The organism is Chitinophaga qingshengii (assembly GCF_014529935.1).
Taxonomy (GTDB): domain Bacteria; phylum Bacteroidota; class Bacteroidia; order Chitinophagales; family Chitinophagaceae; genus Chitinophaga; species Chitinophaga qingshengii.
The window spans coordinates 3,690,974-3,748,644 of sequence record NZ_JACVFC010000001.1; the positions used below are offsets into that span (position 1 = coordinate 3,690,974).

At 49.0% G+C, this 57,671-nt stretch carries 52 protein-coding genes (2 of these 52 running past the window's edge); 33 read left to right on the plus strand and 19 right to left on the minus strand.

The annotated features are described in order from the left end of the window. From infB to ICL07_RS14435, 4 genes are all read left to right on the plus strand, one after another. On the plus strand, positions 1–3,441 hold the 3' portion of the coding sequence (gene infB, locus ICL07_RS14420; protein ID WP_246485064.1) for a translation initiation factor IF-2. Its footprint begins 147 nt before the window's first position; only the last 3,441 of its 3,588 coding nucleotides appear in the window; the start codon falls outside the window, past its left edge; its stop codon occupies positions 3,439–3,441. 214 nt (positions 3,442–3,655) lie between these two features. Beyond that, entirely contained in the window at positions 3,656–5,035 is a 1,380-nt protein-coding gene (locus tag ICL07_RS14425; RefSeq protein WP_188088592.1) for a peptidylprolyl isomerase, read from the plus strand. A gap of 258 nt (positions 5,036–5,293) precedes the next feature. After that, positions 5,294–7,141 carry an amidophosphoribosyltransferase gene (locus ICL07_RS14430; RefSeq protein WP_188088593.1) on the plus strand — a complete coding sequence of 616 codons (1,848 nt, stop codon included), beginning with the start codon at positions 5,294–5,296 and terminating at the stop codon, positions 7,139–7,141. 183 nt (positions 7,142–7,324) lie between these two features. Then, positions 7,325–7,819: a SixA phosphatase family protein gene (locus ICL07_RS14435; RefSeq protein ID WP_188088594.1), complete on the plus strand. Its 495-nt coding sequence runs from the start codon at positions 7,325–7,327 to the stop codon at positions 7,817–7,819. On the opposite strand, the gene proC is transcribed toward ICL07_RS14435, so the two are convergent. Next, positions 7,816–8,613, minus strand: a complete 798-nt coding sequence (gene proC / locus ICL07_RS14440; protein WP_188088595.1) for a pyrroline-5-carboxylate reductase — start codon at positions 8,611–8,613, stop codon at positions 7,816–7,818. The genes ICL07_RS14435 and proC overlap by 4 nt on opposite strands. Positions 8,614–8,701: 88 nt before the next feature. Between proC and ICL07_RS14445 the strand changes: the two genes are divergently transcribed. Next, entirely contained in the window at positions 8,702–11,992 is a 3,291-nt protein-coding gene (locus ICL07_RS14445; protein ID WP_188088596.1) for a DEAD/DEAH box helicase, read from the plus strand. A 100-nt stretch (positions 11,993–12,092) separates the two neighbouring features. Here the strand turns inward: ICL07_RS14445 and ICL07_RS14450 are convergent, their stop codons facing one another. After that, entirely contained in the window at positions 12,093–12,662 is a 570-nt protein-coding gene (locus ICL07_RS14450) for an NUMOD4 domain-containing protein (RefSeq protein ID WP_188088597.1), read from the minus strand. A gap of 42 nt (positions 12,663–12,704) precedes the next feature. Continuing rightward, complete coding sequence (gene dusB, locus ICL07_RS14455) at positions 12,705–13,772, minus strand: tRNA dihydrouridine synthase DusB (RefSeq protein WP_188088598.1); 1,068 nt, start codon at positions 13,770–13,772, stop codon at positions 12,705–12,707. A 196-nt stretch (positions 13,773–13,968) separates the two neighbouring features. On the opposite strand from dusB, the gene ICL07_RS14460 reads away from it, so the two are divergent. The 5 genes from ICL07_RS14460 to ICL07_RS14480 all read left to right on the plus strand — a co-directional run bounded on the left by ICL07_RS14460 (position 13,969) and on the right by ICL07_RS14480 (position 17,191). Then, positions 13,969–14,919: a CPBP family intramembrane glutamic endopeptidase gene (locus ICL07_RS14460; RefSeq protein WP_188088599.1), complete on the plus strand. Its 951-nt coding sequence runs from the start codon at positions 13,969–13,971 to the stop codon at positions 14,917–14,919. 27 nt (positions 14,920–14,946) lie between these two features. After that, a complete protein-coding gene (locus tag ICL07_RS14465; protein WP_188088600.1) occupies positions 14,947–15,189 on the plus strand; it encodes a putative signal transducing protein in 243 nt (80 codons plus the stop codon). Between the two features lie 69 nt (positions 15,190–15,258). Beyond that, the gene (locus ICL07_RS14470) at positions 15,259–16,143 is read left to right on the plus strand and encodes a phosphatidate cytidylyltransferase (RefSeq protein WP_188088601.1); all 885 of its coding nucleotides are present in this window, start codon (positions 15,259–15,261) and stop codon (positions 16,141–16,143) included. Between the two features lie 128 nt (positions 16,144–16,271). Then, positions 16,272–16,925, plus strand: coding sequence for a phosphatidylserine decarboxylase family protein (locus tag ICL07_RS14475; protein ID WP_188088602.1), 654 nt, complete (start codon positions 16,272–16,274; stop codon positions 16,923–16,925). Positions 16,926–16,951: 26 nt separating this feature from the next. Continuing rightward, positions 16,952–17,191: a hypothetical protein gene (locus tag ICL07_RS14480; RefSeq protein WP_188088603.1), complete on the plus strand. Its 240-nt coding sequence runs from the start codon at positions 16,952–16,954 to the stop codon at positions 17,189–17,191. Between the two features lie 160 nt (positions 17,192–17,351). Here the strand turns inward: ICL07_RS14480 and ICL07_RS14485 are convergent, their stop codons facing one another. Next, positions 17,352–18,047: a YjjG family noncanonical pyrimidine nucleotidase gene (locus ICL07_RS14485; RefSeq protein ID WP_188088604.1), complete on the minus strand. Its 696-nt coding sequence runs from the start codon at positions 18,045–18,047 to the stop codon at positions 17,352–17,354. Between the two features lie 97 nt (positions 18,048–18,144). On the opposite strand from ICL07_RS14485, the gene ICL07_RS14490 reads away from it, so the two are divergent. The 3 genes from ICL07_RS14490 to ICL07_RS14500 all read left to right on the plus strand — a co-directional run bounded on the left by ICL07_RS14490 (position 18,145) and on the right by ICL07_RS14500 (position 21,754). Then, on the plus strand, positions 18,145–18,846 hold the full coding sequence (locus ICL07_RS14490) for an SDR family oxidoreductase (protein ID WP_188088605.1): 702 nt from the start codon (positions 18,145–18,147) through the stop codon (positions 18,844–18,846). A gap of 169 nt (positions 18,847–19,015) precedes the next feature. Continuing rightward, positions 19,016–20,971 (plus strand): BatD family protein, encoded by a 1,956-nt coding sequence (locus ICL07_RS14495; protein WP_188088606.1) that lies wholly within the window; start codon positions 19,016–19,018, stop codon positions 20,969–20,971. A gap of 3 nt (positions 20,972–20,974) precedes the next feature. Continuing rightward, the gene (locus ICL07_RS14500; RefSeq protein ID WP_188088607.1) at positions 20,975–21,754 is read left to right on the plus strand and encodes a tetratricopeptide repeat protein; all 780 of its coding nucleotides are present in this window, start codon (positions 20,975–20,977) and stop codon (positions 21,752–21,754) included. A gap of 3 nt (positions 21,755–21,757) precedes the next feature. Here the strand turns inward: ICL07_RS14500 and ICL07_RS14505 are convergent, their stop codons facing one another. The 6 genes from ICL07_RS14505 to ICL07_RS14530 form a co-directional block, all read right to left on the minus strand. After that, on the minus strand, positions 21,758–22,462 hold the full coding sequence (locus tag ICL07_RS14505) for a sensor histidine kinase (protein ID WP_188088608.1): 705 nt from the start codon (positions 22,460–22,462) through the stop codon (positions 21,758–21,760). Positions 22,463–22,769: 307 nt separating this feature from the next. Further along, positions 22,770–23,480: a response regulator transcription factor gene (locus ICL07_RS14510; RefSeq protein ID WP_188088609.1), complete on the minus strand. Its 711-nt coding sequence runs from the start codon at positions 23,478–23,480 to the stop codon at positions 22,770–22,772. A 62-nt stretch (positions 23,481–23,542) separates the two neighbouring features. Further along, positions 23,543–24,562 carry a sensor histidine kinase gene (locus tag ICL07_RS14515; protein WP_188088610.1) on the minus strand — a complete coding sequence of 340 codons (1,020 nt, stop codon included), beginning with the start codon at positions 24,560–24,562 and terminating at the stop codon, positions 23,543–23,545. Next, complete coding sequence (locus ICL07_RS14520; RefSeq protein WP_188088611.1) at positions 24,559–25,047, minus strand: gliding motility lipoprotein GldH; 489 nt, start codon at positions 25,045–25,047, stop codon at positions 24,559–24,561. Before ICL07_RS14520 ends, ICL07_RS14515 begins: the two co-directional genes overlap by 4 nt. 15 nt (positions 25,048–25,062) lie before the next feature. Then, the gene (locus ICL07_RS14525) at positions 25,063–25,938 is read right to left on the minus strand and encodes a YicC/YloC family endoribonuclease (protein WP_188088612.1); all 876 of its coding nucleotides are present in this window, start codon (positions 25,936–25,938) and stop codon (positions 25,063–25,065) included. Between the two features lie 151 nt (positions 25,939–26,089). After that, a complete protein-coding gene (locus tag ICL07_RS14530) occupies positions 26,090–26,686 on the minus strand; it encodes a pseudouridine synthase (protein WP_343071027.1) in 597 nt (198 codons plus the stop codon). A gap of 41 nt (positions 26,687–26,727) precedes the next feature. Between ICL07_RS14530 and ICL07_RS14535 the strand changes: the two genes are divergently transcribed. The 14 genes from ICL07_RS14535 (at position 26,728) to ICL07_RS14600 (ending at position 40,783) form a co-directional block, all read left to right on the plus strand. After that, complete coding sequence (locus tag ICL07_RS14535; protein WP_246485026.1) at positions 26,728–27,450, plus strand: Crp/Fnr family transcriptional regulator; 723 nt, start codon at positions 26,728–26,730, stop codon at positions 27,448–27,450. 102 nt (positions 27,451–27,552) lie between these two features. Next, positions 27,553–28,107: a hypothetical protein gene (locus ICL07_RS14540; protein WP_188088614.1), complete on the plus strand. Its 555-nt coding sequence runs from the start codon at positions 27,553–27,555 to the stop codon at positions 28,105–28,107. Between the two features lie 3 nt (positions 28,108–28,110). After that, entirely contained in the window at positions 28,111–30,543 is a 2,433-nt protein-coding gene (locus tag ICL07_RS14545; protein ID WP_188088615.1) for a heavy metal translocating P-type ATPase, read from the plus strand. A 101-nt stretch (positions 30,544–30,644) separates the two neighbouring features. Further along, positions 30,645–31,028 carry a cupin domain-containing protein gene (locus tag ICL07_RS14550; protein ID WP_188088616.1) on the plus strand — a complete coding sequence of 128 codons (384 nt, stop codon included), beginning with the start codon at positions 30,645–30,647 and terminating at the stop codon, positions 31,026–31,028. 7 nt (positions 31,029–31,035) lie between these two features. Next, positions 31,036–31,194 carry a cbb3-type cytochrome oxidase assembly protein CcoS gene (gene ccoS / locus ICL07_RS14555; protein WP_188088617.1) on the plus strand — a complete coding sequence of 53 codons (159 nt, stop codon included), beginning with the start codon at positions 31,036–31,038 and terminating at the stop codon, positions 31,192–31,194. A 40-nt stretch (positions 31,195–31,234) separates the two neighbouring features. After that, positions 31,235–33,403 carry a cytochrome-c oxidase, cbb3-type subunit I gene (ccoN, locus tag ICL07_RS14560; protein WP_188088618.1) on the plus strand — a complete coding sequence of 723 codons (2,169 nt, stop codon included), beginning with the start codon at positions 31,235–31,237 and terminating at the stop codon, positions 33,401–33,403. Between the two features lie 21 nt (positions 33,404–33,424). After that, positions 33,425–33,604 (plus strand): CcoQ/FixQ family Cbb3-type cytochrome c oxidase assembly chaperone, encoded by a 180-nt coding sequence (locus ICL07_RS14565; protein ID WP_188088619.1) that lies wholly within the window; start codon positions 33,425–33,427, stop codon positions 33,602–33,604. 9 nt (positions 33,605–33,613) lie between these two features. Beyond that, positions 33,614–34,687 (plus strand): cbb3-type cytochrome c oxidase N-terminal domain-containing protein, encoded by a 1,074-nt coding sequence (locus tag ICL07_RS14570; protein ID WP_188088620.1) that lies wholly within the window; start codon positions 33,614–33,616, stop codon positions 34,685–34,687. Then, complete coding sequence (gene ccoG, locus ICL07_RS14575) at positions 34,674–36,080, plus strand: cytochrome c oxidase accessory protein CcoG (protein ID WP_343071028.1); 1,407 nt, start codon at positions 34,674–34,676, stop codon at positions 36,078–36,080. The genes ICL07_RS14570 and ccoG overlap by 14 nt, the downstream gene beginning before the upstream one ends. A gap of 27 nt (positions 36,081–36,107) precedes the next feature. Continuing rightward, positions 36,108–36,545: a FixH family protein gene (locus ICL07_RS14580; RefSeq protein ID WP_188088621.1), complete on the plus strand. Its 438-nt coding sequence runs from the start codon at positions 36,108–36,110 to the stop codon at positions 36,543–36,545. A gap of 6 nt (positions 36,546–36,551) precedes the next feature. Beyond that, the gene (locus tag ICL07_RS14585; protein ID WP_188088622.1) at positions 36,552–37,262 is read left to right on the plus strand and encodes a sulfite exporter TauE/SafE family protein; all 711 of its coding nucleotides are present in this window, start codon (positions 36,552–36,554) and stop codon (positions 37,260–37,262) included. A gap of 2 nt (positions 37,263–37,264) precedes the next feature. Further along, positions 37,265–38,623, plus strand: a complete 1,359-nt coding sequence (gene hemN / locus ICL07_RS14590; RefSeq protein WP_223151840.1) for an oxygen-independent coproporphyrinogen III oxidase — start codon at positions 37,265–37,267, stop codon at positions 38,621–38,623. A gap of 462 nt (positions 38,624–39,085) precedes the next feature. Then, complete coding sequence (locus ICL07_RS14595; RefSeq protein WP_188088624.1) at positions 39,086–40,030, plus strand: UDP-3-O-(3-hydroxymyristoyl)glucosamine N-acyltransferase; 945 nt, start codon at positions 39,086–39,088, stop codon at positions 40,028–40,030. 66 nt (positions 40,031–40,096) lie between these two features. Then, positions 40,097–40,783, plus strand: coding sequence for a hypothetical protein (locus ICL07_RS14600; protein WP_188088625.1), 687 nt, complete (start codon positions 40,097–40,099; stop codon positions 40,781–40,783). On the opposite strand, the gene ICL07_RS14605 is transcribed toward ICL07_RS14600, so the two are convergent. The 5 genes from ICL07_RS14605 to ICL07_RS14625 form a co-directional block, all read right to left on the minus strand. Continuing rightward, positions 40,784–41,761, minus strand: coding sequence for an NAD-dependent epimerase/dehydratase family protein (locus ICL07_RS14605; protein ID WP_188088626.1), 978 nt, complete (start codon positions 41,759–41,761; stop codon positions 40,784–40,786). A gap of 90 nt (positions 41,762–41,851) precedes the next feature. Beyond that, entirely contained in the window at positions 41,852–42,700 is an 849-nt protein-coding gene (locus tag ICL07_RS14610) for a 3-hydroxyacyl-CoA dehydrogenase family protein (RefSeq protein ID WP_188088627.1), read from the minus strand. Between the two features lie 108 nt (positions 42,701–42,808). Then, positions 42,809–43,837, minus strand: a complete 1,029-nt coding sequence (gene pheS / locus ICL07_RS14615) for a phenylalanine--tRNA ligase subunit alpha (RefSeq protein ID WP_188088628.1) — start codon at positions 43,835–43,837, stop codon at positions 42,809–42,811. A 24-nt stretch (positions 43,838–43,861) separates the two neighbouring features. Next, entirely contained in the window at positions 43,862–44,548 is a 687-nt protein-coding gene (locus tag ICL07_RS14620) for a response regulator transcription factor (RefSeq protein WP_188088629.1), read from the minus strand. 69 nt (positions 44,549–44,617) lie between these two features. Beyond that, complete coding sequence (locus ICL07_RS14625; RefSeq protein WP_188088630.1) at positions 44,618–46,039, minus strand: sensor histidine kinase; 1,422 nt, start codon at positions 46,037–46,039, stop codon at positions 44,618–44,620. Positions 46,040–46,229: 190 nt separating this feature from the next. On the opposite strand from ICL07_RS14625, the gene ICL07_RS14630 reads away from it, so the two are divergent. Then, on the plus strand, positions 46,230–47,054 hold the full coding sequence (locus ICL07_RS14630; protein ID WP_188088631.1) for a GLPGLI family protein: 825 nt from the start codon (positions 46,230–46,232) through the stop codon (positions 47,052–47,054). A gap of 39 nt (positions 47,055–47,093) precedes the next feature. Beyond that, positions 47,094–49,982 carry a TonB-dependent receptor gene (locus ICL07_RS14635; RefSeq protein ID WP_188088632.1) on the plus strand — a complete coding sequence of 963 codons (2,889 nt, stop codon included), beginning with the start codon at positions 47,094–47,096 and terminating at the stop codon, positions 49,980–49,982. A 107-nt stretch (positions 49,983–50,089) separates the two neighbouring features. Here ICL07_RS14635 and ICL07_RS14640 read toward each other — a convergent pair whose 3' ends face one another. Next, positions 50,090–50,374, minus strand: a complete 285-nt coding sequence (locus ICL07_RS14640) for a hypothetical protein (RefSeq protein WP_188088633.1) — start codon at positions 50,372–50,374, stop codon at positions 50,090–50,092. A gap of 187 nt (positions 50,375–50,561) precedes the next feature. On the opposite strand from ICL07_RS14640, the gene ICL07_RS14645 reads away from it, so the two are divergent. Continuing rightward, positions 50,562–51,455 carry a hydroxypyruvate isomerase family protein gene (locus ICL07_RS14645; RefSeq protein ID WP_188088634.1) on the plus strand — a complete coding sequence of 298 codons (894 nt, stop codon included), beginning with the start codon at positions 50,562–50,564 and terminating at the stop codon, positions 51,453–51,455. A gap of 188 nt (positions 51,456–51,643) precedes the next feature. Further along, positions 51,644–53,104, plus strand: a complete 1,461-nt coding sequence (locus tag ICL07_RS14650) for an amino acid permease (RefSeq protein WP_188088635.1) — start codon at positions 51,644–51,646, stop codon at positions 53,102–53,104. Here the strand turns inward: ICL07_RS14650 and ICL07_RS14655 are convergent. The 3 genes from ICL07_RS14655 to mqnC form a co-directional block, all read right to left on the minus strand. Continuing rightward, positions 53,098–53,643: a GNAT family N-acetyltransferase gene (locus tag ICL07_RS14655; RefSeq protein ID WP_188088636.1), complete on the minus strand. Its 546-nt coding sequence runs from the start codon at positions 53,641–53,643 to the stop codon at positions 53,098–53,100. The two genes, ICL07_RS14650 and ICL07_RS14655, sit on opposite strands and share 7 nt — an antisense overlap. Positions 53,644–53,789: 146 nt before the next feature. Continuing rightward, the gene (locus tag ICL07_RS14660; RefSeq protein ID WP_188088637.1) at positions 53,790–54,416 is read right to left on the minus strand and encodes a hypothetical protein; all 627 of its coding nucleotides are present in this window, start codon (positions 54,414–54,416) and stop codon (positions 53,790–53,792) included. 171 nt (positions 54,417–54,587) lie between these two features. Further along, positions 54,588–55,712 carry a cyclic dehypoxanthinyl futalosine synthase gene (gene mqnC / locus ICL07_RS14665; RefSeq protein ID WP_188088638.1) on the minus strand — a complete coding sequence of 375 codons (1,125 nt, stop codon included), beginning with the start codon at positions 55,710–55,712 and terminating at the stop codon, positions 54,588–54,590. A 131-nt stretch (positions 55,713–55,843) separates the two neighbouring features. On the opposite strand from mqnC, the gene ICL07_RS14670 reads away from it, so the two are divergent. Beyond that, the gene (locus tag ICL07_RS14670) at positions 55,844–57,076 is read left to right on the plus strand and encodes an aspartyl protease family protein (protein WP_188088639.1); all 1,233 of its coding nucleotides are present in this window, start codon (positions 55,844–55,846) and stop codon (positions 57,074–57,076) included. Positions 57,077–57,215: 139 nt separating this feature from the next. Further along, positions 57,216–57,671: the 5' portion of a retropepsin-like aspartic protease gene (locus ICL07_RS14675; protein WP_188088640.1), read on the plus strand. 330 nt of this gene lie beyond the right edge of the window; 456 of the gene's 786 nt are visible here — the first part of the coding sequence; it begins with the start codon at positions 57,216–57,218; its stop codon lies beyond the right edge, outside the window.

A 57,671-nucleotide genomic window follows, 5' to 3' on the forward strand; every position in this document is an offset into this window, starting at 1 on the left:
GGATCTCCCAATGCCCGTCTGACGGCTGTCATGTACTCAGCCCTGCAGTCGGAATTCCAACAGGACAAGGCTAACAAACGCAAAAGCGATCAGATAGCCCTGCCCAAAGGAAGCGTGTTAGAAACAAAGATGAAGAAGGAGAAAGAGGAAGCAGAGGCTGCGGCAAAAAAGAACCTGAAAGATAAAGATGAGGCTGCACCCGTAGCGGAAGCTCCCAAAGCTGAACAAGCCCCCGAACCTAAACAGGAACCTGTAAAGGAAATACCTAAAAAGGAACCTCAGGCGGCCACTCCGGCTCAACCTACCCCTCCTCCGGTAAAAGAAAAAGAGGAAGCCAAGCCTAAACAAGAACCTCCGGCTGTTACAGCTCCCCCTGTTGCGGAAGTTCCTAAAGCTCCGGCTACCCCGGCTGAACCGGAAGTGGTAAAAACAGAATCTCCTAAGATTAATGGCCCGAAAGTCATCACCACGATCGACCTCGACGCCCTTAACCGTAATAAAAAACCAGCTGCCAAAAAAGAGCAGGAAGAAAAACCAGCTCCACAACAACCCGCAGCTACCGCTCCTAAAGAGGAAAAACCACAACCAGTGGCTACCCCTCCTGTAGCGGTTAAACCGGAACCAAAACCGGAACCAGCCGCGCCGGCTACACCTCCTCCTGCCGCTAAACAGGAAGACGTGGAAAAATCAGCACCAAAAGCGGAAAAGGTAGAAAATACCCCTCCGCCTGCAGAGAAAGTAGCGCAAACAGACAAAACCGATACGACAGCAAAAACGGAAAAAGCCGCACCGGTTGAAGATAAACCTGTAGTTAACAAAGTGGAAGAAGTATTACAAGAGGCAAAACCGGCTGCAATTAAACCGGCTAACATTCCTGTTAAACAGCCCGTAAAGGAAGAACAACGCAACACTCCGCCTGCACCCCCCGCTGCTGATAACACCACGCCTCCCCAGGACGAGCCGACCGTGATCAGTAACATCCAGGCCGAAAAATTGACCGGCCCTAAAGTAATCGGGAAAATCGAACTGCCCGTGCAGTCCGACAGACGCGATAACAATAAAGGCAACTTCAACCGCGATGAAAAACGTAAACGTAAACGTATCATCGTAGAGAAGAAACCGGAACCCATCCAGCCGAAAGACTTCAAAGAAGGCGGTCAGCAAGGTGGTACCGGCAACAGACCCCATCACGAAAATCGCCCGCATCACGATAACCGTGGCGGCGACAACCGCGGCGGTAACCGTAACCAACACCAGGGCCAGGGCGGACAAGGTCAAGGCCAGGGCAACCGACAAGGTGGCCAGGGCGGTAACTTCAACAGAGGTCAGGGTGGTCAACAAGGCGGCGGCTTCAACAGAGGCCAGGGCACACAAGGTCAAGGCCAGGGCAACCGACAAGGCGGCCAGGGCGGCAACTTCAACAGAGGCCAAGGTCAGGGCCAGGGCGGTAACAGACCCGGCTTCAACAGACCCGGTCAAGGCGGTAACTTCCGTCCCGGACAACGCGGCGGAGAAGATAAACGCACTGCTGAAGAAAAGGAAATCGATAAAAACGAAATCCAGAATAAAATCAAGGAAACCATGGCCAAACTCGGTGGCGGCGGTCGCGGTAAAAACGTGAAAGCCAAACACCGTAGGGAAAAACGCGAGGAAAGAGCCAGCCAGAAAGCCAGAGAGGGCGCTGAAGACAACAAACTCCAGGTAACGGAATTCGTTTCTGTAAGCGAACTGGCCAACCTCATGGACGTGAGCTTCGCTGAAGTGATCTCCAAATGTATGGGCCTCGGTATCATGGTATCCATCAACCAACGCCTCGATGCGGAAGTAATCGAACTGGTAGCCGGCGAATTCGGCTACGAAGTGGAATTCATCGGCCTCGATGCTGCGGAAGACTCCGAAGAAGAAGAAGACATCGACGCACCGGAAGATCTGATGCCCCGCGCTCCGATCGTTACCATCATGGGTCACGTTGACCATGGTAAAACATCGTTGCTCGACTATATCCGTAGTGCCAATGTGGTCGCTGGTGAAGCCGGTGGTATCACCCAGCACATCGGTGCCTACCAGGTAACGACTGCCAACGGTAAAAAAATTACCTTCCTCGATACACCGGGCCACGAAGCGTTTACCGCGATGCGTGCCCGTGGTGCCAAAGCTGCAGATATCGCGGTAATCGTGGTAGCTGCCGACGACGCCATCATGCCGCAAACAAGGGAAGCAATCTCTCACTCTCAGGCTGCCGGCCTGCCTATGGTCTTCGCTATCAATAAAATAGATAAAGACGGCGCCAACCCTGAGAAAATTAAAGAACAACTGGCCCAACTCAACCTCCTCGTGGAAGATTGGGGCGGTAAATACCAAAGCCAGGAAATATCCGCTAAAAGCGGCCTCAATATCGATATCCTGCTGGAAAAAATCCTGCTGGAAGCGGAACTGCTCGACCTGAAAGCTAACCCGGACCGCGAAGGCTCCGGAAGCATCGTGGAAGCATCGCTCGATAAAGGCCGTGGCTACGTTGCCTCCCTGCTGGTACAAAATGGTACCCTCCGTCAGGGCGATACCATCGTATCCGGCTCCTTCTATGGTAAAATCAAAGCCATGTTCAACGAACGCGGCCAACGTATGGAAGAAGCAGGACCGTCAATGCCGGTACAGGTACTCGGCCTCAACGGTGCGCCACAGGCTGGTGAGAAATTCAAAATGTATGAAGACGAATCTGAAGCTAAAGAAACGGCTAACCGTAGAGCCCAGATCGTCCGCGAACAAGGTATCCGTACCAAAAAACATATCACCCTCGATGAAATCGGCCGTAGGCTGGCGCTGGGTAACTTTAAACAGCTCAACCTCATCATCAAGGCCGACTTCGACGGCTCTGTGGAAGCATTGAGCGACTCCCTCCAGAAACTGTCTACCGAAGAAATCGTAATCAGTATCGTACACAAAGCCGTTGGTCAGATCACCGAATCCGACGTATTGCTCGCTACTGCCTCCGATGCCATCATCCTCGGTTTCCAGGTGCGCCCTTCTTCCCAGGCTGCCAAGCTCGCGGAAAAGGAAAACATCGAAATCCGCAACTACTCCATCATCTACGATGCGATCGACGAGATCAAAAGCGCGATGGAAGGGATGCTGGAACCCAAAATCGAGAAAAAAGTGGTGTGCAACGTACAAGTACGCGAAACCTACAAATTCGACAAGGTTACCGTGGCCGGCTGTTTCGTACTCGATGGCAAGCTGACCAGAAACACCCGCATCAACGTAGTACGCGATGGTATCGTAGTCCATACCGGCGAGCTCGCCTCCCTCAAACGTTATAAAGATGACGTGAAGGAAGTAGCTTCCAACATGGAGTGCGGCCTTAGTATCCGCGGCTACAGCGACTTGAGACCTGATGATATCATCGAAGGTTTCGAAGAGGTGGAAGTAAAAAGAACACTCTAATCCCGCTCCCCGGCCCCTCCGGCCGGGAGCGTATAAAAAAAGCTGTCAGAAATGGAGATACCCTCAATATCCCCGCTTTTTGACAGCTTTTTCTTTTCATTTATCCCAGCCAACGGAGCAAAAACAAAGGCTTATCTAAACTTTTGTTAAATCCGTCGATATTAAATACAGTCCTGATCTTTAATTGGTTATTTTTGGATTTTACCGCTATAATATGAAGAAACTTTTGGCTTTATCTGCAGGGGCTTTGCTGTTATGGCAGGCTGCTGCCGCTCAGCATAAACTCGTGGCAGACAAGATTATCGGCGTAGTAGGGGATAAGATTATCCTCAAATCCGATATGGATGGCGCCCTGGCTGACCAGGCCCGCAACTCCCCTGACGGCTCCGTCAGCCCACAGGCTACCTGCACCACCATGGAAATGCTGATCTCCCAAAAGGTGATGGTACTCCAGGCAGAAAGGGACAGCTTACCCGTTTCTGATGGAGACGTGGAAGCGCAAATGGAAAACCGTATCCGCTACTTCGAACAGCTCTACGGCTCCAAAGAAAAAATGAAAGAAATTACCGGCTACTCCGTATACCAGCTCCGCGAACGTTTCCGGACCCCTATCAAGGAAGGACTGCTCGCACAAGCCATGCGGAATAAAGTGGTGGAGTCCGTAAAGGTTACACCCTCCGAAGTAAAACGTTACTTCGACGCCATCCCGAAAGATAGCCTCCATTTCTATGAGTCCGAACTGGAAATAGGACAACTCGTCCTCATCCCAAAGGCCACCCGCGAAATGGATAACTACGCTATAGAACGCCTCCAGGACTTCAAAAAACGGGTACTCAACAAGGAATCCGACTTCGGCTCCCTCGCCATCCTGTATTCTGAAGATCCCGGCGTAAAGGAAAATAAAGGCATCTACACCATGAACCGCAGCGATAAACAGTGGGACGCGGACTTCATGGCAGCCGCTTTCCGTCTGAAAGAAGGTGAAATATCTTCCCCGGTAAAATCACAGTTCGGTTACCACCTCATCCAAATGATCAAACGTTCGGGCGATAACGTAACCGTTCAGCATATCCTGCTGAAAGCCGCGGTGACCAAGTCCGACCTGGCCGGCGCTACAACGAAACTGGACTCTATCAGAAACCTGATCGTGAATAACAAACTCACCTTCTCCGAAGCAGTAACCAAATACAGCGACGCCCAGTCCGCCAAATTCGATGCGGGCATGATCCAGTCTAAAACCGGCGAAGGTACCCTGCTCACCATCGACCAGCTCGACGATCCCTCCGAAAGAGATATCGTACTGATGCTCGATACCCTGAAACCAGGCCAAATCTCCGCCCCGGTTCCGTTTACAGACGATAACGGCCGCGCAGGTGTCAGAATCGTATACCTGAAAACACGCACCCAGCCACACCGCGAAAACCTGACCGACGACTATTCCCGCATCCAGCAACGGACGCTCGATATCAAAAGGGCAGAAGCGATCAATAAATGGCTCATCGAAAAGATTCCTACTTTCTACGTACACGTAGATGATGAATATAAAAACTGCTCCCATATCAGCCAGTGGATGGCCGCATTAGCCAAACAGTAACGCTGAAGGACAGGATTTAAACTGATTTCCCTGATGGGCGAAGATAGAAGCGAATAAAAGCTGCTTTCTTCGCCCATCTTCTTTTTACAGATGTTGCTTGCCTTTTGCCGCTTTATAGATAGATGCCTGCCTTTACGCCCTTTTCGGAAGATGCCGGCCTTTGTTGGCGCCTCCCCGGACTGGTCTCCTCACCGTTCAACACGCACAATTCGTTATTGGTAAATTTTTGGCGTAACTTTGCGACTTCAAATTTCAGCGATGAGTGATGCGATCAAACATGAATGCGGCCTGGCATTCATCAGATTAAGAAAACCGTTCTCTTATTACCAGCAAAAATATGGAACCGTATTCTATGGGCTCAACAAACTGTACCTGCTCATGGAAAAACAACACAACAGAGGCCAGGATGGCGCTGGTGTGGCTACGGTAAAGCTCAACACAGCTCCCGGTGTTCCTTTTATGCACAGGATTCGCAGCGCCGCCCCTCAGGCTATCGGCGATGTCTTCAGCAAAATCCGGGAAGAAATCCAGGAAATCGAAAAATATCAGCCCGAAATCACCAAATATCCCGGTCTCCTGAAAGGACATATCCGGTTTCTGGGTGAAACCCTGATGGGTCACATCCGTTACGCTACCCAGGGTAAAAACAATGTGGAACTCTGCCACCCCTTTGTACGCTACAACACCATCCCCGCCCGTAACCTCGCTATGGCGGGCAATTTTAACCTGGTAAATGCCGATGAACTCTTCAAGTTCGTTCAGGTAAACCCAGGCGAAACACACAAAAACTCCGACCTCGCTGCCATGCTGGAAACCGTTCACCACTTCCTCGCCAAGGAAGATGAAGAACGCCGCAACGGCCTCGATGTTAAAAATATCCTGCAACAGGCTTTCTCCTTGTTCGACGGTGGCTACCACGCCTGCGGCCTCATCGGCACCGGCGATTCCTTTGTGATCCGCGACCCGCACGGCATTCGCCCGTCTTATTACTACGTGAACGACGACGTGATCGTGGCCGCCTCCGAAAGAGCCGCCATCCGCACCACTTTCAACGTAGGCGAAAATGAAGTGCTGGAACTGATGCCCGGTAACGCCCTCATCGTAAAAGAAAGCGGCGAATACAGCATCGAACAGATCCTGGAACCCAAAGAACGCAAAGCCTGCTCTTTTGAAAGGATCTACTTCTCCCGCGGTAACGACGAAAAAATTTACAAGGAACGTTCCGCCCTCGGTCGTAACCTGTCCGCTACCGTACTCAAGGCAATCGATAACGACCTGAGAAATACCATCTTCTCTTTCATCCCCAACACTGCGGAAGTGGCCTTCTACGGCATGCTGAAAGGACTGGAAGACTATCTCAATAAAATCAAAATAGAAAGAATCCTCTCCTGGGGCAATGACTTCGATGAGGAGAAACTCTCGGAAATGGTCAACCGCCGTATCCGTATCGATAAAATAGCTATCAAAGACGTGAAAATGCGCACCTTCATTACGGAAGATTCCAGCCGTAATGAAATGGTACAACACGTGTACGATATCACCTACGGTACGGTAAGGCCCGGCATCGACTCCCTCGTAGTCATCGACGACTCTATCGTTCGCGGTACTACCCTCCGCGAAAGTATCGTGAAAATGCTCGACCGCCTCGGTCCCAAACGCATCATCGTGGTGTCTTCTGCTCCGCAGATCCGCTACCCCGACTGCTACGGTATCGATATGAGCAAAATGGGCGATTTTGTAGCCTTCCAGGCCGCCATCGCCCTGCTGAAAGACCATGGCAAGGAACATATCCTCCAGGAAGCCTATGGCCTCTGCAAGGAACTGCAACGCACCAATACCCTCCACGCTCAAAACGTGGTGAAAAATATCTATAAACCATTTACCCCGGAACAGATCTCCGCTAAAATCGCGGAAATCCTCACCCCGGAAGGGATCGGCGCTAAACTGGAAGTCATCTACCAGTCTATCGAAAGTCTCCACGACGCCTGCCCTAACAACCTGGGCGACTGGTACTTCACCGGTGATTATCCTACCCCCGGCGGAAACCGCGTGGTAAACAAAGCCTTCATGAACTTCATGGAAGGCAAAAATGAAAGAGGCTACTAAAACAAGACGCCCGTCATCATAAAAAAAGCGAAGATCAATCACCTGATCTTCGCTTTTTTAATGGTATCGGCCCATGTTAATTTTCTCTTAAATCCACGCTCACCGGCAGGCTTTATTCGCCCAACACATTAACTTCCTGTAAATTCTTTATTTTCGTTCCGGTAAATCACCGTTTTCAAGCCCATGAAAACACTCTTACTCATCCGTCATGCAAAATCCAGCTGGAACAATCCGGACATGGATGATTTTGACAGGCCGCTCAACAAGCGCGGAAAACAAAATGCGCCGGAAATGGCCCAACGCCTGGTATCCAGGGGAATGGTCCCGGAGCTGATTATCGCCAGCCCTGCCAAACGTGCCCGTACTACCGCCAAAATCATGGCTGAAGAATGGCACTATCCCAAACAAGCCATCCTCCTCGAAGAAGAACTTTATCTCTGTTATGCCTCCACTTTCCTCAAGGTAATCACCCGGATAGACGACGACTTCAACGCAGTAGCCATTTTTGCCCATAATCCCGGCATCACCGATTTTGCCAACTACCTCACCGAAGAAATCCGTATCGATAACGTGCCTACTACCGGCATTTTCGCCATACAAGCCGATACCGACAGCTGGAAAGACTTCGATCTGGCCCGCAAAAAATTCCTCTTCTTCGATTATCCCCGCAATAATTAACCTTTCACAATCTTGTTGTAAGAGGTACTGATACCTTTGATCAAAGATGAACTGAAGCCCTGGTGCTCCATTTCGTTCAAACCGGCAATGGTACATCCTTTCGGTGTGGTTACCTTGTCGATCTCTTCTTCCGGATGACGGTTCTCACGGATCAGCAGCTCTGCGGCCCCTTTTACGGTTTGTGCAGCGATCAGGCTGGCTGTACGAACATCAAAGCCTATTTCAATACCGCCCTGAATATTGGCCCGGATAAAACGCAGCGCAAAGGCAATGCCACAGGCCCCCAGCACCGTGGCGGCATCCATCAGTTTTTCATCGATGCTCACCGTGGCGCCCAGCTGGTCAAACATGGTTTTTACATACCGCAGCTGTTCTTCACTGGCATTGGCAGCGCAAATGCAGGTAATAGATTCCTGAATGGCGATGGCGGTATTGGGCATAGCCCGCACCAGCGGCATTTCCGGCACGATATGCGACAAGTCAGCGATGCTGACGCCGGTCACCACGCTGATTAAAATGTGTTTTGCCGGGTCAAATTCCGCTTTCAGCTGTTGCAGCACCTCGCGCACATTGTAGGGCTTCAGCGCCACCACAATCACTTCCGATTGCCGGATCGCTTTGGCATTATCCGTTTCTATCTGCACCCCGGCGGCTTTCAGCTCGCTGAGCGTACTGGTATTACGTTTCGTAATGGTAATTTCTGCCGGTTGGGAAAAACCGCTTTTCACCAATCCCTGTGCGATCGCTGAACCCAAATTTCCCCCACCTATAATGGCTATTTTTTTGGCTGACATAAAATTTATTTTTATCGATAAAAATCCTACGGAAGGTATAACAATTGCGGCATTGATGCAAACCGCGCGTATTCGTTATATTGCAGCAATGCAGGCAACACACAAGGCTGGCGCTTTTTTCGCGAGGATAAAAGAAGCGCATCACACAACCAACCCGGAAGACAAAATCCGCCAGTACCGGCAGATACTGGAAACCTTGTTCCGTGACCTTACGAGCGATGAAACCAGGTCTTTTGGAAACCTGTTTGCGCGTATGCAGTTTTATTTTGATAAACAGGTGGTCCCTGCAGAAATAAGGCAACCACTATCTGCGCTACGCCTGCTCACCAGCAAATCTACCAGTGGTATGTTTCCTTTGCAGGCGGAAGAACATCTCTACTGCATCAAGGCTCTCACGGAAACCGTCGCCTGGACCTACCAGGCCGCCATACCGGAAGACCTTGCGCTGTTGTTCCGTCATACCGGCAGTAATTATCTCTCACTGTCCTACCAGCACCATCCGGCTGATATACCATTGCTGAAATGTATGGTCACCGAAACCAGCCCGCTCGTGCTGAACGACAAAGGCTGCCATACTTTTACCATCACCGCTAAAAACGATGAACAGGGTACTTTCCGGCTAACGCCCGATCAGCTGGACGATCTCACGGTAGTAACCCTGTATCCCTTGCTGCGCCCGTATGATACCATCCTGGTACACCATTGCCGGCAGGGCGATCATTCACATCATTATACTACCTCTTCCGAAAGCCAGATCATCCTGGAACCGGACCTGCTCATCGATATCAGCGACCTGGCGGAATGTTTTACCCATAAAGGCGCCCACCACCTGCTGTACCTCGTCCGGAAACTGACGCCGCATGAGGCCTCACCAGCGGCTTTTAAGGGAAACCTGGTCAACGCCCTGCTCGATGAAATGCTGCGCAACGGCGAAGTAGACGTGAAAACATCCTTCGTGGAAGCCGTAGCGGAAAACGCCTTGCAAGCCGCGGCCTATGGACGCGAAAAACTAAATGAAATGTTCCGCGACATCCGGGACACACATTGGGGTAATCTTCATGCCACCGTCCGCGACCTGCGCGATAAACCGGTGCAAATAGAGCCCACCTTTTTCTCTGCCCGCTACGGCCTGCAGGGAAGGCTGGACCTCCTGGCCGAAGACAGCCAGGACCCGCACCGTAAGGAAATATTTGAATTGAAAAGCGGCAAAGCGCCCGACTTCAATACCTGGCGAAATCATGAAATGCAGGTAGTAGGATACAACCTGCTGCTGCGTTCTACCTTCGGCCGGCAGCGCAAAGGCAGTTCCGCTATTTTGTATTCTGCCGCTGCGGCTGATCCGCTCCGGAACGTCAGCAGCACGTACCGTACGGAAAACGAGCTGATGTTGCTGCGCAACCAGGTGGTGGCCATGTTATTAAGGCTGGCAGGAGAGGAGTACGGAGTACTATCCGCGATCACCTCCACCGCTGCTACCGGTCTGCCCCCTTTCAGCGCCGCTCATTTTGCAGCTTTCGAGAAGGCCTGGTACAGCGCCACCCCGGAGGCGAAAGCCTATTATCAACAGTACCTCTCCTTTGTGCTGCGGGAGTATCTGCAGGCCAAATGCGGCATGTATTCCGAAGTGGACCGGGAAGAAGACGCCGACGGGTTTTCGGCACTCTGGCTGCAAAGCGAGGAGGAAAAAGCAGCCCGGTTTAATATTATCCCCGGTTTACGTTTCCGGGAATTTGATCATGTCAGCAGCACCGTACTTTTTGATATAGCCGGTCCCGTTAGCCATAACTTCCGGGCAGGCGATACGGCTATTATCTACCCCCGCACCGGCACGGGGTTACAGCCATTGCAGCAGCAACTGCTTAAAGGCCGCATCGACGACCTGGGGAAAGATACGCTGACTTTCTCGCTCAATAACCGCCAGATGACGCTGGAATTTTTCCGGCAGTTTGAAGAGTGGGTGATTGAGCATGATATTTATGAATCCAATTACTGGATGGCAGCTTCGGCCTTGTTCCATGTGCTGTCGCCGGTACATACACAGCGTGTGCGCCTGTTACTGGGACTGGAAGCGCCCCGTTGGCATCCCTTACCATTTCCGGCGCCGGCCATGTTTAATCCTAACCAGGAAAAAATTGTGCAGCGGGCCCTGGAAGCGCAGGACTACTACCTGTTACAAGGTCCTCCGGGTACCGGTAAAACTTCTTCGTTGCTCACTACGATTGTAGGAGAAATGGTGAAACAACAGCGTCATGTAGTGATTGTAGCCTTCACCAATAAGGCGGTAGATGAAATCTGTAGCCGGCTGGAATCCCGGCAGATAGGCCATTTGCGCCTGGGTGGCCGCAATACCGCACCCACGCAGCAGCTGCGGCAGCTATGCCTGAATGGCTCCCTGGACGATGCCCGTAACTATGTTACCGGTCACCGTGTTTTTGTGGCCACCGTAGCCACCATGGCTACGCGGCTGGAACAGTTAATGATGATGGGCATTCCCACCGATACGCTGATCGTGGATGAAGCATCGCAGCTTACAGAACCGCAGCTGTTGGGGTTATTGATGCCTTTCCGCAAATTTATCCTGATTGGCGATCAGAACCAGCTGCCGCCGGTGGTTACCCAGGAAGCGGCTTTCTGCCGGGTGAAAAACCCGCTGCTAAAGGAACTGGGCGTACACGACCTGCGGTCTTCCGTCTTTGAAAGACTGATGCAGCGCTGTAAACGACAGCAGTGGGAGCATGCCTGGGGTATGCTGAACACCCATTTCCGGATGCACGAAAGCATTGCCAGCCTGGTGAATCATTATTATGCCGGTCAACTGGAAACGGGCGGCGAGCAACAACGGGCCGGTTTTGATGCCGGTGCTTGTCCGGATATCATGCCCTGGCGGCACATACTGTCCCTTGGACGGAAAGTGTTTATTCCCAGTCCTTATGAGGCCACTTCCAAGATGAACCAGACGGAAGCCGAAAGAGTAGTATCGCTGCTGCAATACCTCAAAGCACAGTATGGCCCCTCCTTTACCAGGGACACGGTAGGGGTAGTTACGCCATGGCGCACCCAAATCAGCCTGATAAGGGAGTTACTGGCTGGCGACAAAGCCCTGCAGCAGGTGAATATAGACACGGTGGAGCGTTTCCAGGGGTCCGAAAACGACATCATTATCGTATCCCTGGCTGTTTATCACGCCGCGCAGGTAGACACCCTGCAATGCCTGGGTAGTTTCAGGTGGGATGAAGCAGATATAGAAGTAGACCGTAAGTTGTTGGTAACGTTATCGCGCGCACGAAAACAGGTGGTCCTGCTGGGCTATGAACCGGCTTTGAGCCGGAGCCCGCACTACCGGAAGGTACTGGGTGAGATGGTCAGGGGCAGCCTGTAAAACAGCTAAATCGAAAAAGTAACCTAACAACTATGGCCATACGTAAAGCATGGCCATAGTCAGACAACATCATATATGATCATTCCTGGCAAACCAGGCATTAATCCAGTGTTACATGTGCCCAGTTCTCACCACTTTTGATACGGTACAGCTGCATTTCGCTGATGTCAAACTGTTCCGCAATCTGTTTCATGGTTTTTTTACCGGGTTTGCTCAGTAAGCGTTTGATGCTCTTTACCTTGGTCACGTTCAGCTTCAGGCCTTTGAGGCGGTTACGCTGCTTTTCTTTGTAGGCCAGTTTCGCCGGGCTGTTCTGCTGATGCTCTTCCATCTCCTCTTTGGTAGCCCATTTGAGGTTGCTGGCCTTATTGTTTTTCTTGTCATAGTCCAGGTGGATCACATAACGGTGGCCACGTCCTGGTCTTTTGTTGAAAAGCTTGGCCACTTCCCGGTGCAGGTAGAGTGACTGGTAACTGTCTGCCGGTTTTACATTCAAAACCGTATAGCCTTCCACGGTAGAACCCGTGAGCAGCTTACCATCTTCGGTACTTTCATGATAACTGATCACTCTCCCCATGTTTGATACCGCGTATCTTTTACGCAGGGCAGATTTGTTTTTAATCTGTAAGTCTTTCCAGACTTCATTTCTCAGATTTTTAATTGTGGTCATGTGAAAGTAATTTATAATTTTTGTTTTGATGGGGTTAGTCGTTTAGACGTAAACGTTACAACCAGCCATTTCATTATCAGCCGGTAGAAAATTCTGTTCAGCTTGCGGGGGAGAAGTCCTTTCGAAAATGTGGTCCTTGTACTGTGAAACAATCGCGTCTAATACGTCTTCTATTTCAGCTAATGTTTTGTAAGTTACTAATTGTTGCCTGAATTCTTTAATGTGGGGCAGCCCTTTGAGGTAGTTTGCGTAGTGGCGGCGCATTTCCAGAATTCCTACAACATCGCCTTTCCAGGACACGGACTGGTGGAGGTGTTTTTTACAAACTTCTACTCTTTCCAAAACAGTTGGAGGCGGCAAATGTTCGCCGGTCTTCATAAAATGCTTGATCTCCCGGAATATCCAGGGATAGCCGATGGCGGCACGACCTATCATGACCCCATCTACGCCAAACTTTTGCCGGGCAGCTATTGTTTGTTCCGGCGTACATATGTCACCGTTACCAAAAATCGGAATTTTGATACGGGGGTTATTCTTTACTTTCCCTATCAGCGTCCAGTCCGCATGGCCCTTATACAGCTGGGTACGGGTACGCCCATGAATCGTGAGCGCCTGTATCCCCACATCCTGCAAGCGTTCTGCTACCTCTTCAATGTTTTTGGTATTATCGTCCCATCCCAGGCGGGTTTTCACGGTAACCGGCAGTTTGGTGGCTTTTACCACCGCTTCGGTCAGTCTCACCATTTTAGGGATGTCTTTTAAAATACCGGCCCCGGCGCCTTTACACACGACCTTCTTTACCGGGCAACCAAAATTGATGTCCAGCAAATCGGGGTTGGTAGTCTCCACTATTTGGGCGGCCATGGCCATCGGCTCTTCATCTCCGCCGAATATCTGGATCCCTACCGGTCTTTCATAAGGGAAAATATCCAGTTTCATCCGGCTTTTGATGGCATCACGGATAAGCCCCTCCGAAGAAATAAACTCGGTATACATCAGGTCTGCTCCGTTGTCCTTACATACCGCACGGAAAGGCGGATCGCTCACATCTTCCATGGGAGCCAGCAACAGGGGAAATTCACCCAGTTCTATGTTTCCTATCTTCACCATAAGTTAAATACCGCAGCGCCAGGCTGTAGTTATTATTTTTATACTTTATATTACTCTTTTTCACTGAGGGAAGTGACAGTTCCTTACTTCCGAAAAGAAGCAGGCAGGATATAAAAAGGTGACGGAGATCACCAGATATCACTGCAAACTGGATTTCGCGATGTAAATTTACGCAAAATTAATACAGTAAGTATTTATGACCGGTTATCTGAAACAGTCGCCTCCCGCCTTGCAATTTGTTACCTTCTTTGGTTTCTTCATTGGCTTCATGCTCATTTACAATACAGCACTGATGTTGCTGATGGAACCGCTTACCGGTCATACACTCGAAGGCCTTCAACTGGGAGACATCAAAGACCCTAACCTTATCGCCTATCTGAAAATTACACAGTTTTTATATTCTATCATAGTATACCTGGTACCGGCAGGTCTTTTTGCCTACCTGTGGCAGCCCAATCCCTGGCGTTACCTGGGCCTGAAACCCGCGCCCACAGCCATACAGATACTGCTGGCACTAATGGCGATGATCAGCGTCACCTGGTTCAGCGGATTTACCGGCGACTGGAACCAGACCTGGAATGTACCACAGGCCGCCCGCGACATGCAGCAGCAAGCGGAAAAACTAATCGCCACCATCACCCGGATGCCTACCCCCAAAGACCTTGTTATCAACCTGATACTGATGGCCATTGTGCCTGCGGTAACAGAAGAAGTCTTTTTCCGGGGCGTATTCCAACGCCTGCTCATTAAAAGCACCAACCGGGTATGGCTCAGTGTATTCCTCTCCGCTATCTTCTTCAGTTTCATACACTTCGAGATGCTGGGCTTTGTACCCCGGGTGGTACTGGGTTTCACCCTCGGCGCCATATACGTACTAAGCGGTAACCTGTGGTTGCCTATCCTCGCCCACATAATGAATAATGGTTACCTGGTAGTGATGTTATACCTGTTTCAGCACGGCCACATTAAAACCGACCCGGCCAAAGACACGCCCGTAGCCTGGTATATCGGGCTGTTCAGCCTCGTGGTAACTATCGGCCTGCTATGGGCGCTGCGCCGGAAATCAACACCTATGGACATGACAGACCCAGCCCCGCCGGTGGATAAAGACGGGATACACAGCATCGGTATGGATGAAAATCAGTAATTTACCAGCGAGACAAATGTTATTACTATGGAAAAAGGTTGGGTGAAAATATTCGCAAGCGATCGTCCTTTCGAGGCGGAAATTGTAAAAGGAATGCTGGCTGACAATGGGATTACGGCAGTGCTGATCAATCGCCAGTCATCTTCCTACAACATTACCCTCCCCGGACAGGTGGAATTGTATGTACACGAGAAAGAAGAACAAACAGCTAAGGACCTGGTACATAACCACAACAACCTGCCTACCGGCGACCCGAACGAAGTGTCGTAATAGCAATTTGCACCGCAGGGTAATTTTGTACACTTTTGCGGTTCAGAATCATTAACAGAACTACGCATAATGAAGACGTTTTTTACCCGCACTGCCTCAGCGCTGGTGTTTGTGGCAGTCATGCTGGGAGGTATCTTATGGAGTCCCTTTACCTTCTTCCTGCTCTTTTTCCTGGTTAGCTTCTTCGCGCTGCAGGAATTTTTTAAACTCATGCGCCTGATCGATACCGGCTATAACAATATCCCTGCCTGGCACAAATGGGGCGTTACCATCGCCGGAAGCGCAATCATGCTGGCTTTCACAGGAGAATACTTCCAGCTGGGCGGCATCTCTACCGGCTTTATCGGCTGGTGGGTAGCTATTATCTTCCTGCTGGTACTCCCGCTCGGGGAAATCCTGCTGGACAAAGACTTCTCCCCCCGTAATGTTGGCTATTCCTGTATGGGATTGCTGTATGCGGTGGTTCCCTTTAGCCTGCTGGTCAATATCCGGCTCAATGCCATCGATATCCACTATACGCCGGACAACGTAGGCACCGCCCCCGGCTGGCTGATTCCCTTACTGCTCATCATCTTTATCTGGATCAACGATACCATGGCCTATATCGTAGGCTCTCTCATTGGCCGCACGCCTTTCTTCCCATCCATTTCCCCTAAAAAAACCATAGAAGGCACCGTAGGCGGGATGATACTGGCGGTTACCGCCGCAGGCGTATATGGTTATTGCTGGGGCCAACAGTACCTTTCGCTGCAACATTGGCTAGTTTTGGCCGGCATCGCAGCTGTTTTCGGCACCATCGGCGACCTGCTGGAATCAAGACTCAAACGGATGGCCGGCGTTAAAGACTCCGGTAATATCATGCCCGGCCACGGCGGCTTCCTGGACCGCTTCGATTCCCTGCTGCTCGCTACGCCCTTCGCCTGGATTTATGTGCATGCCTTTATGATGGCTTAACATACGCATAATCAATATTTTATATCCATTTAGCAGAAAAAGGGATTTCTGAAGTAACTTTGCATTCGCTTTTAATCATCCCGGCGAAGCCGGGATATATATAAACAATCTAACAAACAAGAAAACAAATGAAGATCCATCGTGAAGGATTTGCTACCATTTCCCTTGTATTCCTGGTACTGGCGCTGATTAACGGGGCTGTATTTTACTGGCTGGGTACTATTCCGGCAGTAACCTATACTGTCCTGATTTTTTCCATCGTCTTTTTCCTCTTTATCGTATCTTTTTTCCGCGTACCAGCCAGGCAGTACACTACAGGTGATAACCTGGTCATCTCCCCCTGTGATGGTAAAGTGGTGGTGATAGAAGAAGTGTTTGAACCGGAATATTTCAAGGATAAACGCCTGCAGGTATCCATCTTTATGAGTCCTGCCAACGTGCACGTCAACCGCAACCCTATCAGCGGTACCGTGAAACTGTCGCAATACCATGCTGGCAAATACCTCGTGGCCTGGCACCCGAAATCTTCTACAGAAAACGAAAGACACTCTATCGTGATCGGTAACAAACACGGCGAAGTACTGGCCAGACAAATCGCCGGCGCTCTCGCCCGCAGAATTGTGAACTACCTGAAACCCGGTATGGAAGTGAACCAGAACGAAGAAATGGGCTTTATTAAATTCGGTTCCCGTGTGGATCTTTACCTGCCTTTGGGTACGGAAGTAACCGTGCAACTGGAACAAGTAGTGAAAGGCGGACAGACAGTGATTGCAAAAATCTAGTATATTGTACGTCTAAACAGGATTGTATGAAAAATGTTTTTACTGCATTAGTACTCTTACTCCTGGCTGCAGGAGTAGCTACAGCCCAGGATAAACCCGGTAAGAAAGCGCCTGAAAAGTCCACTACCACCCACAAAGCGCTGCCTTGCGGCACGCCAAAACTGGCGCAGTGTAAACAGGATTCTGCCTGTAACAAAACACAAGGAAAGAAAAGCTGCTGCATGCAGCCTTCCCGCACAGCAGGACTCAGAACTAAAAGAATTTAGAAATTTTTTGATTTACGGATTTTTTGATTTCGTGGATGATAAAAGCGAATCATTTAGGGATTTTTTGATTTCGCAAATAATAAAGAAGACCAGAGCAACTATTCAGCAGTAGCTCTGGTCTTCGCTTTTATCATCCACGAAATCAAAAAATCCGTAAATGTTATAGTATGTCTCTTAGTTCCCGCAGGTGTCCGATGGTATATGTCGGCGTAAAATCTACCGGCGGCTTGGCCGGGTTGAAATACACCTGGTCCATCCCTACACCATGGGCGCCTTTGATGTCCAGTTCCATGGCATCGCCTACCATGATGCTCTCTGCAGCAGAGGTATCAGCAAGGCCTATAGCGTATTCAAATATCTGCGGATAAGGCTTTAAGCTGCCCGCCACCTCTGAAGTAACGATATGGGTGAAATAATGATCGATCCCTGCATTCCGCATCTTCAACAGCTGCGTTTCCTCAAACCCGTTGGTAATCATATGCATCGGGTAGTTTTTGGAAGCCAGGTAATCCAGCGTTTCTTTGGTTTCCGGGAACAGTGCCTTTTTGTTGGGCAGTATGTCCAGGAACTGTGTACTCATTTGCTGGCACAGCTTTTCATCACCGATTTTGAAATCCAGCAATGTCAGGCGGAAACGCTTGTCGCGCAGCTCAGCCCGGTTGATAAATCCTTTCCGGAAGCGGTCCCATAAACGTTCGTTGTGCCCGACATAAGAGACGGAAAAAGCCTCAAAAGATGGTACTCCGCGGTTGGCTAGTCCATGACTGTCGAAAAGTTCCAGCAAGGTTTCCTGTTCGTTGGTTTCAAAGTCCCAGAGCGTATGATCCAGGTCAAAGAAAAGATGTTTATATCTCATAACGTCGCAAAGGTACAAAATACCAGACAGATGGGGTTTCCAGACTACGCGCCATTCCATTAAAATTCACTATTTTACCACTTTAACCGAAGAAATTATGAACGCAGTTATAACAGGTGCCAGCAAAGGCATCGGAAAGGCTATTGCAGAAAGACTGGCGGCAGAAGGGTTCAACGTGATCATCTGTGCACGGAATACAGATGCGCTGGCCACTGCAAAGGCTGCTATCCAACAAAAAAATCCGGCGGTAACCGTCATCGCTGAATCGGTAGACATGGGCGATAAAGCCCAGGTGATGGCTTTCGCACAAAAAATTAAAGACACCTGGTCTACCGTAGATATCCTGGTGAATAATGCCGGTATCTTTATCCCGGGCGCCCTCCATGAAGAAGCAGATGGTCTGCTCGAAAAGTTGATGGCCGTCAATGTTTACAGCGCTTATCATCTTACCCGTGAACTGCTGCCGCTTATGATAGCACAGCACAACGGTCATATCTTCAATATGTGCTCTACCGCCAGCCATCATGCTTATCCTAATGGCGGCTCCTACAGCATTACCAAATACGCCCTGCTCGGATTCTCCAAAAACCTGCGCCGTGAACTCATGTCCCATAACGTGCGGGTAACTGCCGTAAGCCCTGGCCCTACACTCACCGCTTCCTGGGACGGCTTCGAAGCACCTCCCGACCGTATGATGCCCCCCGAAGATATTGCCAGCGTTGTCTGGAATGCCTACACACTGGCCAAACAAACTGTCGTAGAGGAAATACAGCTCAGACCTATGTTGGGAGATATCTGATTCAATTACGAATTACGAATTTTAAGCATGTTATGGTTCGTAGCGTATTTCTTCATTCGTAATTTATAATTCGTAATTCGTAATTGGATATATATAATCTTTTAACTAAGTTTTAACGGCAGTTAACACCGCTTCCGGAGCGGGTTTGGTTAAATTTGTTGACATTACTATGAAGGACAGATTTAGTATAAGGAAGTACATTTTCTCTGTTTTGTGTTGTTTGGGCCTGGTCATTAGCGCCAGCGCACAGGAACTCCGCTTCACCACCAGCGTGAGCAGTAACTCCGTATCCCTGGACGAGCCCTTCCAGATCCAATTCATGCTGGAAAACGGCACGAACATAGCGAGCTTTACACCTCCCAGTTTTAAAGATTTTGAAGTGCTGCAAGGCCCTTCACAAATGCAGGGCCAGTCTATTTTCAACGGCCGCCGCTCTGAATATTTTGCCTTGAATTATGTGCTGCAACCCAAACATGTGGGCAGCTTTACCATTCCGGGTGCACAAGCCAGGGTAAATGGCAATGTTATCAAATCCAACCCGGTGCTCATTGAAGTACGGAAAGGCAATGCACAGTCACCCGCACAACCATCACAACCGCAGCCACAGCAGGCAATACCGCAACACCGCGGTGGCAACGGCCTGAGTGAAGACGTATCTGATGGCGTTCTCAGAAAAGGGGAGGACATCAACGAAAAACTCCGTAAAAATATTTTCCTAAAAGTAGAGGTGGATAAAACCAACCTGTATGAAGGCGATCAGCTAACGGCAACGTATAAACTCTATACCCGGCTCCCGACAAATTCCAGTGTTACCAAAGTGCCGGCCTTTAAAGGTTTCTCCGCAAAAGATATAGAACTGCCCAATCCGCCGCAGGCGACTGAAGAAAGAATCAACGGCATTCCGTTTAAAGTATTTACCATCCGTAAAACACTGCTGTTCCCGCTGCAATCCGGTACCCTGGAACTGGACCCGGTAGAAGTGGACAACCAGGTACGGCTCGTGAAAGTCGTTAGCAATGGTAAACGTAACCGCGGTGGCGGCCGCGATCCTTTTGAAGACTTCTTCAACGACCCGGCTTTCAAAGACCCGTTCTTCGACGATTTCTTCAACCGTCCGGAAGTAGAATACCAGGACGTTCCGTATAAAATCCAGAGCAACCCGATACAGGTCAATGTAAAACCACTCCCGGTAGAAGGCCGCCCGCTTAGCTTCAACGGCGCCGTAGGCAGCTTCAAAATGACCGCCGTAGTGGATAAAAATACACTCAGCACCGATGACGCACTTACGCTCAAAGTAACCATCAGCGGCCGTGGTAACGTAAACCTGCTCAATGCACCGAAAGTGGAGGTACCTACCGGATTTGAGAAGTACGATCCCAAAATGACGGATGACATCGAGAAAAACAGTAACCCGCTTTCCGGTAGCAGGCAGTTTGAATTTGTACTCATGCCGCAGGAAGCCGGTAAACATACCATTCCTCCGGTGGAATTTTCCTACTTCGATCCGGCAGCCAACAGCTATAAAACAATTCGCTCCGAACCTTTCGTGATCGATATTTCCCAGGGTAAACGGGTGAAAGAAGACAAACACGATTTCGGCATAGGCAAAAATGAACTGGTCAACATCGACGGTGGTCTTCAGCAATGGTCCAAACGCAGCAGCTGGTTCATCACCAATCCGTGGTTCTATGCATTGCTTGCATTACCATTGCTGCTCGCCGGTGCGGTAGTTTTCTACAAACGCAGAAAAGACTACAATACCACCAACGCGTCCCTGTTAAAACACCGCTATGCCAACAAAGTGGCCCTCAAAAGGCTGGAACTGGCAGCCCGGTACCTGAAGGAAGGGAAAGACAAAGCCTTCTACGAAGAAACTTCCCGCGCCGTATGGGGGTACCTCAGTCATAAACTGAAAATACCTTTCGCCGATCTGAGCAAACAACTGATCCAGGATAAACTCGCTTCCCGTCAAATCAACGGCAGCAATACCCACGACCTGTTTGAACTGATCGACAACTGTGAGGTGGCCTTGTATGCGCCCGCCCATAACAATGATAAAATGCAGGGTACCTATTCCAAAGCGGTGACCATCATCACCAACCTGGAAGATGCACTGAAAAATTAATTCATGAGGACTGGATATAAACATATCAGAACAACCCTGTTGCTGGCTTTTCTGCTGCTGACCGGCAGCATGGCCCAGGCACAGCAGACACTCCCGCAGCAACGGTTTGACGCGGCCAACAGCCTCTATCAGCAAAGCAAATTCACCGAAGCGGCAGCGGCCTATCAACAGCTGATAGACGAAGGCTACAATATAAAACCCCTGTATTTTAATGCCGGCAACGCCTATTACAAGGCCGGCAAAACCGGGGAAGCAGTATATAACTACGAAAAAGCGTTGCAGCTGGCGCCCCGCGACGAAGCCGTTAAACACAACCTGTCGCTGGTGAACCAGAAAGTGAACGGTTTCGTAGATGAGTTACCGTTAGTATTTTTTCAGCAATGGTGGCGGCAGCTGCAACAGTTGCACAAACCCAATGGCTGGGCAATAGGCTGTATTGTATTCTTCTGGCTGGTCATCGCCGGTATTATGCTCAACACCTTTTTACCCAGATGGAAAAACAAATTCCTGCGCTGGGGAAATTATGCGCTGGGAACGTTGTGCGCGCTTTATCTGCTGATGGCGATCGATACCTATGCAGTGGCCAACAATCACCAGTCAGGCATTATCATGCACAGCAATATCAAGGCAAAAACAGCACCCGACGATAACAGTAAAGACGCTTTTGACGTACAGGAGGGGATGAAAGTACATATCGCTGATGCTACGAAAGACTACTGTAAAATATCATTGGCCGACGGTAAAACCGGCTGGATCAGCTGCGCCTGGATCAAGCGCCTGTAAGGCCTATACGGCTACGGGTATATGTTGGGACGACAGCATATGTTCCATGCTGATGGTAAGCCGGTTACCATTGGGTTGCCGCGTGTCATCAAACAGTTGCTGCGCCTGTATGCCCGCTTTCATCTGATATTTCTCACTCATCATATACAACCGCTCCGCTGCGATATCGATTCCGGCAGCTTGCCGTTCTCCGGTATCATCCAGTAACTCACTGGCCTGTATACCGTTGTCTTCCAGTTGAATATAAAGCCGGTTCTGGTCTTTTCCGATATGCACCACGAGCCTGCCGCCACTTTTCTGCGGCCGCATCAGTAAACGGTGCCAGATCACATATTGAACATAAGGTTGAATAATCAGGGGAGGCACCATGGTAAACTGTTGATTTACATCCTGCACAATCCTCACTTGATAGGAAAACTGCTGGTCAAACCGGAGCTGCTCCAGTTGTATGTAAAGTTCCAGCGCTTCCAGGTCTTCCTGCAATGTCACCCATTCCTTGTTGAAGTTTCCGATCATGAGCCGCATGAGCCGGGCAAAGCGTGTGAGATAAAGAGAGGCCATATCCGTACTCGTGGTAAGGATATAATGATGGATAGCGTTGAGGCTGTTAAATATAAAATGCGGGTCCATATGGGCCTGGAATGCATGGAGTTCCAGGTTGATTAAGGTGTGTTGTATGGTTATTTCTTTCGCTGAAGCTCTTTTCATCCTTTTTTCCCGTCGGATAAAAAATACTACAATAGCAAGGAGACTTAACAAAAAAAACAGCCAGTACGGCCATCCCGCAGCAAAAACTATTTCAATGAAATGTTGTACCACGACTAAGGTTTACAGGAAAGTTGAACATCTTTCTGATCAGTTCAATAAATATCGGTTAAAACAACCCTTCGTGGAAACGGGAATTATCCGGAGGCAGATTTTTACAGGAAAGCGGGGAGAAATGGCGGAAAAGTGGTTATTTGATTATTTGGCTATTTGATTATTTAAATAATAAAATAACCAAATAACCAAATGATCAGGCTTCAGTAAACTTATACCCTACGCCTCTTACAGAGTGGAAATACTTGGAGTTGCGGCTGTCTTCCTCAAAGTATTTGCGGAAGTTGAGGATGAAGTTGTCGATCGTTCTCGTAGTGGGGTATACGTTATATCCCCATACTACCTGCAATATTTTTTCACGGGTTACTACTTCGCCTTTGTTTTCGATCAGCAGTTTCAGCAGCATGGCTTCTTTTTTACTCAGTTCGTAGTGTTTGCCATCTTTGCCAACGCATTCCTGGGCGGCAAAATCGATGGTATTATCCCCGAAGCGGTAAATGTTGGGTACGCTGTCTTTATCCTGTATTTTTTTGTTTTTGACGATCAGCTTTTCCACGCGGAGCAGGAGTTCTTCCAGGTTGAAAGGTTTGGTCATGTAGTCGTCTCCACCTTTTTTCAGCCCCAGTACCCGGTCGGCGCTACTGTTTTTAGCGCTGAGGAAGAGGATGGGTACCTCATTGTTCTGAATGCGGATGTTTTCGCAGACAGCAATGCCGTCCATTTCCGGCAGCATGATATCCAGTATAATGAGATCGAAATATTCGTTTTTTACTGCTTTCAGGGCAGCGGTACCATTGTCTACGGCGGTCACCTCATATCCTTCCAGTTCCAGGTTGAGCTTCAGCGCTTCCTGGAGGTTCTCCTCGTCCTCCACCAGTAATATGGATGCTTTGGTCGCTTCCTTCATGTGTTATTGTTTGAAATGACTATAAATCACGGACTTGCCGAAGCATGAATCCGTCAACTAATTTACGCTCTTTGCACCGAATAATCCTGCCAGATTATCTCGAAGCAGGCGCCGGCAGGCTGGTTGTCTTTCACCCAAATCATGCCGTTATGTTGTTCTACAATTTTGGCAGTGAGGAACAATCCTAAACCGGAGCCTTTTGCTTTCCGGGTATTTTCATTTCCCAGCCGGTAGAATTTCAGGAAGATGCGTTCTTTTTCTTCATCGGGCACTCCGGGACCTTCATCGGCCACCTGAAGTTTCAGCTGGTGGCCGGACTCGAAAAGGCGGACGGTGATCGTAGATTGACGGGGCGCGTATTTCACGGCGTTCTCTACCAGGTTGCTGAGGATAATTTGTAGCATCAGCTTATCACCTTCGAGCCACACATGTGGCAGAATATCTGCATTTATGACATGTGTGTTGATGCGCCCATGCAATTCCCGGATATTAGCTTCCAACAGGGCAGAAAAGTCGAGCGGTTCCTTAAACAGCTTATAGTTGTGGGTTTCCAGCTGTGCCGCCAGCAAAATATTGTTACAGAGCTGGTCCAGCCGGTTGGTTTCCCGGATGGTATTATCTATTAGCTTGGCCTGCTTTTCCTCGTCCAGCTTATGCCGGCGGATCGTTTCCAGATTCAGCTTGGCCGCAGCAATCGGCGATTTCAGTTCATGTGTCACCGCCATCATAAAATTCTGCTGTTGCCGGTTGAGTTTCATATACTTCCAGACAGCCCTATATACAAAGAGCGCGCCGAGCAGTATGATTCCCAAAAAAATAGCGCCTTCTCCTATATATTTAAAAGACCGCATATGACCGTCTTTTTCTATCCGTTGAAGTTCCAGCTGGTGCTCTACCGGCTGGGTAAGGCTATCGATCCGGAGGGAGAGGTTTTGTTTTTCAAACTGGATGATCTGATCGCTTTGGCGGGACAATAATACGCCCCACCAGATAAGCGCCACAATCGTGTAAGCCAGTACCAACAAATAAATGAAGGAAATGGATTTTCCTTCCTGCATTTTATTAAAGAATTTTCTCATCATGGCCGTTTGCCGGCTTTCTCTATCCGCAAACCTATATTCATCACATGGGGGAGCGGGTTTTGCCGCATGTTTTGTTCAAATGTAAACCGATAGGTGCCAGGTTTGTTGAAGAGGGCTTTTTGCTGGATGAGGACCCGGTGTTCAAAAATATCATCGATACCGTTGCCATGCCATTTGCCGTTGATGTCTGCCAGGGGCAGCTCCACCCGTTGTTCTTTGGGAATACTGTCGCCCGGGTACCGGGTGCCTATCAGCAGCCAGATATTGCTGTAGGGATAGGCATCGGAGTGTCTTACATTCACATAAATATCAAAGAGGGTAGCGGTATCTTCAGGCTGGATAGCGACATCGAAAGAAGGTTTGTAGCCGTAAGCCCAGTCGTGTCCCGGTATTTCCAGGTTTTTCTCGTAGACATCCATTTTAATCGGCTTACAGGCTGCTGCCAGCAAAAGTAAGCCTGCGGTTACCCCAAATAGTCTTTTCATACGGTGTACGCCTTGCTATAAAACGTTTAATACTTGTTCCTTGGCTTTCTCCAGTTCGTCTTTCATCAGTACTACCCATTGCTGGATACCAGCGTCGTTGGCTTTGGAACCGGTGGTATTGATTTCGCGGCCGATCTCCTGGAGCACAAAACCCAGTTTCTTTCCTTTCGAAGGGTCCAGGTCTTTCAGGATCTCCCGGAAATAACGGAGATGGTTTTCCAGGCGGGCCAGTTCTTCAGAGATATCCAGTTTTTCCAGGTAAAAGATCAGTTCCTGCTCCAGTCGGTTACCATCTACATTGTCTTTCCCCACATGCTCTGCCAGCAGGTTTTCCAGCCGCTGACGGATACGGTCTTTACGGAGGGGGTCCAGTTCACGGACCTTACCGGTGTATTGTTCAATATTGTCGATGCGTGTTTGCAGATCGCCCTGAAGCATCAGGCCTTCATCCTGACGGTGATTGTCCAGGTCAATAAGGGCTTCTTTCAGGGTATCTTCCACGTCCTTCCACTCTTCCTCTGTCAGCTGTTCGGTAGTAGGGGATACCACTTCCGGTAGCTTCATCAGCACGTTCAGCATATCGCCCTGCGGCAGTTCCAGCTGATTGGCCAACATAGTGATAGACTGGTAGTAGTACTTTGCCAGATCGGTATTGATCACAACCGGCCGGGTAGCACCATTCTGACGAATGTTGATGGTGGCATCCAATGTGCCGCGTTGCAGTGTTTGTTGCATCAGCGAGCGGATGTCAAACTCGTAGGGTTTCAGCAGGGGAGAGAATTTCAGGTTTACCTCAAACTGCTTTCCATTCAGCGATTTGATTTCAACCACGATACTTGTTTCGCCTCTTGTGCTTTCCGCCCTTCCGAAGCCAGTCATTGATTTCAGCATAATTGATATTTGTAGGCAACAAACCTAGTTAAAATTTGTGGATTTGGTATTGTCCGACAGCGGTTATTTGACATTTCCCCGGGCGAAAGGTCCGGTCTAAAATGTTGAATACCCCGATCTTTTGATATCAAAATAATTAAATCTGTTCAAATCAGGATACCTGTAGCCGCAGTTTTTTATAAACGGTATTACGGCTCAGCTGTACTATGTCTCCCGGCTGCATGCCTGCTATGGTGATTTCCTCCATGCGGTAACGGACAAGCCTCAACGTAGGAAAGCCGGCAGCTGCCGTCATCTTCCGTACCTGCCTGTTTTTTCCTTCATGCAGAATGAGGCGCAACCAGGGTGCCGGAATATTTTTCCGGAAACGGATAGGCGGATTCCGCGGTGGTAAAAACGGTTCTTCTGCAAAGATCTCGGCAGTACAGGGCTGGGTATGGTAGGTCTTGCCATCTACAGCAATATCCACACCTTCCTGTAACTGGCGTATGGCGGCATTGGTCACCGCCCCGTCTACCTGCACCCAATATTCCCTTTCATGCGCATACTGCGGCAACAGCAGCTTGTTATTCAAGGACTTGTCATTCGTGAGCAATAACAGCCCTTCGCTGTCATAGTCCAGCCGCCCCACCGGATACACATCCCGGGGCACTTTAAAGTAATCTGCCAGGCAGGATTTGTCTCCTTCCGGTGTAAACCGGGACAGTACCTCATATGGTTTATAAATTACATAATAATTTAACGACACGACCGCATTTGCTTTGGTTAAGGAGCTGTAAATTAGTACTTTTGCAGATTGATATGGGTAGCACATTACAAAATCCCGCTTGCCAACACTGCAAGGACCGTTTTTCCTCCGTTTTCTGCAAAGCGGAACAATGCAATCTTGAGGAGATTGACCAGGCTAAAGTATGCTCTGTATACAAAAAAGGCCAGGTAATCTTCCATGAAGGCGCCTATCCCTTTGGGGTGTACTGCATCAACGACGGTAAAATAAAGCTGTCCCATAGCGGCGATGATGGCCGCGAACAAATCATCCGCCTGGTGAAAGCCGGCGATATCATGGGGTATAAAGCATTGCTGAGCAACGAACGTTACACCGCTACCGCTACCGCCCTGGAAGATTCCTCTATCTGCTTCATTCCTAAGGACCTGTTCATGAGCATCCTGCAAAAAGATGCCGCCCTCTCCTTCGAAATGATGCGCATCCTCTCCAGCGAACTACGCAAAGCAGAACTTAAAATCACCCATCTCGCCCAGAAACCGGTGCGGGAAAGACTTGCAGAAACCCTGCTCTTCATCAAGGAAACCTACGGCCTCGAAGAAGACGGCCACACACTCAGCGTCCGCCTTTCCCGCGAAGAAATCGCCAACCTCGTAGGCACCGCTACCGAATCCGCTATCCGCCTGCTCTCCGAATTCAAAAAAGACGGTATGATCGAACTGGAAGGCAAAAAAATACGCCTCCTCGACATCCACCAGATTGTAAAAACCGCCAACCTACAGGACTAAACGTTCCGGCCGACTACTGACAAATATCATACTCTCCCTTGATACATATCATTCTACGGGCATGAGGGTACTGGTACTTTTGTACCATCAAAAATACCATCCATGCATCCATATGCTATCATCAACTTTCATGAACTAACGCCCGCAGCCCTCTGCGACGTTATCGTGAATAAGTTTCACCAACCGATAGAACGCACCGCAGAAGAAGTAATGGCCTGGTTTAACCTGGAAAGGCAGGATGACCCAACTGCCCCGGCCACCACAGATCTACAGCAATTGCTGTTCGCTAAAATGCAAACGGAAATCATTCAGCTGATGCGCAAGGAAACCTCCATCATCTTCCCGGTGATCCGTAATGCCTCCATTCATAAAAAAGGCCGTAAAAGCCTGCAACCCGCCGCCTACGATAGCATCCAGCAGTCGTTCCAGAAAATTATGCTGCTGCTTCAGAAAATCCGCCAGGTAACGGGCAATTACCTGCTGCAAGGCTACTGGAGCTCCGCCTATAAAATATGTATCAGCGATATGTACACCATAGAGCAACTACTGCAACAATGGCTGTACATCGCACAAAATATCCTGTATCCGGCTGTACTGCCTGCCAACACCATCGTCATCCGCCAGGATGAAATTCTTAACACCGTAAGCATCGACTAAACCATGGCCACCTATTCTGACGTACAAGTAACCTGCTACCATTGCGGGGAAGATTGCCACAACCGGGATATCATCATCGGGGAAAAAACTTTTTGCTGCGAAGGCTGTAAACTGGTATTCGAAATACTTAATCAGCACGACCTCTGCGAATATTATGACCTGAATAATAAACCGGGTGTAAATCAACGCATTACCGTCAGAAAAGATAAGTTCGCCTTCCTGGAAGATGAGAAAATACAGCAACAGCTGATACAGTTCCGGGACGACAAACAAACCCATGTCAATTTTTATATCCCGCATATCCATTGCAGCTCCTGCCTGTGGTTGCTCGAAAACCTGCACCGGCTGGACAATGGCATACAACGTGTAACCGTTAACTTTAGCAAAAAGGAAGCGCAGATCATTTTCTCCGATACCCAAACATCGCTCCGGCGTGTGGCGGAAGTGCTTACCGCCATTGGTTATGAGCCATATATCAGTTTGCAGGACCTGCAGCATAAAAAACCCGGTATCAAACGCAGCCTCATTTACCAATTAGGTGTAGCGGGCTTTTGCTTCGGTAACATCATGCTGCTCAGTTTTCCGGAATACTTTACCGGCAGCGGTCACACCGACGAAAGTATGAACCGTCTTTTCCGTTATATGAACCTCGTACTGGCGTTACCCGTATTTTTCTATAGCGCACAGGTATTCTTTAAATCCGCCTGGAGTGGCCTTAAACACGGATTCCTCAATATCGACGTTCCCATTGTGCTCGCGGTATTGGTAACATTTATTCGTAGTATCGCAGACGTTACACAGGGACAAGCCGGCTATTTCGATTCTATGTCCGGAATCGTGTTTTTTATGCTGATAGGCCGTATCCTGCAGGATAAAACGTACCAGGGCCTTTCCTTCGACCGCGACTATACGGCTTATTTCCCTATAGCCGTCAACGTTATCCGTGATCAGAAAGAAATCCCTACTGCCTTACCCGATATTAAAACCGGTGATACCCTGCTCATACATAACAATGAACTGGTTCCGGCGGATGGCATTATCGTAAGAGGCAAAGCCCTGATAGACTATAGTTTTGTAACCGGAGAAGCCACCCCTGTCAACAAAGCGGTAGGAGAAATTATCTATGCCGGCGGCCGGCAGCTGGAAGGTAATATTGAGATACTGACCATCAAGGAAGTAGCGCAAAGCTACCTGACCAGCCTTTGGAACCGCGACGAGCTAAAGAACAAGGAAGAGAAACATGTGTCTTTTGTGCATCTGCTGGGCCGCAACTTCACCTGGGTAGTGCTGGCTATCGCCGCTATCAGTGCCACTTACTGGGCATTGCATGACCCATCCCGTATATGGCCTGCCGTTACCGCCATCCTGATTATTGCCTGTCCATGTGCTTTACTGCTGGCCTCTTCTTTTACCAACGGGCATATCTTACGCATCCTGAGCAGGCACCAGTTATACCTGCGTAATGCCCAGGCCATCGAGAACCTCGCTAATACATCCCACATCGTGTTCGATAAAACCGGTACCCTCACGGGCAAAACCGGCAGCGATGTAAAATACTTTGGCAGCACACTTACACCGTTCCAGGAAAGTATGATTGCCAGTCTGGCGAAGCAGTCTACCCACCCTCTCAGCAAGGCCATCGCGGCCTATTGCAATACCCGGGCCGCTATGCCGGTTATTGATTTCCGGGATGTAACCGGGAAAGGTGTAAGCGGTTGGGTAGAAGGTAATTTCATCAAACTGGGCAATGCCGAATTTACCGGCGCCCACCGCAAGGATGAAGTAGATGGCAGCATCGTATATCTTGCTATCAATGAAAAGCTGGCAGGATTGTTCACCATTCATAACAACTACCGCAGCGGTATCCGGCCGTTACTCAAACAGCTGCAGCGGCATTATCCGATGTCTGTACTCTCCGGCGACAACGACCGCGAAGCCATGAACCTGCGCCGGCTCATGGGTCCGGAAGCAGCGTTGTTGTTTGAACAGCAACCGGCTGATAAACTCGCTTATATCATCTCCCTGCAAAAAAAAGGTAAAAAGGTAATGATGATAGGCGATGGGCTGAATGACGCCGGCGCACTCAAACAAAGCGATATCGGTATTTCCCTCACAGAAGACAGCAACAACTTCACACCTGCCAGCGATGGTATCCTCGAAGCAAAGCAACTCCCGTTGCTATTGTCTTTCGTTAAGTTGTGCAAAGCCAACAAACGCATTATCCTCGCCAGTTTCATCCTCTCCCTGGTATATAATATTACCGGACTTTACTTCGCCGTGCAAGGACTCTTATCCCCGCTGGTAGCGGCTATACTTATGCCAGCCAGTTCCATCAGTATTGTGCTGATGACTTATCTGCTGAGTGAATGGCATGGTAAAATGCTTGCCAACAGCGCATTCCGGGAAATGTCTGACAAAAATCATATTCCGGATTGAGCAATGTCATTGCAGTGCCACATGGTTGCTGCTACCTTTGCTATCAACACAACATACACACCGTGAAATCTTAAAAGCGCCAGTATTAAAGCCCGATTGAAATGCCTGTACGGGCAGCCTGCAACACAAGGCTGCCTGTGCATAACGGGCTGTCTATGCTTTGCCGGTTTTACACACATCAATACTTTATGCTGATGAAAACCATGAACGTATTACAGGAAGAGGGTACCGGAAAAGTAACAAGCCGGCTGGTGCTGAAAAGCAGAAGGGCAGAGGCTACCCTCATCATCATGCAACAGGGACACCAGATTCCACCGCATGTTTCACCTGTAGATGCAATGGTACTGATACTGGAAGGAAAAGTAGCTTTTATGCTGAAAGACGAAGTAACGGTGCTGGAAACAGGCGATGTGCTGACTTTCGGAGCCAACGAAAAACATGCGTTACAAGCATTGGAAACAACCCGGTTTTTACTGGTAAAATAATACTGTTATGAGCGTGATTATTCTTTTATTGGGCGCCAGTCTTGCTGTAGCAGCAGGCTTTTTGGCCGCCTTCATCTGGTCAGTTAAAAACGGACAGTTTGAAGATGATTTCTCTCCCGCACACCGTATTCTCTTCGAAGAGAAAAAAGATAACACCAACGAATAAACGCAAATAAGCCATCTATTAAGCAACAATAAACAGCACTATGTCTCTCGAAAAATTTTATTACGACAACCGCACGGTAAAATGGTTTGCCTATGCGTGTATGTTCTGGGGGCTGATCGGTATGCTGGCAGGGCTGTGGGCAGCCCTTACGCTGGTTTTACCGGAGCTTAACCTGGGTTTCGCCCCCACTACCTTCGGGCGTCTCAGACCCGTACACACCAATGCCGTGATTTTCGCCTTTGTAGGTAACGGTATTTTCATGGGCGTTTACTACTCGCTGCAACGGTTATGTAAAACCCGCATGTTCAGCGACCTGTTGAGCAAGATCCACTTTTGGGGATGGCAGGCGATCATCGCTGGTGGCGCCATCACGCTTTTCCTGGGGTATACTACCGGTAAGGAATATGCGGAACTGGAATGGCCGTTCGACATCGCTATCACCCTGATCTGGGTGGTGTTTGGCGCCAACATGCTGGGCACTATCCTGCGTCGCCGGGAAGCACACCTGTATGTAGCCATCTGGTTCTACATCGGTACCTGGGTAGCCATTGCGATGTTGCACATTATCAACTCTTTCGAGTACCCGATGTCGCTGTTTAAAAGCTATAGCTGGTACGCCGGCGTACAGGACGCACTGGTACAATGGTGGTATGGCCACAATGCGGTAGCGTTCTTCCTCACCACGCCCTACCTCGGCCTCATGTATTACTTTGTACCGAAAGCCGCCAACAGACCGGTATATTCCTACCGCTGGTCTATCATTCACTTCTGGTCACTGATATTTATCTATATATGGGCTGGTCCTCACCACCTGTTATATACCGCACTGCCTGAATGGGCACAATCACTGGGTACTGTGTTCAGCATCATGCTGATTGCACCTTCCTGGGGCGGTATGCTCAACGGTCTGCTGACACTGCGTGGCGCATGGGACCGTGTAAGGGAAGACGCCATCCTTAAATTCTTCGTGGTAGCGCTTACCTGCTATGGTATGGCCACTTTTGAAGGACCGATGTTGTCCCTGAAAAATGTGAACGCTATCAGCCACTATACCGACTGGACCATCGCACACGTACACGTAGGCGCCCTGGGCTGGAACGGATTCCTGACCTTCGGTATCCTCTACTGGATGATCCCGCGTATTTTCTCTACCCAGCTGTACTCCCGCAAATGGGCTAACACCCACTTCTGGATCGGTACCCTTGGTATTATCTTCTACGTGATTCCGTTGTACTGGGCAGCCTTTACGCAGAGCATGATGTGGAAACAGTTCACCGAAGAAGGACAACTGAAATACCAGTTCCTCGAAACAGTTACCACCATCGTTCCTATGTACGCCCTGCGCGCCTTTGGCGGCCTTTTGTATGTAAGTGGTCTGGTACTGATGGTAGTGAACCTGTATAAAACCATCCGCCGCGGTTCCTTTGTAGCCAATGAAGCAGCAGAAGCGGCACCGCTGCCGAAAATAATCCCTACCCACGGTAAAGTACACTGGCACAACTGGATTGAACGCCGTCCGATTCAGCTGGTGGTATTCAGCCTGGTAGTGGTAGCGATAGGCGGCATCCTGGAAATGGTGCCTGCTTTCCTGATACGCAGCAACGTACCTACTATCAGCAGCGTGAAACCTTATACACCGCTGGAATTACATGGCCGTGATATCTATCTCCGGGAAGGTTGTTATACCTGCCACTCCCAGATGATCCGTCCTTTCCGGGATGAAGTGGCCCGCTACGGCGAATACTCCAAAGCCGGTGAATTCATCTACGATCACCCGTTCCAGTGGGGGTCCAAACGTACCGGTCCCGATTTGGCAAGAATAGGTGGCAAATACCCGGACAGCTGGCACTTCAACCATATGCTGGACCCCACCTCCATGTCTCCCGGTTCTATCATGCCGCCGTATCCCTGGCTGTTCACAGACCGTATTGACAAAGGCAAAACACCTGCAATGATTAATGTGATGCGGAAACTGGGTGTGCCTTATCCGGATGGTTACGAAAAACAGTCCATCGCAGATCTCGACCAACAGGCCAACAGCATTGCTGCAGCACTGGAAAAAGATAAGCTGCCGATCAAAGCCGATCGGGAGATAGTAGCGCTGATCGCTTACCTGCAAAGAATGGGTAAGGATATTAAAATGGCGCCGGCAGAAAAGCCCGCTACCGCGGATGCCGGTACCGGCCACACGGACAAAAACGATTTTTAGTCAACATAAAAACACAGGATCATGAAGTTCATTAATTATCTGGAATCAATTGCCGGTGTCAGCATCTACCCGATGGCTTCCCTGCTGATCTTCTCCGTATTCTTCGTGTTCGCCGCCTTCTGGGCGTTCCGGGCCGACCGTAATATGGTGGATCAGATCAGCCGCATCCCCTTAGATAATGATGATACCCAAAGCCTATAAACGATACATATGAAAAGGAAGCTATTATATACACTCAGCGGTAGCCTGTTATGCAGCCTCTCCGCGCTCGCCAACGGCCCAAAGCCGCCATCCGAATTAAAGGACCCGGTAGCGCTGGTACTGCTGACAGTCATCATCGGATTGGTACTGGTGATCGCCATCCTGGGTAATGCGGTGGTAGGCGCTATGGACCTCTATCGTGAGAGAATGAAAAAAGAAGCCGCTAAACTGCCGGCCATCCTGGTGTTGTTCACACTTTCCCTGGCAGCCAGTCTGCCAGCCAGCGCCACCAGTCCGGCGCCGGAAGCAGCCGCTTATTATACGCCACTATCCCAGTCCTCCCTATACCTATTAGTGTCCATTGTTATCCTGGAGATCGGGGTGATCATCTCCCTGCTTTTTGTACTGCGCTTTCTGGCCGGTATCAAACGTAAAAGCAGGCACAAGGCAGCACAGGAAGCTGATCCTGCCAAACCGCGCATCTCCTGGCTGGAGAAGATCAACAAAACCAGGACCCTGGATGCTACGTCCGAAACAGAAGAAGATATGGGCCATGACTTTGATGGTATCCATGAGCTGAATAACCCCACCCCTCCCTGGTGGAAGTGGGGTTTTGTCTTCAGCATCTGTTTCGGCGTAGTATACTTCTGGCGCACGGAAATCTCCCATTCTGCTCCTAACCAGCTCCAGGAGCTGGCTATGGCCGAAGAAAAAGCAGCCATCGCCAAAGCGGAATACCTGAAAAATGCCGCCAACAACATCGATGAAAACAATGTGAAAATGCTCGAAGATGCCGACGACCTCGCAGCAGGAGGAAAAATTTTCGTCGCCAGTTGTGCTCCCTGCCACGGCCCGCAAGGACAAGGCGTGGTAGGTCCCAACCTCACCGACGATTACTGGCTGCATGGTGGTAAAATCAACGAGGTTTTTAAAACCATCAAATACGGCGTACCCGACAAAGGGATGAAAGCCTGGCAGGAAGATTTCTCTCCGAAACAACTGGCTCAACTGGCTAGTTTCGTGAAATCTATCCACGGCAGCAACCCTCCCAATCCAAAAGAACCGCAAGGTGCAAAAGAATAAAGTCATGGCCGACAGCAATACGTTCAGAGACAGTATAGCCACAGTTGATAAACAAGGAAAGCGCAACTGGATATTCGCACAGCAGCCGAAAGGACGCTACTATAATATCCGGAGCCTTCTGAGTATCTTTTATTTTAGTGTTTTTTTCAGCCTGCCGTTTATATCCATAAATGGCAGGCCTTTATTTCTGCTCAATGTAGTGGAAGGCAAATTCATCCTGTTCGGCGCTATTTTCTGGCCCCAGGATTTTTTCATCTTCGGTCTGGCAATGCTGACCTTCATCCTCTTTATCGTATTGTTTACCATGGCTTTCGGCCGGCTTTTCTGCGGCTGGATGTGCCCGCAGACCATCTTCATGGAGATGATGTTCCGCCGCATCGAATACTGGATTGAGGGAGATGCCGCTGCCCAACGTGTCCTGGCCAGACAACCCTGGAACACGGATAAAATCATCCGGAAAACAGCTAAACACCTGGTATTCTATGCATTATCCTTCCTGATCGCCAACATATTCCTGGCTTATATCATCAGCGCCAAATCACTGGGTAAAATTATTACCGCACCATTGTCCGAACATACCGGCGGCTTTATCGCCATCCTGGTATTCTCCGGCGTGTTTTACGGTGTGTTTGCGTTTATGCGTGAACAGATATGCACCATTGTTTGTCCGTACGGCCGTTTACAGGGCGTATTACTCGATAAAAACTCCATCCTGGTAGCATATGACTACGAAAGGGGAGAGCCCCGCGGAAAGTTCCGTAAAGACGATTCCAGGGCCATCGGCGATTGTATCGATTGTGCCCAGTGTGTGAAAGTTTGTCCTACCGGTATCGATATCCGCAACGGTACCCAACTGGAATGCGTAAACTGCACTGCCTGCATCGATGCCTGCGATCATATGATGGATAAAACCGGTCGCGCCCGTGGCCTTATCCGCTATGCTTCCGAAAACGGCATCGCACAGAAAGCACCGCTGCGTTTTACGCCCCGCCTGCGCATCTATTCTGCCATCCTCCTTCTGCTGATGGGCGCCATGGTATTTATGCTCACCAGTCGCAAACCTGTCAGCGGCACCATTATGCGCACCGCCGGCATGTTGTACCAGGAGCGGGGAACGGACAGCATTTCTAACCTCTACCGTATTAAACTGATTAATAAAACCACTGCGGAAATACCCCTGCAGCTAAAACTGGAAGAAGAACCGGGACATGTGGAAGTAATGGGTAAAAATACGATCACAGTAAAAGCAGAAGGTCAGGGAGAGGGCACCTTTTTTATCATCGTGCCGAAAACGGCGCTGCATAACCGGAAATCCACTCTTTATATCGGCCTGTATGAAGGCGATAAACGGATCGCCGTGATGCGCACTACTTTCCTGGGACCGGTACAATAAATTCTATAGCATTTAAATCATATCATCATGAACTGGGGACATAAAATCATCATCGTGTTTGTTGTTTTTGCAGCCGGTATACTGACGCTGGTCACCAAAAGCATGCGCACCAAAATAGACATGGTCACCAAAGACTATTACGCAGAAGAGCTGAAATACCAGCAGGTGATCGATGGGAAAAAGAATGCACACAGCCTTTCTGCTCCTGTGATGATCTCACAGCAATCAGAAGGGATTGCGGTGACTTTCCCGCAGGAACTGCATGGTACCAGCGTTACGGGCAAGATAAAATTCTACCGTCCTTCTGATGCCGCCATGGATGTTGAAATGCCGCTGCATCTCAGCAGTGATGGCATATTGGTGATTAACCGCCAGCTGTTCCATAAAGGCAGTTACCTTGTAAAGCTGCAGTGGGAAAACCAGGGCAAACCTTTTTATCAGGAAGAAAGTTTACACATTAACTAATCTGTCATGATAGGCGCACTTATTCTCGGTTTTCTGGGCAGCTTTCACTGTATAGGCATGTGTGGACCTATTGCGCTCACCTTACCGGTACAACATCTCGACGGTTACAGGAAGCTGGCGGGTATCCTGCTGTACAATGCCGGCCGTATCACCACCTATGCCTTGTTGGGAATGATCTTTGGCTGGGTGGGCCGGCAGTTGTACCTGGGCGGCTTACAGCAATGGCTTTCTATCGGCATCGGTGTGATCCTGTTGCTGATTGTACTATTGCAATACACCGGGGCATACCGGTCAAAAGGTGGTCATCTCCCCGGTATTTATCTCACTAAAATAAAATCTGCGTTGGGTGCATTATTACGTCAGCAGCGATTCAGTACCCTCTATGGTATCGGCGTACTGAACGGCCTGTTACCCTGCGGCCTGGTATATCTTGCCGTTGCCGGCGCAGTAGCTACCGGTAACACCTGGCAAGGCAGTCTTTTTATGGCTGCATTTGGCGCCGGTACCATGCCGGCGATGATGGCCGTCACCTGGTTCAGCCACCTGGTCAGTATGCAAATGCGTAACCGTATCCGTGCACTGATACCGGTTGCTGTAGGCGTGATGGGGATTCTGCTGATCCTGCGCGGCCTGAACCTGGGTATCCCGTATATCAGCCCTGTGATGTCTGCCCACAGTGAAAAAGTGGTGGAACGTTGTTGTCATAAACCTTCATGATCATGAACTTAATCCGTAAATACAATACAGCCGCTCCGCGGTACACCAGTTATCCCACGGTTCCTTATTGGGATGAAAACACTTTTGACCTCCAGACATGGAAGACATTGCTGAAAAAAGCTTTTCAGGCGACCAATAACAAAGACGGTATCAGTATCTACATCCATCTGCCTTTCTGTGAGAAGTTGTGTACCTACTGCGGCTGTAATAAACACATTACCGTCAACCATGCGGTAGAGGAACCCTACCTGCAAACCGTGTTGAAAGAATGGGAACTGTATGTGGCCGCTTTCGATGGTAAGCCCCGTATCCGGGAGATCCACCTGGGTGGTGGCACCCCTACCTTTTTCAGTCCGGAGAACCTGACGATGCTGTTGCAGGGTATTTATCAGCATGCGGAATTACTGCCGGATGCTTCCCTCGGTTTTGAAGGGCATCCCGGTAATACCACGCCCGAACATTTGCAGACGTTATATAACCTTGGTTTCCGGCGTATCAGTCTGGGTATACAGGACTTCGATCCACGGGTTCAGGAAATCATCAACCGGTTACAACCTTTCGATATGGTGGCCAGGGTGGTAGAACATGCCAGAAAAACCGGTTTTACCGCCATCAATTTCGATCTGATTTACGGGCTTCCGTTACAGACCGCCTGCGGAATGCAGGACACCATTGATAAGGTGATGCAACTGCGGCCCGACAGGATTTCTTTCTACAGCTATGCGCATGTTCCCTGGATCAAAGGAGTAGGACAGCGCCGTTATTCCGAAGCAGATTTACCGAAAGACGAAGAGAAAAGGCGCTTGTATGAACTGGGTAAAATGCTCTTTGCGCGGAATGGTTATACAGAGATTGGTATGGACCATTTTGCACTGCCCGGCGATGAGTTGTTCATCGCAGCAGCGAAAGGCGAACTGCATCGTAATTTCATGGGGTATACCGTTTCACATACTTCCTTATTGGTTGGTTTAGGAGCGTCTTCCATCGGAGATAACGGCTATGGCTATGTACAAAACGAGAAACAGGTAGCGGCTTACCAGGAGAAAGTAAACAAAGGTGATTTTCCGATCATTCGCGGCCATATTCTCAATGCAGAAGATCAGTTGTTAAAAGGTCATATCCGCGACCTGATGTGTACATTTGAAACGAGCTGGCGTAAGGCTGATACCCAGTGTGACGCTGTGATGGAAGGCCTTCAGCGTTTGCAGGAACTGGAGCGGGATGGACTGGTAGAAGTAGTGAAGAACAGGGTGGCCGTTACCGCCAAAGGACGTCCGTTTATCCGGAATATCTGTATGGCATTTGATGCCCGTTTGTGGAGAAAACTGCCCGAAAGCCAGTTGTTCAGCAAAGCAATATAATTTCATTGGCAAAAAAGTGGGAGCAAAGGATACTGAATCGTGTTTTTGCTCCTTTTTTGCATTTTCGGGAGATGGGGGAGCCGGACATAAAAATAGCTTCCAATGAATGGCAAGAGGAGGAGTATACAAAGAGAAAAAAAATAGCTGTTGGCTGTAATGCTTGCTGACAAAGGATTTCAGCGGCAATAAAAAAAGTCTGACCGTTGGAACAATCAGACTTTCTTATTATGTGAATGGGTTAGTAAGTACAGGGAAACAAAATTCCCTACACAATATTAAAAAGAATTTCATGACAAAAGAAAAAATTTACAAAAAATTTTATTCACACTACTAAAATAATTGTGGATAACAGCAGTCTGAAACTTCCCCGTTATCGTTATCACCCCCTCCATATTTTGCTTGTTGCGTTCCCTGATTTACTACCTTTGTTGCACTTTAACATTATTCAATAACTCGGATCATATGAAGTTTGAAGCACCCGTTGCAGTAACGGAAATCGCTGCATACATAGGCGCAGAGCTGATTGGCAACAGCCAGCTGATGGCTGCCGGCCTCAATGAAATACATAAAGTAACACCAGGGGATATATCTTTTGTGGACTTTGAAAAATACTACAACGCCAGTTTGCAGTCTGCCGCCACAATCATCATCATCAACAAAAAAGTGGAATGTCCGGAAGGCAAGGCGCTATTAGTGCTGGACGATCCTTTCAGTGCATATGTAAAACTGGTGAACCGCTTCCGTCCATTTGAACCGGCAACGAAAGCGATCAGTGATACTGCAGTGATTGGAGAAGGCACCATCATACAACCTAACGTATTCATTGGCAATCATGTGCGTATCGGTCGTAACTGTCTGATACATCCCAACGTGGCGATTTATGACCACGCCGTGATCGGTGACAACGTGATTATTCATGCCGGTACCGTACTCGGTGCGGATGCTTTTTACTTCAAGAAAAGAGCCGACAGAGAGGTGATATACGACAAGCTGGTAAGCTGTGGCCGTGTGATCATCGAAGACGATGTGGAAATAGGCGCCGGCTGCACCATCGATAAAGGTGTAAGCGGTGATACCATCATCGGTCGTGGTACTAAACTGGACAACATGATCCATGTTGGTCATGGTACCGTTATCGGTAAAAACTGCCTCATCGCTGCCCAGGTTGGTATTGCCGGTAAAGCACATATCGAAGACAATGTGATCCTGTGGGGACAGGTAGGTGTCAACAAAGACCTGACCATCGGTAAAGGCGCCGTAGTACTCGCACAAAGCGGTGTGCCCGGCAACCTCGAAGCCGGTAAAGTATATTTTGGCTCCCCGGCAGAATTAGCCAGCGACAAAAGAAGAGAGCTCGGCTGGGTAAAACGTATTCCCGAAATCTGGGACAAAGTAAAATCCCTTTAATCAATTACGGATGACGAATGGCTGCACGTTCTCCATTCGTCATTCGTTTCCCATAATCCGCCATTCATGAAAAAGTTATTGTTTCCCATTCTCTTTCTCTTTTCCTGTACTGCTACCAAACAACCCGCCAACACCACCAACTCCGGTAACAACCTGTATAGCCAGGCCCAGGAGTGGCCGGTAAAAGTGAACGATGGCTGGCTGACCGCCAAAACCATTTCTTACGGACTGTATACCACCTCCTCCCGTAAAAACGGTGTTGCAGAAACGATGGGCAGTTTTATCAAAGACCCCCAAAACCCGTTCAGTTTCTACGTGAGCGGTAACGATGAACGCATCCTGGTACAAACCATGAACACCACCCGGATCGCCTTCTCCAATCGCGATTTACCGGCCGTTTTAAAAGACCTGGACGGCAGTGCACCCCTTTCCTATACACTGATCAACGGCACCAAAAATGAGCCGTTGAAACGCTGGGAAATGATATTAAAATCCCCCGGGTACCTGGAACTGAACAACAACAAACAAACCGGTATCCTCCGTTGTGCAGACACGGATATCCGCATCACGGCACATAACCGTTTTGGCAAGGTCAATTCCTACGAAAAAGTGTGTTATGAATTCCAGTATCGCGGTCAACCGGTAGCGGCAGTTATTGCCGGCGATAAACCCCGTGTATGGGTTAGCAAAGATGCGCCTGCGGAAACAACCAAAACACTGGCTGCGGCTATAGGAGCGTTGTTGTTGCGGTAATTAATTACGGGAGGCCAGGAAAGCGGCGGCTATTTCCTGAATGGTTTCTTCCAGCGGCCGGAAGTGGAAGTCGGGTAGGGTATTCTTTATTTTCTGATTGTCGTAGTACACCTTCAGCTGTGCAGTACGCGCCGTTTCTTTCGTCACCAGCGGCTGTTTGCCGGTGAACATTCCGCGGAGCTTTTCAAGTCGCCATACAATGGCCGCCATCCACGGTTTAGCTGCAATATGGGGCGGCTTTTTGCCCAATGCATGGGCCATGGTAGTAAACAACTGACGGTATCCCCAGTTATCGGCCGACAGGATAAAGCGCTCTCCGCTCACGGAACTATCCATGAGCATGATCATGGCTTTTACCACATCGTGTACATCTACAAAACCGTTGACACCTTCAGTATAATAAGGGAATTCTTTCCAGGCGTTTTTAATCAGGGTACCGGAGCCTTCATCCCAGAAGCCGGCGCCTAATATAATCGATGGGTTTACGATCACGGCATCCAGCCCTTCAGCGATGCCCCGCCATACCTCCATTTCACCCTGAAACTTACTGATACTGTAGCGGGAGTTATTGGAGCTCTCTTCCCATTCACAATCTTCATCAATGGCTGCCTGTTCCTTCGCCCTCCCGATGGAAGCCACGGAACTTACGTACACCATTTTTTTAACGCCGGCATCCAGTGCCATATTCACCACGTTAGCAGTGCCTTCTACGTTGATCTTCATGAGGTTGTCGGCATTACCCGGCTGAAAGGATACGATCGCTGCACAGTGATATACCTGGGTAACGCCTTGCATCGCGTCTTCCAGTACACATACATCCAGGATGTCGCCCTGTATCCATTCTATTTTTCCGGAGAGGTCCTGTAACCGGGGAGATGGGGCCGTCCGGTAAAGGGCTCTCACAGGCTTGCCTGCTGCCACCAATGACCGAATCAAATAACTGCCTAAAAAACCTGTTCCACCGGTTACTAAAATCATGAAGACTATTTCATTTACTTAAGGAGGCTCAAAATTAACTAATGATTTCCGTGATTTGAGCGATTCTCCTGATTTATAACTGTTAAAAGTTTATTGCTCATACCGGTAGAAGCCAAGGCCTGTTTTGCGGCCCAGTCTTCCATCCTGTACACGTTGTTCCTGTAGTATGTTTGGTTTAAAGCGCGGCGCTTGTTGAAACGCATCGTACAGCGACCGGGTTACGGCCAGGTTGATATCGTTGCCGATAAGGTCCATGAGCGCAAATGGCCCCATCCGGAAACCGGCATTTTCCAGCAACAGATCGATCGTGCTGAAGTCTGCCGCCCGCTGTTCTGCCAGCAACATAGCTTCCAGGTAATAATGCCGGGCTACCCGGTTCACAATAAATCCGGGAGAGTCTTTCACACGTACCGGCACTTTCCCCATAGTTTTGGCCAGCTCATAAATGCGGTTGGCCGTTTCCGGGGATGTTTGTTCTCCACTCACCACTTCCACCAGTTTCATCAGGTGGGCAGGGTTAAAGAAGTGCATGCCGGCAACCCGCTCCGGATGAGGAAGGGTGGCCGCCAGCGCGGTAACAGACAGGGAAGAGGTATTGGAAGCGAAAATGGTACCCTCGCCGTTGATAGGCGCCAGTTGGCTGAAAAGAGCCGTTTTAGCGGCTATATCTTCTACAATGGCTTCTATGATCACATCCGCCACACAAAGGCTGATATCACTGGTAAATGTAAGCCGTTGCAGGGTGGCGTCCTTTTCTGCTGCTTTCAGCCGGCCTTTCTCCACGGCCGCAGTCAGGCTTTTGGTAACCTGTGCCTGCGCTTTTTCCAGCCCTTCGGGGCGGATATCAAACAGGATCGTCTTATAACCATTGGAAGCCGCTACCTGGGCAATGCCGGCTCCCATAGTGCCGGCGCCGCATACAGCAATAGAGTGTACCATCGGGGGAATTTTTTGATTTAGGGATTTTTTGATTTACGATTTCCTGATTTGAAGAATGCCGGAGCAGTCTAATCCCCGAAATCGTAAATCAAAAAATCCCTAAATATTTTATACCGTTCCTTCAAATTGCTCCAGGAAACGGGTATCATTTTCAGAAAACAGGCGAAGGTCTTTAATCTGGTATTTCAGCATGGTAATACGTTCGATACCCATACCGAAGGCAAATCCGGTGTATTTTTCCGGATCGATGCCGCAGTTGGCCAGCACTTTGGGGTGTACCATGCCGCAGCCCAGGATCTCTACCCATCCGGTGTGTTTACATACGGAACAACCGGTACCGCCACAGATAAAGCAGGAGATATCCATCTCAGCGCTGGGCTCTGTGAACGGGAAGTAGGAAGGACGGAAACGGATACCGGTGTTTTCGCCGAAGAACTCCTTCACAAAGTGATAAAGGGTTTGTTTAAGATCAGCGAAAGAAACGTTTTCGTCAATGTACAATCCTTCTACCTGGTGGAAGAAGCAGTGTGCACGGGCAGAAATGGTTTCATTACGGTATACCCTTCCCGGGCTGATAATACGGATAGGCAACTTACCCTGCTCCATCACCCTTACCTGGGCAGAAGATGTTTGGGTACGTAACAGCCAGTCAGGATTTTTGCTGATAAAGAAAGTATCCTGCATATCGCGTGCAGGGTGGTTTTCCGGGAGATTCAGCGCGGTAAAGTTATGCCAGTCGTCCTCGATTTCCGGACCTTCTGCAATGGTAAAGCCCAGCCGCTCGAAAATACGGATGATCTTATTCCGCACCATGCTGATAGGATGACGGGTACCCAACCGGTGAGGAGCCTGGGGCAACGTATAATCTATTTCCTCGTGATTGGCGCCGGCAGCTTCCTTCAGCGCTGTAAACTCTTCATAGCGGGCTTCTGCCAGCTGCTTAAACTCGTTCAGGATCTGTCCGAACTCTTTCTTGCGATCGTTGGGGACCTGTTTCATTTCTCCGAAAAGGGCCTTCACGATACCTTTGGTTCCCAGAAACTTAATCCGGTACTGCTCCAGATCGGCCGCATTGGCGGGCGTAAAAGCCGCTATTTCCTGTTTATAGGCTGCTATTTGCTGTACTAACTGTTCCATAAAGAACAAAGATAAGCGATAATGCTAAAATATCAGTTTATAACCAACCCCCCGGATATTAACGATCTGGACCCGGCTGTCATCCTTGAGATAACGCCTCAATTTGGTGATAAAAACGTCCATACTGCGGGCATTGAAGAAGTTATCATCGCCCCAGAGGTCCATGAGTACGGCCTTCCGTTCCATGACCTCATTTTTGTTGTCGTACAACCGGCGCAGGATCTCTGCTTCGCGGTGAGATAGGAACTCGGTGGTATTGTTACGGATAAGGGTCTGCTTGGCATAGTTAAACACATACTGCCCGATCACCACGGAGCCTTCTTCCATTTCCTTCACGGCCGGATGGTCGCTGAACCGCTTCAGCAACGCTTTAATCCGCACAATCAGTTCATCCATACTGAAGGGCTTCTTGAGATAGTCGTTGCCGCCCAGCTCAAATCCCTTTACCACATCTGCTGTTTGCGATTTAGCTGTCAGGAAGATGATGGGCGTGAATTTATCCTGCTTCCGGATCTCGGCGGTCACGGAAAAGCCGTCCATGTTCGGCATCATAATGTCCAACACCACCACATCGGGCCGCTCCTGCTGATAAAGGCGCAACCCTTCTTTCCCGTCTGCAGCGTACAACATCTCAAAGCCACGGGTTTCCAGGCTGTCTTTAACAATCTGGCCCAGTTGCCATTCGTCTTCTATTAATAATACTTTTGCCATACTCGTTTTTTTACCCGGATAATGCCTGTCTATATTCCAATACAACTATACTGCCCGATACCACTAAACTTAGCCATGGGAGCGGGTCAGCGGAATATGCAGGGTGAACTCCGTTCCCTTGTCGGGCTCGCTGTGTACCCGTATGGTACCGCCATGCATATCCACGATCTTCTTTACGTAACTCAGCCCCAATCCAAACCCTTTTACATTATGCAAATCGCCGGTAGGTACCCTGAAAAATTTATCAAAGATATTTTCCTGGTAAGACCGCGGAATACCAATGCCATTATCTCTCACAATGATCTTCAGCACACCGTTTTCTTCACTGCAGCTGATATATAACTGTACCTGGTCGCGGGAATACTTGATGGCATTATCCACCAGATTGTTGATAGCGTTGGCCAGGTGGGTTTTATCTACATAAACAGTGGGATGGGTCAACTTGTTGTCATACCGTACCTGCAGCATCTTGGCCGCCTTCAGCTGATGATTGGTGAGGATATTGTCGATTACTTCATTCAGGTCTGTATCTTCCCGGAACAGGTCTATATCTTCTTTTTCTTCCGCAGCAATATGCAACACTTTCTCCACCAGGTCCGACAGCCGCTGTAATTCATTTTTAGAGATATCCAGGTAGGTTTGTGTTTTCCGGTGATCATTCAGCGCGTTGAAGTTCTGCAATGCTTCTACAGCCGCTGATACTGTAGCGATAGGCGTTTTCAGCTCATGGGTCATGTTGTTGATAAAGTCGTTCTTCACCTCCGACAGTTTTTTCTGTTTGAGGATGGTACGGAGCATATACACAAAACAAAGAACCGTCAGCACCAGCAGTGCAACGGAGCTTATCAATGTCCAGAGCATCTTTTGCAGGATAAACTGCAGGGGAGATTCAAAGCTGGCCTGTACGAAGAGATTACTGGCAGGATTGAACGGTATTTTAGACGTTTGCCGGGGTTCTCTTTTACGGATACTGTCGCGGAAGCTGTCTCTTTCAAGACCGCTGTAGCTCATGTGAAAGGTATCCAGTTTATAGGGGGTGGCTATCTGGCGGTTGTGTAGTTCAGCGCGGAATACAGAATCCAGTTTTTTGAGATTGGCGCTGTCGTTGTGGTTATTGGTAATCAGGAAATCGGAGATCTGGCGGGCAAGGGTATCGGCATAAATACGGGCGGTAACGTCTCCTCTCAGGCTATCTGGTGGCGGCCCGGGTGGCCGTTCTCCCCGATGACCGTGCCGGTCTATCCGTACCATCACTACCTGGCCGCTGTCCTTGCTCCGGTTATAATAACGATAGCGCATATCCGGGAACCGCCGGTGCACATCAGAGAACTGTTTATTAAACACCGCTGTCCGCAGCGCATCATTGATTTCCTTGTTAAACTGCTCCTGCCGGATACGGAAGGAATTGTACACCCAATATCCCTGGAAAAGGAATATTCCCAGAATACAGCTGCACATAAGGATAAGGATGTATCGGATTCTTTGACGCATCAATCATGTTTATATCGTTACAAAACTATCCATTCCGGCGGTAAAGGGGCGAAATCCTTAACAATAATTAACAGTAGATAAGCCTATTTAACGCTGGTAGATAACCTTTAACAGTAAATAACAGTAAATAAAGCTTTTTAACGCAAAAAGAGAACGGGAAGCGGTTTTTTTGCTGTTAAAACCGACAACCATGAAAGGTATATCCCGGATCATTATGAGCGCAGCCCTGGCGCTGCCTTTTACACAACCGCTGCTGGCGCAGCAATCAGGCACCATTGTCTACGAAGTGACTGCTAAAACAGATCCCGAGCGGATGCGCGGGTTCCAGCGTGGCGGGGGAGACGGAGACGAAGCGCCGCAAATACCGGATGTGATCACCTTTAAACAAACCCTCACTTTCGATAACGGTCACGCTAAACTGGCTACCGAAAGACCCGACTTCGGCAACGGCAGCGGTGGCCGCTGGGGCGGCAGAGCCCGCAGGGACAGCAGCAATGCCCCTGCACAGGGACAAGCACAAGGACAAGGTACGGGTCAGCGCAGAATGGGCATGGGTATGATGGGCCGCGGCAATGCGCAGTACTTTGACCTGACCAATAAAAAGATACTTCATGTATTCAGCACTTTCGGTGATGCCCCTAAAACCTACTACACAGAAGAAGATTTTATCATAGCCACAGATGCCAAAACCGCTGATAAAACAAAAAAAATCGCCGGTTATACCTGTAAAAAGGCCACCGTTAAGCTGAAAGACGATACCTACACCGTATGGTACACCACTGATTTGCCGTTTAGTTTCTCACCCATCAACGGACTGCTGCCGGAAGCAAACGCGGTAGTACTGGTGGCAGAAGGCGGCAAACGCGCTTACAATGCCAGCAGCGTGAACCTGCAAGCTGTTACCGATAAGGATCTGAGCATACCTGCCGGCGCTGAAAAAATCAGCCAGGAACAAATGCAAAGCATCCGCCAACAAGAGATGGAGAAATTACGTAAGCGGCAACCCCAAATGTAAAAATTCATCCTATCTTACCTTTTTGCGCGAACCTCCATTATGAAAAAAATTATACAATGCTTGCTGATACTGAGTTTGGGAGTCATCTGCTCCCAGGCTCAGGCGCAGCAAGGAAAGATTAAGGGACAGCTGACCGACCAAAGCTCCAAAGAAGCCATGCCTGCGGCTACCGTGGTTTTATTGCACGCTAAAGACTCTACAGTGGCTAATACAGCCACCACAGACAACAAAGGAAATTTTGAGATCACCAATGTCGCTAATGGCGACTACCGCCTGTACATCAGCTTCCTGGGCTATAAACCCATCAACAAAACGGTTAAAATCTCGGAGGAAACCCCGTCGCTCGCACTGGGCACACTGGGTATGGAACTGAAAGGCGTAAACCTTGCCGCAGTGGAAATTAAGGATGAAAAGCCCCCGATCGTAGTAAAAAAAGATACCCTGGAATTTAATGCCGACGCTTTCAAAACCCGCGATAATGCAGTAGTGGAAGACCTGCTTAAAAAACTGCCAGGGGTAACCGTCGATAAAGACGGCGCCATTACCGCACAAGGCGAAACCGTTACCAAAGTATATGTAGACGGTAAACCGTTCTTTGGCAGCGATCCTAAGATGGCAACCAAAAATCTGCCCGCCAACATCATCGATAAGGTACAGATCATCGATAAAAAATCAGACCAGGCAGAATTCACCCAGATCGATGATGGACAAACAGAAAAAGCCATCAACATCACCATCAAAAAAGATAAAAAGAAAGGGCTGTTTGGCCGCGCGGCCGCAGGTTACGGCACGGACGACCGTTTCTCCACTTCGTTTAACCTTAACCGTTTCCGCGATAATCAGCAAATGAGCATCGTGGGTGGCGGCAACAATGTTAACAGTACCGGCTATACGGTCCAGGACCAAATGAGCTTCAGTTCCGCCGGTGGCGGAGGAGGTGGCGGTCGCGGAAGGGGTGGCCGCGGAGGAGGAGGTGGTGGTGGTGCTATGATCGTCAGCATGGGCGGTGGAGGTGGCGGTGGCGGCAGCAGCAATCCGGGCATCACCCGCAACTGGAATGCCGGCGTCAATTTCAGCGAGGATTTCAACAAAAAAGTGGTGTTCAACGGCAACTATTTCTTTAATGATACCAAAAACAACCTGTCGCAAACAACGGCCAGGCAAACCTTTGCTGATAACGGCACAACCTATTACAACGAAAACTCTTCCTCGCAGACAGACAACAGCAACAACCGCTTCAATGCCCGCGTGGAATACCAGATAGACTCTTTCCATTCCGTCATTTTCACGCCGTCCTATTCCTTTACCAACGGCAACAGCTTCAGCATCCGCGATTACCAGACGCTGAACAATAACAAGGATACCGTCAATAAAGGAAGTACCATCAACGATGGCCAGGGACATAATGAAAATACAGGCGGATCTATCCTGTTCAGGAAACGTTTCAAAAAAACAGGGCGTACCCTCAGCCTGAACCTGTCGTACAACAACAGTGTGAACGATCAGCAGAATTATAACAAAACCAGCGTTTACTATGCTGCGAATGATAGCCTGTCCACCTTCAATCAAAGCAACCAGATTAATACCAGCAGCCAAAATGCCGGCGCCAACTTCACCTATACGGAACCTATTGCGCGTGACCATTACCTGGAAGCCAACTACGGCTTTACCAAATACAAAAGCGATAGTAAAAAATTTACTTACGACTATGATGAAAACAAAGGGGTATATGATCAGCTCAACGATTCATTGAGCAACGCGTTTACCAACAACACGCTCAATCAACAGGCCGGCCTCGCTTTCCGTACTGCCAAACTGAAGTACGACTACTCTATTGGTTTGAATGTACTGTTCAATAATTTAGATAATAACACCTTCTCCTATCGCACCAAGAGAGATAGCCTGATTCATCAAAGTACCGTGAATTTCTCGCCCAACGCGAGTTTCAACTATACTTTTGCAAAGAACAAACGGTTACGCATCAACTATAATGGTAACACCCAGCAACCAACCGTGCAACAGCTGCAACCCGTACCGGACAACAGTAATGCATTGTATGTGCAACAGGGTAATCCGGATTTGAAGCCGTCGTTCAACAATACAGTACGTATTAACTATAACCAGTTCAACAATACTACCTTCAGGGGTATGTTCGCCTCTTTGAGGGGATCATTTGGCTCCAATAAGATCATCAACTCTACCCGGCTGGATACCGCTACGGGTAAGACTTTCAGCAAACCTGTCAACGTAAACGGTTACTATAGCCTGAGTGGTATGGTCCATAATTCCATTCCATTGTCGCGCACACCGGGACAAAACCTGAATACCGGTACTTCCATCGGCTACAGCCGTGATGTAAATATCACGCAGGGCACGATGAACTATAAAAACACGCTTTCGTTGTCACAATCGGCTAACGTAAGCTATATGTACAAAGATTTGTTTGATGCCGCCGTAGGTGCCAGTGTTAACTATAACGCTACCTCCTATACGTTGCCGTCTACGCCCAATACGCAGTACTTTGACTATAACTTCAACGCTGATGTGAACTTCAATCTGCCGCTGGGTTTCATGGTAGGCACGGATATTACCTGTACGCTCAGCAGAGGCCGTACTGCCGGTTATAACCTTACTTCTACCATGTGGAACGCCAATGTGGCTAAATATGTATTCCCTAAAAAACAGGGGATGATCAAGATACAAGGCTTCGATTTGCTCCGTCAATATCTGAGCGTTTCCCGCGATGTAACGGATAACTATATAGAAGACGTACGCTCCAACGTGTTGCAGCAATACTTTATGATCAGCTTTACCTATTTCCTGAAAAAGTTCGGCGGTAATACCCAGGGCAATAATAACGGGGAGAGAGGAATGCGGATGATGGGTCCCCGCGGCGGACAAGGCGGTATGCGGATGAACCACTTCTAACATTAATTGATTTTGGGATTTCTTGATTTTGGGATGTTGGGGAATTGATAGTACGTATTATCAACTCCCCAAAATCAAGAAATCCCAAAATCGAAAATTTAACAGTTTCACTTCATGGCGACCGTTCTTCTGCCAGCCCAAATACGTTTTACTACCCATGCCACGGTGAAAGTGGGAATAAAATCTGTTCCAGGGAACAGTTCTTCCAAAAAGTTAAAGGCACTACCAAAAGTACCAATGGGGCCGCCAAACATGCGGTAAAAAATAATTGCTGAAATCGGGGCCCAGATCAGATCGCTGACATCGCCTAATACCGGCACAGCATAGCTGGCACAACCGATCAGGTCCATCAGGATACAAAGCCATAAACTAGGGGTGTACTTTTTTTCCATTTCAACCTCCGCTTTTCGATACGTAAACAAATTGCTTACCAAAATACAATGGTAATATAAAGGTAAGAATTTCAACGCGTATGCCGACTGACATCCTTACAGACTGTGCCCTGCAGCCATCTTGCAGCAAGTGTTGCAAATACGCTTATTTTCAGTTAAATTCATGCCACTTAAAGTATATTGTAATATGCACGAGGACAATTCCCGCCGCGACATGATCAAAAAAGTAGCGACTATGGCACTGGCATCTACCGCGTTATCTTCCCTTTCCAGCAGGGTATCAGCCCACGACAAAGCTGTTGGCGAAGCCCTGAAAGGAAAAATCAACCACTCCGTATGTGCGTGGTGTTATAACATTCCGCTGGCCGATTTGTGTGTGGCCGCCAAAAAAATCGGTATCCCATCGATTGACCTGGTAGACCCCAAGGATTTTGCCATCCTGAAACAACACGACATGACCTGCGCCATGGTAGCCAGCAATGGCCCGGAATGGGGCATTACCAAAGGATTCAACAATCCTGCGCACCACGATAAACTGGAAACGTATTTCCGGCATTACATCGATGAAACTGCCAAAGCCGGTTTCTCCAACCTCATCTGCTTTTCCGGCAACCGCAATGGCCTGAGCGATGAACAGGGCATTGAAAACTGCACCAAAGGACTACAACGCATTATCAGCTATGCTGAAAAGAAAAAAGTAACCCTGGTGATGGAACTGCTCAACAGCAAGGTAGATCACCACGATTACCAGTGCGATCATACGGCTTGGGGCGTAGCCCTTTGTAAATCAGTAGGTTCTGAAAACTTCAAACTGCTGTATGATATTTACCACATGCAAATCATGGAAGGAGATGTGATCCGCAATATCCGCGATCACCATCAATATATCGCCCATTACCACACCGGCGGTGTTCCGGGCCGTCATGAAATCGACGAAACCCAGGAACTGTATTATCCCGCCATCATGAAAGCCATCTACGACACCGGTTTCAAAGGATATGTGGCACAGGAATTTATTCCTTCCCATGCCGACAAACTGGCCTCGCTGAATAACGCTATTCATATCTGCGATATCGCGTAATCATTTAAGGATTTTTTGATTTACGGATTTTGGAATTTTGGGAGGAGGGGTGCGTTTGGTGCTTATGCATTGATCATGCTAATCTTCGCTTTATAACTCCCCAAAAATCCGTAAATCAAAAAATTCCAAAATCCGTAAATTCCAAATATCTTTGCGCCCAATTAGTCCACTAAACAAGTAGGGTATTAATGAAACAATACTACAAAAAGCCACTGGCCTGGCTCTTACAGGAATCCGGAGAGGAGGGCGCCCAGGGCCTCAAGCGTACATTAAGCGGGTTTCAGCTGGTCATGCTGGGCCTCGGAGTCATCATCGGAGCAGGGTTGTTTTCCCTGACCGGCCTGGCAGCAGGTAACAATGCCGGTCCGGCGGTTACCCTTTCCTTTGTGGTAGCTGCCATCGGCTGTGCCTTTGCAGGCTTGTGTTATGCAGAATTTGCGGCCATGATACCCATCGCCGGCAGCGCTTATACGTACGCCTATACTACAATGGGAGAGCTGTTGGCCTGGATTATCGGTTGGGACCTGGTATTGGAATTCTCAGTAGGCGCAGCCACCGTTTCCATCAGCTGGTCCAACTACCTTGTGGAATTCCTCTCAGGTTATGGTATCTACCTGCCGCCACAACTGGTGCATTCGCCTTTTGAAACGGTAACACTTTCCAGTGGAGAAGTGGTACATGGCCTCTTTAATCTGCCTGCCGCCCTGGTGGTGATTCTGATGTCCTACATCCTGATGCGGGGCACCAAAGGATCTGCGATCTGGAATGCGGTGGTAGTATCGCTGAAAGTGGGTGTGGTACTCGTATTTATTGCCTTAGGGTGGAAGTATATACAACCGGCCAACCTGGTACCCTATATCCCGAAAAATACCGGCGAATTCGGCCACTTCGGGTGGTCTGGCATCCTGCGTGGCGCCGGCGTGGTTTTCTTCGTATTCCTCGGTTTTGATATCGTGAGTACGGCCGCACAGGAAACCAAAAATCCGAAACGGAATATGCCTATCGGTATCCTCGGCTCACTGGCTATCTGCACCGTATTGTTCATCATCTTTTCGCATGTAATGACCGGCCTGGCGCCCTATACCGATTTCAAAAACAGCGGCGCTCCGGTGGCTATCGCCATCTCCCATACACCCTTCAAATGGCTGGGGCAACTGGTGGTACTGGCTATCATCATCGGCTATACGTCCGTGATCATGGTAGACCTATGGGGGCAGTCACGCGTGTTTTACGCGATGTCTAAAGATGGTTTGTTACCAAAAGTCTTCTCGGAAATACATCCCCGCTTCCGCACACCGTGGAAATCCAATATTCTCTTCTGTGTTTTTATCAGTTTATTCGCCGCACTGGTGCCCATCAAGGTAGTAGGGGAGATGACCAGCATTGGTACTTTGCTGGCTTTTGTGATCGTATGTGCGGGCGTATGGATACTGCGTTATACTATGCCGGATGCACCGCGGCCGTTTAAAACGCCTTGGGTACCGTTTGTGCCGATCATGGGTATTCTTACCTGTGTGGGAATGATGGTGTTCCTGCCGTTGGATACGTGGCTGCGGCTGATCATTTGGATGGCTATCGGTATGGTGATCTACTATTGCTACGGCAGAAAACACAGCAGGGTAAGAAAGGAATTATCGTCCCGTCAATAGAACTTCCAGTCCTGCCGCAGTACGCCCATCACTACCATGTCCACAAACTGGCCATGTAGTTTGGCGTTGTGCCGCAGGATACCTTCCCTGGTAAATCCCAGCTTGATAGGGATTTGCCCGCTGCGTTCATTTTGTAATACGAAGCGGATTTCGATTTTATTCAGCCGCAGTTTTTTGAAGGCGTAGGTAATCAATGCCTGACAGGCCGCCGTAGCAATGCCTTTACCCTGGTAGGCTTCTCCCACCCAATAACCTATTTCGGCTTTCTGTACCTGGTGGTCCCATCCGTGCAGGTCCATCACACCGCATAAATGATGCTGGTACCAGATACCGAGTGCAATCGCTTCCTGCTCTTCTGCTTTGCGCTGCATCATCTGGATAAAACGGGCACTGTGTTCTTCATTGGTGTTGTAATCTACCCAGGGGAGATATTTACGAAGGTTTTTCCGGGAAGCATCCAGCTGTTTATATACCAGTGGGGCGTCCTGCAAGGTCAGTTGCCGCAGGTAAGTGTCTTCATTAACAGGTATATCTAACATAACCGGAATTCAAATGGGGGATAAACCTACGAATAAAATAACGATTTCTGAATTTATTGATAATGAATCGTTCATAAAAAAGGGCAGATCAAAATAATTGATCTGCCCTCGTCACACTTATCCATTGTCATTATTGCACGATGTGGTTAGTTCCTGGCCAGCAGGTTCCGTTTCGCCATATCCTTGATCACCTGTTGCGCGTATAATACCGCCATTCTTTCGGTTGACGGGGGATCAAAAGATTGAGACTGTACAGAGTACAGTAACTGTCCGCTTTGCAGGTCGTACAAGTTACCTTCCCACTGGTACTTGGTGTTATAGGTGATATAACCCGGTGAATAGTAGCTGTTATACCAACGGGAGTAGTAAGGCCAGAAACCCCAGTATCCATAAGGGGAATAGGCATATCCCGGTGTGTAAGTTCTTTCTCTGCCTTTATCCAGCATCACAATAGTCAGAACCTGGCTGACATCACTGCCCTGAAGCTTTCTGATCGCCTGTTTTTCACCCATTTTTATAAACTGATCAGGCCCGAATTCCTGTAAGGCTGAAACGGCGTTATAACCCTTACGCCTGAATTCAGATACGGTAAAGTTTTCCATCTGGCTTCTGAGTGCCCGGTCCTTATCAGGAACCAGTGCCATTACCATTATCTTCTTGTCCCGCTGTAACTGTTGCGCGTTATTGGCCCGCCAGGAAGAGGTAACTTTGGTACTGCAGGCAGCCATCGCCATTATCACCAATCCTGACAATATTAAACCCAGCTTTTTCATGGTTCCCTCCTTGTTTTTGTTTATATCTGTTAGACGTAATAACACACGAAATGTAACAGGCACATGATAGTTTTAACATTACTATAACGATGAAAGTCAATAGAAACGCACATAAAAAAAGACATGTTCATACGAACATGTCTTTCAAAAAAATATATATACAAATTGGTCTTAGTAATTGATGACCTGCTCTTCGATAGCAGCAGGTAACTCACGGAACTGGTACAACTGTGTACGCAGCTGTGGTTCAAAACCAGCTTCGCGGATCGCATCCTGCATGGTGCGGTACGTGAACCGGTGCGGCGCACCGGCTGCACTCACCACGTTTTCTTCAATCATGATAGAACCGAAATCGTTGGCGCCGGCATGCAGGCACAATTGCGCTACCTGTTTACCAACCGTGAGCCAGGAAGCCTGGATATTTTTAATGTTGGGCAGCATGATACGGCTCATGGCAATCATACGGATATATTCTTCCGAAGTGGTCATATTATGTACACCGCGGATTTTTGCCAGCAAGGTATCCACATCCTGGAAAGTCCAGGGGATAAAGGCGGTAAAACCATAGTGTCCTTCCGGTTTTTCGCTCTGTACCTGACGGATGTCTGCCAGGTGCTCAAAACGTTCCAGCACTGTTTCCACATGACCAAACATCATAGTGGCAGAAGAAGCTATGTTCAGTTTATGCGCGGCCCGCATAACGTCCAGCCATTCCTGTGCACCGCATTTGCCTTTGGAAATGAGGCGGCGTACACGATCGTTCAGAATTTCCGCACCGGCGCCGGGAAGGCTGTCCATGCCCGCTTCCTGCAAGGCGCGCAGTACTTCAATGTGTGTGCTTTTCTCCAGCTTGGTAATATGTGCCACTTCCGGGGGGCCGAGAGTATGCAGCCGAAGCGTAGGATACAGCTTCTTCAGCTCCCGGAACAGGTTGGTGTAGAAGCTCAGTCCCAGCTCGGGGTGATGCCCGCCCTGCAACAGCAGCTGGTCGCCACCATACTTCAGGGTCTCTTCTATCTTACGTTTATATTCTTCAATATCAGTAATATAGGCTTCGGCGTGACCGGGAATACGGTAAAAATTGCAAAACTTACAGTTGGCCGTACACACATTCGTCGTGTTCACGTTTCTGTCTATCTGCCAGGTCACCTTTCCATGCGGCACCTGTTGTTTGCGTAACTCGTTGGCAATATGCATCAGTTCTGCCAGCGGTGCATTTTCAAACATGTACACACCTTCTTCTGCTGTCAGAAACTCAAACTGCTGCGCCTTTTGATATAAATCCTGAAGTACCATATGCTATTTTCTAATCGCTGAATAACCCGACAAAGGTAGTATATCGCACAATAACAGCGGGTAATAAAAATATTTTATATGTAGCGTATTAAACATTAAATTTAGGTAAATGATCTCCTTGCATCACCTGTATGCCTAAACCAAATCTGTTACTTGCCTTGCTGCTTGCCTTGACAGCAGCCGCCGGTCTCGCTCAACCAGTACTCGCCGGAAATGCCATCCCGGAGAATGATAGTACACGGCAATCCGTGCTGATTACCCGCTTCAAATTCAAACAATATTATGGCGGCGTGGTCATCATTTCAGGAACACTCGACAACATCCCCGACACCTTGCAGTTTATCCTCGACACCGGTAGCGCCGGTATTTCCCTGGATACAGCTACCTGCGTCCGGCTGGGGCTCAAACTAACACCAACCGATAGGGTCGTGAAAGGATTGGGCGCCGCCAAAACCGTGTCTTTCGCGATGGGGCACTCCCTGAAACTACCCGGACTTACCACGGACAGCCTTGATTTCCATGTGAACGACTATGAACTGATCAGCCAGGTGTACGGTATCCAGGTGGATGGTATTATCGGTTACAGCTTCCTGAGCCGTTATATTGTAACGGTAGACTATGATACCGAAGAGATACTGGTCTATACGAAAGGCCATTTTCCCTATCCCCGGGGCGGGCAACTATTGCGGCCATCGCTCACCCAGATACCGCTGATTACCGCGCCTCTGCGCAATGAGCGGAGAACCACCCTTAACCGTTATTATTTTGATACCGGGGCGGGTATGTGCCTGTTATTGTCCACCCAGTTCACTAAGGACAGCGCACTGATCACCAACCGTCGTAAATCCCGGAAAATAATACAAACAGAAGCCCAGGGCCTCGGCGGCAAAATGCAGATGTCGCTCACTACTGTTCAGGAATTTCGTGTCGGCAACTACTCCTTCCGGAACGTGCCTACGTATATCTTCGACGACAGGACCAACATCACCGCCTATCCCTTTCTCGGCGGCATGATTGGCAACGATTTGCTGCGGCGGTTCAACATTACGCTCAACTACAGCAAAAAAGAGATATACCTGATGCCCAATACCCACTTTAAGGATATGTTTGACTATTCCTATACCGGTCTTATCATCTATCTGATTGACGGCCGGGTGGAAGTAACAGATATCATCAAAGGATCGCCGGCAGAAAAAGCCGGTATTCACAAAGGGGATATTATTATGGCTGTCAACAATAACCTCGGTGGCAACCTCCAGCTATTCCGCGAATTACTCAAGAATGTGGGCACCAGGGCCACCCTCCTGATCAGCAGGGATAACGACTTGTTAATTAAAAAGTTGCCAATAAAAAGTATTCTTTAACGTTATTTGCAGCATGTGGCGTACTCTGGTGATTGTAATATGCAGTTGCTTTCTTCTCTGCCTGCCTGCTTTTGCACAACGAAATAATGTTGCCCATGCAGCAGACAACAGCAAACCTATTGCTGTAATTCCCTTTCGCATGATCAACAAACATGTGGTCATCCCTGTGTTGCTTTCCGGCAGTACCGATACCCTGCGGTTTGTATTTGACACCGGCGCAGAAGTAACGGTGCTGGATAAACGTATTGCCGAAAAAATGCGCATCAACAGCGGCCACCAGGCTTTTATGAGCGGTACCAATAACGCCATGGTGAAAACGCAGGTAGTTACACTCAATGCATTATACCTGAAAGAATTACGCATTCCTTACGTGAACGCCTATCTGGAAAACCTGGATCATCTCGGGGAGGTCGATGGCGTAATTGGTGTAGCCCTGCTGAAGTTATATATCGTGAAGATTGATTACCACCAGCAAAAGCTGGTACTGTACCGTAACGGGAAAACGCCCATCGGTAATACGGGCCGAACACTGCATTTTCAGCTCAATTATACCACGCCGGTCGTGGATGCAGCCATCTCCATGCCGGACGGCCGT

What these genes read in the sequence shown, in the direction of transcription:
- ICL07_RS14425 (WP_188088592.1), top strand. Translation starts at nt 3,656, where the DNA reads ATGAAGAAACTTTTGGCTTTATCTGCAGGGGCTTTGCTGTTATGGCAG.
- ICL07_RS14430 (WP_188088593.1), top strand. Translation starts at nt 5,294, where the DNA reads ATGAGTGATGCGATCAAACATGAATGCGGCCTGGCATTCATCAGATTA.
- ICL07_RS14435 (WP_188088594.1), top strand. Translation starts at nt 7,325, where the DNA reads ATGAAAACACTCTTACTCATCCGTCATGCAAAATCCAGCTGGAACAAT.
- proC (WP_188088595.1), bottom strand. Translation starts at nt 8,613, where the DNA reads ATGTCAGCCAAAAAAATAGCCATTATAGGTGGGGGAAATTTGGGTTCA.
- ICL07_RS14445 (WP_188088596.1), top strand. Translation starts at nt 8,702, where the DNA reads ATGCAGGCAACACACAAGGCTGGCGCTTTTTTCGCGAGGATAAAAGAA.
- ICL07_RS14450 (WP_188088597.1), bottom strand. Translation starts at nt 12,662, where the DNA reads ATGACCACAATTAAAAATCTGAGAAATGAAGTCTGGAAAGACTTACAG.
- dusB (WP_188088598.1), bottom strand. Translation starts at nt 13,772, where the DNA reads ATGGTGAAGATAGGAAACATAGAACTGGGTGAATTTCCCCTGTTGCTG.
- ICL07_RS14460 (WP_188088599.1), top strand. Translation starts at nt 13,969, where the DNA reads ATGACCGGTTATCTGAAACAGTCGCCTCCCGCCTTGCAATTTGTTACC.
- ICL07_RS14465 (WP_188088600.1), top strand. Translation starts at nt 14,947, where the DNA reads ATGGAAAAAGGTTGGGTGAAAATATTCGCAAGCGATCGTCCTTTCGAG.
- ICL07_RS14470 (WP_188088601.1), top strand. Translation starts at nt 15,259, where the DNA reads ATGAAGACGTTTTTTACCCGCACTGCCTCAGCGCTGGTGTTTGTGGCA.
- ICL07_RS14475 (WP_188088602.1), top strand. Translation starts at nt 16,272, where the DNA reads ATGAAGATCCATCGTGAAGGATTTGCTACCATTTCCCTTGTATTCCTG.
- ICL07_RS14480 (WP_188088603.1), top strand. Translation starts at nt 16,952, where the DNA reads ATGAAAAATGTTTTTACTGCATTAGTACTCTTACTCCTGGCTGCAGGA.
- ICL07_RS14485 (WP_188088604.1), bottom strand. Translation starts at nt 18,047, where the DNA reads ATGAGATATAAACATCTTTTCTTTGACCTGGATCATACGCTCTGGGAC.
- ICL07_RS14490 (WP_188088605.1), top strand. Translation starts at nt 18,145, where the DNA reads ATGAACGCAGTTATAACAGGTGCCAGCAAAGGCATCGGAAAGGCTATT.
- ICL07_RS14495 (WP_188088606.1), top strand. Translation starts at nt 19,016, where the DNA reads ATGAAGGACAGATTTAGTATAAGGAAGTACATTTTCTCTGTTTTGTGT.
- ICL07_RS14500 (WP_188088607.1), top strand. Translation starts at nt 20,975, where the DNA reads ATGAGGACTGGATATAAACATATCAGAACAACCCTGTTGCTGGCTTTT.
- ICL07_RS14505 (WP_188088608.1), bottom strand. Translation starts at nt 22,462, where the DNA reads ATGAAAAGAGCTTCAGCGAAAGAAATAACCATACAACACACCTTAATC.
- ICL07_RS14510 (WP_188088609.1), bottom strand. Translation starts at nt 23,480, where the DNA reads ATGAAGGAAGCGACCAAAGCATCCATATTACTGGTGGAGGACGAGGAG.
- ICL07_RS14515 (WP_188088610.1), bottom strand. Translation starts at nt 24,562, where the DNA reads ATGATGAGAAAATTCTTTAATAAAATGCAGGAAGGAAAATCCATTTCC.
- ICL07_RS14520 (WP_188088611.1), bottom strand. Translation starts at nt 25,047, where the DNA reads ATGAAAAGACTATTTGGGGTAACCGCAGGCTTACTTTTGCTGGCAGCA.
- ICL07_RS14525 (WP_188088612.1), bottom strand. Translation starts at nt 25,938, where the DNA reads ATGCTGAAATCAATGACTGGCTTCGGAAGGGCGGAAAGCACAAGAGGC.
- ICL07_RS14540 (WP_188088614.1), top strand. Translation starts at nt 27,553, where the DNA reads ATGCATCCATATGCTATCATCAACTTTCATGAACTAACGCCCGCAGCC.
- ICL07_RS14545 (WP_188088615.1), top strand. Translation starts at nt 28,111, where the DNA reads ATGGCCACCTATTCTGACGTACAAGTAACCTGCTACCATTGCGGGGAA.
- ICL07_RS14550 (WP_188088616.1), top strand. Translation starts at nt 30,645, where the DNA reads ATGCCTGTACGGGCAGCCTGCAACACAAGGCTGCCTGTGCATAACGGG.
- ccoS (WP_188088617.1), top strand. Translation starts at nt 31,036, where the DNA reads ATGAGCGTGATTATTCTTTTATTGGGCGCCAGTCTTGCTGTAGCAGCA.
- ccoN (WP_188088618.1), top strand. Translation starts at nt 31,235, where the DNA reads ATGTCTCTCGAAAAATTTTATTACGACAACCGCACGGTAAAATGGTTT.
- ICL07_RS14565 (WP_188088619.1), top strand. Translation starts at nt 33,425, where the DNA reads ATGAAGTTCATTAATTATCTGGAATCAATTGCCGGTGTCAGCATCTAC.
- ICL07_RS14570 (WP_188088620.1), top strand. Translation starts at nt 33,614, where the DNA reads ATGAAAAGGAAGCTATTATATACACTCAGCGGTAGCCTGTTATGCAGC.
- ICL07_RS14580 (WP_188088621.1), top strand. Translation starts at nt 36,108, where the DNA reads ATGAACTGGGGACATAAAATCATCATCGTGTTTGTTGTTTTTGCAGCC.
- ICL07_RS14585 (WP_188088622.1), top strand. Translation starts at nt 36,552, where the DNA reads ATGATAGGCGCACTTATTCTCGGTTTTCTGGGCAGCTTTCACTGTATA.
- hemN (WP_223151840.1), top strand. Translation starts at nt 37,265, where the DNA reads ATGAACTTAATCCGTAAATACAATACAGCCGCTCCGCGGTACACCAGT.
- ICL07_RS14595 (WP_188088624.1), top strand. Translation starts at nt 39,086, where the DNA reads ATGAAGTTTGAAGCACCCGTTGCAGTAACGGAAATCGCTGCATACATA.
- ICL07_RS14600 (WP_188088625.1), top strand. Translation starts at nt 40,097, where the DNA reads ATGAAAAAGTTATTGTTTCCCATTCTCTTTCTCTTTTCCTGTACTGCT.
- ICL07_RS14605 (WP_188088626.1), bottom strand. Translation starts at nt 41,761, where the DNA reads ATGATTTTAGTAACCGGTGGAACAGGTTTTTTAGGCAGTTATTTGATT.
- ICL07_RS14610 (WP_188088627.1), bottom strand. Translation starts at nt 42,700, where the DNA reads ATGGTACACTCTATTGCTGTATGCGGCGCCGGCACTATGGGAGCCGGC.
- pheS (WP_188088628.1), bottom strand. Translation starts at nt 43,837, where the DNA reads ATGGAACAGTTAGTACAGCAAATAGCAGCCTATAAACAGGAAATAGCG.
- ICL07_RS14620 (WP_188088629.1), bottom strand. Translation starts at nt 44,548, where the DNA reads ATGGCAAAAGTATTATTAATAGAAGACGAATGGCAACTGGGCCAGATT.
- ICL07_RS14625 (WP_188088630.1), bottom strand. Translation starts at nt 46,039, where the DNA reads ATGCGTCAAAGAATCCGATACATCCTTATCCTTATGTGCAGCTGTATT.
- ICL07_RS14630 (WP_188088631.1), top strand. Translation starts at nt 46,230, where the DNA reads ATGAAAGGTATATCCCGGATCATTATGAGCGCAGCCCTGGCGCTGCCT.
- ICL07_RS14635 (WP_188088632.1), top strand. Translation starts at nt 47,094, where the DNA reads ATGAAAAAAATTATACAATGCTTGCTGATACTGAGTTTGGGAGTCATC.
- ICL07_RS14640 (WP_188088633.1), bottom strand. Translation starts at nt 50,374, where the DNA reads ATGGAAAAAAAGTACACCCCTAGTTTATGGCTTTGTATCCTGATGGAC.
- ICL07_RS14645 (WP_188088634.1), top strand. Translation starts at nt 50,562, where the DNA reads ATGCACGAGGACAATTCCCGCCGCGACATGATCAAAAAAGTAGCGACT.
- ICL07_RS14650 (WP_188088635.1), top strand. Translation starts at nt 51,644, where the DNA reads ATGAAACAATACTACAAAAAGCCACTGGCCTGGCTCTTACAGGAATCC.
- ICL07_RS14655 (WP_188088636.1), bottom strand. Translation starts at nt 53,643, where the DNA reads ATGTTAGATATACCTGTTAATGAAGACACTTACCTGCGGCAACTGACC.
- ICL07_RS14660 (WP_188088637.1), bottom strand. Translation starts at nt 54,416, where the DNA reads ATGAAAAAGCTGGGTTTAATATTGTCAGGATTGGTGATAATGGCGATG.
- mqnC (WP_188088638.1), bottom strand. Translation starts at nt 55,712, where the DNA reads ATGGTACTTCAGGATTTATATCAAAAGGCGCAGCAGTTTGAGTTTCTG.
- ICL07_RS14670 (WP_188088639.1), top strand. Translation starts at nt 55,844, where the DNA reads ATGCCTAAACCAAATCTGTTACTTGCCTTGCTGCTTGCCTTGACAGCA.